The organism is Hyphomicrobium facile, from assembly GCF_900116175.1.
Classification (GTDB): Bacteria; Pseudomonadota; Alphaproteobacteria; order Rhizobiales; family Hyphomicrobiaceae; genus Hyphomicrobium_B; species Hyphomicrobium_B facile.
In genome coordinates this window covers 56903-114290 of record NZ_FPCH01000003.1, presented here as the reverse complement: position 1 = coordinate 114290, position 57388 = coordinate 56903, and the positions used below count along the sequence as shown (strand labels likewise).

Below are 57388 nucleotides of genomic sequence, written 5' to 3'. Positions count from 1 at the left end.
CTCCCGCTTTGAGAAGAAAGTAGATCGCAGTCGATGCCGCGCGCTCGCCCGGTTTCGCTGCATCCCGAAAGGTCTCGCGGAAATGACCGCCCTCAGGGTGTGGAGAAAGCCCAAGCATCTCGATCACGTCGTCGCCGGAGAGATCGCCTTTCATCGTGGACCCTCCGCCGGTGATCAGGCCTTGTTCTTCAATTGACGGAGGCGCGCGAACACTTCCCAGTCCGGTGCGCCAAGCATCCCGAGGCGCGCCTGGATCGCGCGGGACTGCGGCCGGAGAAACGGGTTCGTCGCGCGTTCGACGTCAAGCGTGGTCGGCAGCGTCGGCCGTCCTGCCGCGCGCAAGCCTTCGACCTCGGCCACCCGCTTCTTCAGGGCATCGTTCTCCGGCTCAACGGACACCGCAAAACGGGCGTTGTTCAGCGTGTACTCATGACCGCAATAAATTTTCGTATCGCCCGGCAAAGCCGCGATCTTCGAAACGGACTCCCACATCATCTGCGGGTCACCTTCGAAAACTTTTCCGCAACCGAGCGAAAACAGCGTGTCTCCCGTGAAGGCCACGCCATCGTCCGGGAAGTAATACGTGATGTGCCCGAGCGTATGCCCGGGCGTTTCGAGAACCTCGATCGGGTGGCCCGCAAATTCGAGCTGGCTCCCGGCCTTGACCACACGCGTCAATCCCGGAATGCGGTCGGCCTCCGCTTCCGGACCCGTCACGCTCGCGCCGTAGTGCGCCTTGAGCTCATTGATGCCGCCCGTGTGATCGGTGTGGTGATGCGTGATGAAGAGATGGTTCAACCGCCAGCCGCGTTCGGCCAGCGCCGCCTTGATCGCAGAAGCGGACGGCGCGTCGATGACTGCCGTTTCGCCGGTTTCCGGCTCGTGCAGAAGAACGCTGTAATTATCTGCCAGGCACGGCAGAAGAACGATATCGAGAGCTCCCATGGCCGGGACTTTGGTTGGCCGCGTCTGCCGTGTCAAACGCAACGAAACGACGCAGCGATAAGAGGGTTACCGCCAGCCGAGGCTGTCTCTGGCGGTCCGGATCGTTTAGAGACAATGCCGGTACCGATTTTATCACGACTGGTAAGCGCAAACGATGCCTCTCGACGCAAAGACATTGAGAGATTTCTACAGAACCCCGCTCGGCCGGGTCGTTCGGCGGCAGCTCACGACCGCCATCCGCGCGCGCTGGAGCCGGGTTAGCGGGCTGACGGTGGCAGGCGCCGGGTTCGCGACACCGTTCCTCGGCACGTTCCGCACCGAAGCTCAGCGCCTCGCGTGCCTGATGCCCGCACGCCAAGGCGCGATCGTATGGCCGCACTCAGGGCATTGCCACTCGGTCCTCGTCACGGAAAACCAGTGGCCCCTGCCTGACAACTCGGTTGATCGACTTCTGGTCGTCCACTGCCTCGAGCAGGCGGAGCGCCCGGGGCCATTGCTCCGGGAGGTATGGCGCGTCCTGAAACCTGAAGGCCGGGCGCTGTTCGTCGTGCCAAATCGCCGGGGACTCTGGTCGCGCATGGACCGGACGCCATTCGGTCACGGACTGCCCTTCAGCCGCGGGCAGCTCGAAACGCAGCTCATCGACGCGCTCTTCACGCCTGTCGACTGGGGTGAAGCGCTCTACTTTCCCCCGGTCAACCAGCGCCTGCTTCTGCGCATCGCGACGCCCATCGAACGTTTCGGATCGAGCATGTCGATCGGCGTCGCCGGCGTCATACTGGTCGAGGCAAAGAAAGAAGTGATGGCGCCGGTCGGCAGCGGCAAGCGCGTCGCTCAACCCGCAATCCTGAAGCCGGCCGATACACGAAGCACGTCCGGGGTCCGCCGCTTCTAGCGGCCGGCTGCGGGCCGCTTGGGGCCGCGGAGGAGAAACACGGCTTTTTCCCCGAACATGTTCTGCATCGATAACGACCATTTGATCGGCAGACGCGCGCCGTAGGCGTTGAACGCGACGGCTTGCTCGACGTCCGCATGAACGAGCTCGCACAAGTCGGCGAAATCCCGGATCGTGCACAAATGCGCGTTGGGCGTCAGATACCACTCATCCGGCAGATTATCGTTGATCGGCATCCGGCCTGAGAAAAGCAGCTTCGTGCGCACCTGCCAGTGGCCGAAGTTCGGGAACGAAACGATGGCGCGACGTCCGATCCTGAGCAAATTCTCGAGCACGGTTTTAGGCTGCCGCGTCGCCTGGATCGTCAGCGATAGAATGGCGTAGTCGAAAGCCTGGTCGGGGTAATTGTCGAGGTCGCGGTCGGCGTCGCCCTGGATGACGGAAAGGCCGCGCGCCACGCAAGCGTTGACCTTCTCACGCTGTAGTTCTACCCCGCGCCCGTCGACGCCCTTGCGCTCGGACAGAAGCTGCAAAAGCTCCCCGTCGCCACATCCAACGTCTAGAACCCGCGAGCCCGCTTCCACCATTTCGGCGATGAGCAAATGGTCGACACGCGGGGCTCTCGGTTGCCCGGCGATTTTTCCGATATCGGGAGCGTTCATTTTCGCGCCTCCGGTGAGCCGAGCCCGCGCTTCATCGCGGCGGCATTGAGAAAGCCCCGGACCGTCGCGAAAAACGTCGGTTCTTCAAGCAGAAACGCATCGTGGCCCTTGTCGCTCTCGATATCGACGAACGAAACGTTGGCGGCAACCGCGTTGAGCGCCTGGACGATTTCGCGGCTCTCGCGCGTCGGATAAAGCCAGTCGGAGGTAAACGACACCACGCAGAAGCGCGTCTTCGTGCCACGAAAGGCATTCGCGAGCACACCGCCGGCGCTTTCGCGCATGTCGAAATAATCGAGAGCACGCGTGATGTAGAGATAGCTGTTGGCATCGAAGCGATCGACGAACGTCGACCCCTGATGCCGCAGATAGCTCTCGACCTGGAATTCGGCGTTGAACGAGAACGACAGCGACGACCGGTCCTGCAAGTTGCGGCCGAATTTCCGGTGCAGGGCTTCTTCCGAAAGGTACGTGATGTGGGCCGCCATGCGCGCGACGGCGAGGCCGTTCTTCGGCACCGTTCCGGCAGCATAATAATTGCCGCCCGACCATTCGGGATCGGCCATGACGGCTTGCCGGCCGACCTCGTGAAACGCGATGTTCTGCGAAGAATGCCAGGCAGCCGTCGCGATCGGCACGGCCGCGAACACGCGATCCTTGTAGCGCGACGCCCACTCGAGAACCTGCATGCCGCCCATCGAGCCGCCGATCACTGCGAACAGTTGATCGATGCCGAGATAATCGATGAGGCGCGCCTGCGCTTCGACCATGTCGCCAACGGTGATGACCGGAAAGGTAAGGCCGTAGGGTGCGCCGGTCTTCGGATCGATCGAGGCCGGACCCGTCGATCCCATGCAGCCGCCGACGACGTTCGAGCAGATGACGAAGAAGCGGTTCGTGTCGATCGGTTTGCCCGGCCCGACCATGTTATCCCACCACCCCGGTTTGCCGGTGATGGGGTGACGGCTCGCGACGTACTGATCGGCGGTCAGCGCATGACAGATCAGGATGGCGTTGGACTTCGCCGCGTTGAGTTCGCCATAGGTCTCGTAAGCTATGGAAAAGGGAGCGAGATCCTGCTGGCAGGCAAGGTGCAGCGGCGCGCCGGTATCGAAATGCACGACCGGGCTCGACGGCGTATCCACCTCGGGGTGCCGCCGTGAAACCGAGGCAACAAGATTGGGCGATGCGCCAGTCATCGTATTTGTTCGATATCCCAAGGGCTAAGCGGTAGGGCGGGCTTGCTAGGCTTGCCGCAGACAAAGTCAACTTTAAACTTTGATTTCAAGTGATGTTGCCCCTATCAATGCGCGCGAAATCGTCAATACCGTTCAAGAATTCGAGACAATATATGGTGGTTACCGCACCAATTCCACGTCCTGGCATCCTGGACATTGCGGCCTATGTGCCCGGCGAAAGCAAGGCCGGCGGCGGCTTGCCCCCTGTTAAGCTATCGTCGAACGAGACCCCGCTCGGACCGAGCCCTGCGGCAATCGCGGCATTCAAGGCGGCAGCGGGCGAACTTGAGCGCTACCCCGACGGCCAGGCGACACAGCTTCGCGAAGCCATCGCGCGCCGTTACGGGCTCGATGCGCGCCGCATCGTCTGCGGATCGGGCTCCGACGAACTGCTGGGCCTCTTGGCCCGCGGCTACCTGGGCCCCGGAGACGAGGCGATCTACACCGCCCATGGTTTCCTCGTTTACCGCATCGCGATCCTGACGAATGGCGCGACGCCGGTCGTCGCGCCGGAGCGCGGCCTCAAAACCGATGTCGATGCGATCCTCGCAGCCGTGACGCCGCGAACCCGCGTGGTTTTTATCGCCAACCCGAATAACCCGACGGGCACATACATCTCGATCGAGGAAGTGCGCCGCCTGCGCGCCGGTCTGCGGGGCGATATCCTGCTCGTGCTCGATGCCGCGTATTCGGAATACGTAAGCAAGAACGATTACGAAGCCGGGCTCGAACTCGTCGCCACGACCTCGAACACGGTCATGACGCGAACGTTCTCGAAAATTTACGGACTTGCCGCTCTGCGCATCGGTTGGGCCTACTGCCCGCCGGAGATCGCCGACGTGCTCAATCGTATTCGCGGACCCTTCAATCTGTCGGCGCCCGCAATCGCCAGCGGTGCCGCTGCGATCGAGGATATCGCGCACCTGGAGCGCGCCAAGCTTCACAACGACAAATGGCTGCCGTGGGTCGAAAGCGAGCTGAAAAAGCTCGGTCTCGTAGTGACGCCGAGCGTTGCGAACTTCGTGCTCTTTCACTTCGACGGCGTCAAAGGCAAGACGGCGTCGGAAGCGGATGAGTTCTTGAAATCGCAGGGCATCATTCTGCGCAAGGTCGGCGCTTATGGATTTCCGAACGCGCTGCGCATGACGATCGGATCTGAAAGCGACAACAAGCGAGTCATCGATGCGCTCGCTCGCTACTTGAAGGGCGCGGCCTGATGGCCCAAACCGAAACCGCAACTGAAAGCGCACCCGAAAGCGCGACAAAACCGATGTTCAAGCGCCTGTCCCTCATCGGCATAGGCCTTATCGGCTCCTCCATCAGCCATGCCGTGAGACGGGCAGGGATCGCGGGTGACATCGTCGGTTGCGCGGTAGCGCCAGAGACGAGGCGTCGGGCCGAAGAACTCGGCCTCGTGAGAAAGGCCTACGCCGATCCGCCAGAAGCCGTGAAAGGCGCCGATCTCGTCATCCTCTGCACGCCCGTCGGTGCGTACAAAAAAATCGCCGAGGCCATCGGACCGCATCTTGAGCAGGGCGCCATCGTCTCGGACGTCGGCTCGGTAAAGGCTGCGCCCGTCCAAGACATCGCACCGCATATGCCCGAGGGCGTTCACTTCATTGCCGGGCATCCGATCGCGGGAACCGAGCAATCCGGCCCCGACGCAGGCTTCGCAGAACTCTTCGACGGACGCTGGTGCATCCTTACGCCGGGTGCAGATGCGGACCCTGCGGCCGTTGCGAAACTCGAAGACTTCTGGCGGAAGCTCGGCTCCAACGTCGAGATCATGTCGCCCGAGCATCACGACATGGTGCTCGCGATCACGAGCCACGTCCCGCACTTGATCGCCTACAACATCGTCAACACCGCAGAGCATCTCGAGCGCGTGACCGATAGCGAAGTCATCAAGTTTTCAGCTGGCGGCTTCCGCGATTTCACGCGCATCGCGGCATCCGATCCGGTGATGTGGCGCGACGTTTTTCTGAACAACAAGGACGCCGTTCTCGAGATGCTCGGCCGCTTCTCGGAAGACCTCATCACACTTCAACGCGCCATCCGCTTTGGTGACGGCGCGACGCTGGAGCGTCTCTTCACGGAAGCACGCGCGATCCGCCGCGGCATCATCCAGGCCGGCCAGGATACGGCGCAGCCCGATTTCGGCCGGAGCCCGGCACGCGCAAAAGACGGCTCGAAGTAACCTCGCGCCGTACGCGCGCCATTAAGCCGAGTGCGGTTCCATCAGAAACTGCGCGGTGATGAGATCCGCTTCGACGGCTTCCGCTTCCTGCGATGACGACGCGAGCAAATGCACGTGAACTTCATCGGCGCCGAGCACTGCCGAGTGCTGGCGGATCTCTGCAAGGTTCTGCGTCGGGCAGCGGTTGGAGAGCCGGCCGATGGCAAGCACCGTGCGCCGTGAACGGTCGGTGCGGCGAACCAGGATGTAATTGGCGTCTTCCAGTGTCGGGCAGTCGAAGAGGCTGTAGACCGTGTGCACGTAGCGCTTGCCCGAAGCTCCGGTCCAGAAATGAAATCTCGGCGGCGCTTCTGGAACCATCGTTCCGACGCTTGCCTGCGGCGCGGCTTCGACCGTCTGCTGGCGAGCCCGGAACGCGGAAAGCTGGATAATCTCGGCACTCATAACGCACACCCCTTATCGGCAAACACACACCGAATTTTTCTTTGAAACCGTGATACCCGCCGGACTGTGAGGAATGGTGAACTTTGGTTCGAAAATTTGACGCGATTGCCTCATCCGCGCCTCGATGGTCAACGAAGTGTTGAGAACGGCTTGGATTGAAAACACTCGGCGCGAGCCCACGGGCAAAATCGCCGCAAACGTCAACGCGCGTTAGTATTCGAGGCCCGGAAAGCCGCGGGTAACGCCGCGAGTCGCGATAACCGGCCCGATGGTAGTGTTAATCGCCGGGGCTTATCCGCAACGCGAATAATCGCAATTCGCGCAGGTCCAGCAACCTTCGATATGCCTCAGCGCCCGCTCTCCGCATTTCGGACAAATGCGCGCCGAGGCCATGGGAACGCCGTGGGCCTGGGCGTCGTTCTGCCGTGGCTCCGTATCGCCATCCGCACCAATTCGCTGAACGGCCGCGATCGGCTGGCGTTTCGGAGTGATCTCCGGGAGAGCGTCGTCACGCACGAGAAACCCGATGTGGATCATATGCTGCTCGATGACGTCCCCGATGGCAGCCAACAAGCTCGGAACATAACGCCCGCCCATCCACCGGCCGCCCTCGGGATCGAAGACGGCCTTTAACTCTTCGGCAACGAACGTGACGTCGCCGCCGCGGCGGAAAACGGCGCTGATCATCCGCGTCAGTGCGACCGTCCAGGCATAATGTTCGAGGTTCTTCGTGTTGATGAAGATCTCGAAGGGCCGCCGCCGGCCGTCGCGAACGATGTCGTTGATCGTCACGTAAAGCGCGTGCGCGCTCGCCGGCCATTTGATTTTGTACGTTACGCCTTCGAGCGCCGCATCGCGCTCGAGCGGCTTCGTCATGTAAACGACGTCGCCCGCCTTTGCCGGATCTTCGACGGCTCTCACCGCCGGCGTGCGCTGAGCGGAAACGGCGGGAGCCGAAATTTCATCGAGCGGCTCCTCGTCTGTGCGAAGAGGCGCGGCGCGCGAGAGAACTGCTCCCGTGATCGCGTTCGGCCGGTAGGTCGTGCACCCTTTGAGGCCGAGATCGAAAGCCTCGGCATAGATATGTTCGAACTGCTCGAAGGAAATATCCTCAGGGCAATTGATCGTTTTCGAAATGGCGCTGTCGACATAGGGCTGCAGCGCCGCTTGCATCGCGATGTGCTCGGCAGGCGATAGTGTATCGGCGGTGACGAATGCTTCGGGCAGCGTCGCATCGTCTCCCGATGCGGCGCGAAATGTCCGGTGAGCGTAATCCTCGACGGTTTCTTCGGTGGCCGTCTGTCCGTCGCCGAGCACGCGGCGCTGGTAGACGAAATCGAACACCGGTTCGATGCCGCTCGACACGTTGCCCGCGAGAAGGGAGATCGTGCCTGTCGGAGCGATCGACGTAATGCAGCCGTTGCGAATGCCGCTCGCCGCGATCGCCTCGCGCACATGCGTCTCGAGCCGCAACACGTTTGGACGTGATTGAAACTCTTTCGCGTCGTAAAGCGGAAACGCGCCTTTTTCGGCGGCAAGAGCCGCGCTCGCCCTATAGGCGGCGTTCTGGATTGCGGCCATCCATTCGGCCGCCTTTTCCCGCGCCGCCGCGCTGCCGTAAGGAAGCCCAAGAAAAATCAGCGCATCCGCAAGGCCCGTGATGCCAAGGCCGATGCGGCGCTTGGCGAGGGCTTCCGCAGCCTGCGCTTCGAGCGGATAGCGCGAGATATCTATGACATTGTCGAGGAAGCGAACAGCCGTCGCGACGCGAGTTTCGAGTTTCGCGCGGTCGATGTCTGCGTTGGGCGTGAACGGATGTTCGACAAGACGCGCGAGATTGATCGATCCCAAAAGGCAGGCGCCATAAGGAGGAAGCGGCTGCTCCCCGCACGGGTTCGTCGCCGAGATCGTTTCGCAATATTCGAGATTGTTCGCGGCATTCACCCGGTCGATGAAGATGACGCCGGGCTCCGCATAATCATACGTCGCGCGCATGATCTTGTCCCACAGTGCCCGTGCGGCGACCGTCTTGTAGACCTTGCCTTCGAAAACGAGGTCCCATGATGCGCCGCGCTTCACGGCGTTCATGAACGCGTCGGTCACGAGAACCGAGAGATTGAAATTCCGCAGCCGCTGCGCATCCGCCTTCGCCGCGATGAACGTTTCGATATCCGGATGGTCGCATCGAAGCGTCGCCATCATCGCCCCGCGGCGTTGACCGGCCGACATGATCGTCCGGCACATCGCGTCCCAGACATCCATGAAGCTCACAGGCCCCGATGCGTCGGCTCCGATGCTTTTGACCGGCGCGCCCTGCGGGCGAAGCGTCGAGAAATCATGGCCGATACCGCCGCCCGCCTGCATCGTCAGCGCTGCGTCTTTGACGTTGTCGAAAATGCTCGAAAGGTCGTCGCCGATCCGGCCCAGAACGAAGCAGTTGAAGAGCGTGACGTTCCGGTCGGTGCCGGCACCCGCAATGATGCGCCCGGCCGGCTGAAAGCCGAAGTCCGACATCGCATCGTAAAAGGCGCTGGCCCACTTCTCTTGGGCGGCCGGCTTCTCGACCGACGCCGCTGCTGCCGCGATCCGCTGGAACGTGTCTTCGATCGTTTCGTCTGCCGCGACGGTCGGCGAACCGGCAAAACGATATTTACGCCGCCAGATGGCGTCGGAAATGGCCGGAAGATCTGAAAAAATCGCGCTCATCGGGTGCCCTGAATATGGGTGTTGAAGGCCCATTTTCAATCCGCGTTCACTATATGTTCTCAAACCTCCTCTGTCAAACGGTTTGAGATAGCCGCGCTCCACCAACAAAAAGCCGCCAGCCCGGGTCAATGGGGGCCGACGGCTTCGTAGATCAGTCGGAAATCGTCGCTCTTAGAGCTTGCAGAGTGTCGCTTCGCCCTTGCACTGCCAGCCGATCGTTCCGGCGCTGCACTTATAGCGGCGCGGGCCGAACGAATAGCCGGGCGTGCCGTTGCCGGAGACCCAGGTGAAATAGATGCTCCAGTCGGTCGCCTGCAGCAGGGCCGCATCGACCTGGAAATGGGCGAGCTGCTCGGTGAGGGCGACGCCTTCGGCGGCTTTCTTGAAACAGTCTTTGGCTTCGGCCGGCGCAGCCGTCATGGCAGCGCCTGCGACGGCGATAACGGCCCACATCATTCGGGCGGCAGTGCGCATTGGAAGTCTCCATGAATGGAAAACGATGAGAGCTCGACCGTGCCATATCGAAGAGGCATCCGTGCATGACAAACGATGCGGAAACGACGATTTCCCCCACATTGCGGCATCCGCACATCATGCTATTTCGGCGGGCCGTGCTTGCGTCGCGGGGCTGTGGATAACGTCAGCCGGCGTGTGCGCGCCTGTAGGCCAGTGCGAGCGGCGGCGGCGATGGGCTTCTCGCAGCTTCCTCGATCAGCCGCGTGCTCGCCGCTTCGATCGCGGATTCGATGCGCGAGCGAAATTCGGCGCGCGGCAGTCCGGGGGGCAGCGCCGGAAGAAACTCGACGACGATCGTCCCTGGATAGCGCCAGAGGCTGCGGCGGGGCCAGAACAGTCCGGAGTTGAGCGCCAGCGGCACAGTGACGACCCCGAGCGCTTCGTAGAGGGCGACGTAGCCGGGTTTATAATCGGGCGGCGCACCCGGTATTGTTCGGGTGCCTTCCGGAAAAATGACGACCTCGCGGTTGATGCTGATGCGTTGCTTGGCATCGCGGATCATTGATTTGAGTGCTGCCGAAGCCTTCTCGCGCTTGACGAGAATGTGCTCGAACTTGACGCAGAACCAACCGTAGAAGGGGATCCATTTCAACTCGTCCTTGAGGACGATCGCCGGATCGCGGAACAGCGAAATGAGGCCGAAGGTGTCCCATGCCGACTGATGCTTGGAGATGACCAGACATCCCGTCTTCGGCAAATTTTCGCGACCGCGAACCTCGAGCTTGGTCCCGCAGATCAGTCTGAGCAGCCAGACGCACGTCCGCCCGTGAACCTCGAGCCCCTTCATCGCCCACGACCGCGGCCCGATGAGCAGCCATGAGCCGAGCACGAGATAAAGCGCCGTGACGACGTAAAAGACGACGAAATAAATGAGCGAACGCACGACGACCAATGCGCCGGGTCCAGGCAGTGATTGCTCAGCCATCGGCGCGCTTCTGTGGCATGATGGCGACCGATTGCCCGTCGCGCCAATCGATGACGCGCTGCGCCGTGAGGCGAGCAACGGCCGGGAGAAATTTCAGATATTCGGAAAGCAGCACCTTCGTCGTTGCGACGTGCAGCCACCAGGCTGTCTCAGGGAAGCGTTTCGGAGTGACCGCGTATGGCAGCAGCGTGACACCCGGCATGACGAGAGCCAGCTCCGCAAGGCTGCGCGGCATGTGATAGCGCGAGGTCACGACGATCAGCTTCGTGTAGCCGTTCGTATTGGCCCAGGTTCTCGTCTCGTCGGCATTACCGACCGTGTCGAGCGCTTCGTATCCGAGGTCGACGCAGCAATTGAAAACCTTGTTGTCGATGCGGACGATCCGCTGCATCTCTTCGCGGCTGACCTTGCGATTGACGCCAGAAATGAGCATGCGCTTGGCGCGCCCTTCGCTCATAAGCTTGGCACCCGCCTCGATCCGGTTGTCGCCGCCCGTCAGCACGACGATGCCATCGGCCTTGTCCAAATCCGCGGCATCATCCCGGGTGACGGAAACCGCAAACAGCACGAATCCAAATGCCAGCGCGGCCGCGCCGAGCGCCAGCAGGACGATGATTGCGTGTGAGAACATTTTCATTTTCGGGATGTACTTGTTCGTGTCGCCTGTTCGGATCGCCTGTCTATCTGCCGTCGCCTCACCGTCGAAGTGTAACCGATTTGGACGGCCCACGCAGCCACCTCCGGGCTCCGGTCGGGCTTTGCCCTACACGAAATTGCGCGGCTTAGCACGCGGTCGAGATCTACGTTTTGCAGTACTCGCCGTTAGTGCTGTCCATTCAGGATGCGATAAACGCCAACGCGGGATGTCACCATGCAAAGGCCGGCTATGGTTACGACGACAAGTCCCAGAATGATGTAACCGAGCGAATCGAGCGCCCCGGTACCGATCAGGCGTTGCATTTCCACGGCACTGACGGCGCCGCCCCCCAGCATCTCGGTTATCGCCGGCATGCAGATGAAAACGAGCATCGCGCAACTTGCGCCGACGATCCCTGCCTTTATCCCGACTCTCAAGAAATGCTTCTCGAATTCGCGGGCAATGAATTTGTCCGTGGCGCCGACGAAATGGAGCACCTCGACGATTTCTCGATTCGAGGCCATCGCGCTACGCGTCGCCGATACGATGATTGCCGTGGTTGCCGCCCCGACGAGCACAAGGATCGCGATACCACCCAGTGCCAAAGATCGTGTGACGGCTCGGATCTGCTGCTGCCACCGGCGGTGATCGTCGAGCGAAGCGCCTTTGAAATCACGGCCGAGAGTAGTGCCGATCTCGGCGAGATCCGGCGGGTCGGTCCGGTTGACCTCGACGGCGATCAAGCGGGGAACGGGAAGTGACTTCAACGCGTCCGTCGAGCCGAGCCACGGCTGCAGAAGCTCCGCCGATTGATCGAGGCTCAACGCCTTGACGTTGACGATGCCGCGCTGCTTTTGCAGATAGCCGACGACGTCGCCAACGGCTTTGTCGATATTGCCGTTCTCTTGCGGAACGACCTGCACGGTGACCTCGCTGGCGATGTCGTTCAGCCAGGCATCGGACGATTCCTTGATCATCCAAACGGCGCCCGACGTCAGGCAGGCGAGAAAGCACATGATCCCGATGACGAGCGTCAGCGATCGGCCGGTGACCGAGCCCGGCGGAACGACCGGAGCCGTCACCTTCATTTTGCGCGCGCTGTCGCGGTCACGTGCGGGAGGCTTGAGGCTGCGTTGCGGATCTTCCGCTGTCACCGTCGGTTCGGTGTCCCCATATTGCGGAGGATAGCCTGCGGTGCGCGCGGTCACGCCCGTGGTCGGGTCGTCGTAAGGTTCGTATCCCGGCAGCGGCATCGCTGGCTCGACGCGTCCGGGAAAGCGGCTAGATGATCCGGACATGGCCCTTGTGCACCTCAATGCGCGGCGCCTTGAACTGCCGCATCAGCTGATGATCGTGCGTCGCGATCACGACGGAGGTACCGAGTCTGTTCAACTCGACGAAAAGCCGGAGCAGGCGTCGCGCCATTTGCGGATCGACGTTACCCGTTGGCTCGTCGGCGAGCAGCACTTCCGGTTTGCCGATGACCGCCCGCGCGATGGCCGCCCGTTGCTTCTCGCCGCCCGAAAGAACGGACGGATTAACATACATCCGGTCACCGAGACCAACCCATTGCAACAGGTCCGTCACATCCTCCCGGTAGTCGGAAGGCTTCTTGCCGACGACCTGCAGCGGAAGTGCGACGTTTTCCCAAACGGTCAAATGGTCCAGCAGTCTGAAATCTTGGAACACGATGCCGATGCGCCGCCGCATCTGGGCGCGCTTTTGCGGCCTGACCTTCGTGACGTCCTCGCCGAACATGCGGATTTCGCCGCGGTTGGGATGGAGCGACATGAACATCAGCCGGAGCAGCGATGATTTTCCAGCTCCGGATTCGCCATGCAAAAAGTGAAAGGAACCCGGCCGCAGATGGAATGTCACATCCTGCAGCACCTCGGGCCCTCTGTCGTATTTCAGTCCGACATTCGTCAAGCGAATCAAGAGGAATTTGCCTTGGCAGTGGATATTCGGAGCAGTTTGCAATGCCCGACGCGTATAGACACGTGGCGGACACAATGATCAATCGATTACGATTGTGGCGCAGTCGTGTACACAAGATGCTTCAGGGTTCCGGACCCCCGGTCGCCCTGAATGCTAGGAATAAATAAATGCCCGATTCAAACGCGAAGCAAACCATCGAAACGATCTTTTCCGCTGAGGATATTCAGGCCCGGCTCCGGGTGCTTGCCGCCGAAATCACCGCCAAGTCGCCTGAAAACCTTCTGGTTGTACCCGTTCTGAAGGGCAGCTTCGTCTTTGCGGCCGATTTGCTGAGGGCACTCCATGCTGCGGGCCTCGCCCCCGAAGTCGATTTCCTGACCCTGTCGAGCTATCGGAAAAGCCGGGAATCGTTGGGCCAGGTGTCGATCCTGCGCGACTTGGATCTCGACGTTCAGAACCGCCACGTCATCCTGATCGACGATGTCCTTGATTCGGGCCGCACACTGGCTTTCGCCAAGGATTTGATTTCGGCCCGCGGCGCAAACCGCATCGAAACGTGCGTATTGCTCGACAAGAAGGCCCCGCGCGCCGTATCGATTGAACCGGACTATTGTGCATTCGAATGCCCGAACGTGTTCGTCGTCGGCTACGGCATGGACGTCGCGCACCGCTACAGGGAGCTGCCTTTCGTGGGCCGCCTCGTCGATTAGTTAGTGCTGGAATGAGGGGTTCTTCTGCGTGTGACGGCCGGCTCGCGGAACGCGGGTCGTCATGCGCAAACTAGAAAGAGGGGGGCGGTAGATGGCGACGATCCTGCTCGCAGATGACGATGCCGCGATCCGCGACCTCGTGAGACGGGCATTGAGTTCCGATGGCCACACGGTTCATGTCACACAAGACGGCGTCGAGGCGCTTGAGTCTCTCGGCGCCAACGGTGCCGTCTACGACATCCTGATCACCGACGTGGATATGCCCCAGCTCGACGGCATATCGTTGGCCGAGAAGGCGCTCGCCATGAAGCCCGCGCTCGCGGTCGTATTGATGTCGGGCTTTACGGACCAGCTCGAGCGCGCGGCGCGCCTCCGGGTCCGCCGGCTGCTCTCGATTTCGAAGCCCTTCACGCTGGATCAGATCAAGCAGGTCGTGAAAAGCGTTCTCGCCTGACGAGGCACGCGCGGTATCAGCCGCCTGTCACGCTCATATGGCGGCGGACCGAAGGCTTCTTGGTGCGCCGGTCGATGATGAAGTCGTGGCCCTTGGGCTTGCGCGAGATGGCTTCGACAATAGCGGCGTCGAGAGCCGCATCGTCGGGAGAAGCCCTGAGCGGCGCGCGCAAGTCGGCGTCGTCTTCCTGGCCGAGGCACATATAGAGCTGACCCGTGCACGTCACGCGCACGCGGTTGCAGCTTTCGCAGAAATTATGCGTAAGCGGCGTAATGAAGCCGAGGCGGCCGCCCGTCTCCTTAACCGTGACGTAGCGCGCAGGGCCGCCCGTCCGATACGGATTGTCTTCGAGCGTCAACCGATCCATGAGGCGCGCGCGCACGATCGACAGCGGCAGGTATTGGTCCGTCCGGTCTTCGCCGATATCGCCGAGCGGCATCGTCTCGATGAGGGTCAAATCGGCGCCGCGGCCATGCGCGAACCGGACGAGGCTCTCGATCTCGTCTTCGTTGATCCCCTTGAGCGCCACGGCATTGAATTTGACGTGTATGCCGGCAGCTTCCGCAGCGTCGACGCCGCGAAGCACGGTCCCGAGATCGCCCCAGCGAGTCACTGCCTTGAACTTCACCGGATCGAGCGTGTCGAGGGAGACGTTGATCCGCCGGACGCCTGCGGAATAAAGCTCGCCCGCATATTTTTCGAGCTGGCTCGCGTTCGTCGTGAGCGTCAGCTCTTCGAGCGCACCCGTTTCGAGATGGCGGCCGAGAGCCCGGAACAACCAAAGTATGTTGCGGCGCACAAGCGGCTCGCCGCCTGTGATACGCAACTTTTTGACGCCGCGCCGGATGAATGCTGCGCACAGCCGGTCCAGTTCCTCGAGCGACAGGAGATCCCGCTTCGGCAGGAACGTCATGTGCTCCGTCATGCAGTAGACGCAGCGGAAATCGCACCGGTCCGTCACGGACACGCGCAAATACTCGATGCTCCTGCCATAGGGATCGATCAGAGGCGTATCGGCGGTTTGGGCAACGTCGCCCAGCATCAGAGCATCTCCGGAAGAGGCCATGTGACTTCCATATCGTACCTTAGAGCGCCAAGGGCAAGCTCGGCACTCGCGTCAGGTTGTCTTAAACCGTATTAAGGTACCTGCGGGAGGAAAAAATATGAAAAGTCCGGCGGCTTACTTCGTGCTCGGTTTCATCACGGCATCCGTGATCTGGCTGCTCGTTTTCGCCTACCTGAATGGCGAGCTGCTCCGGACCTTTTCAAGCTTCAGCGGCCATTCCTGAGCCCGCGCACTTAGGCCCGTTGCTGGACGCGATTGAACGGGCCGAGCGTTCTGACGATCAGCGCCGCGATGCCATCGATGTCGTTGAGATCGAACACTGGCTTGCCGTGCGCATCGACCTCGTAATCCGCCGCAATGGCGAGAACGAGCGGATCCGTCGGTGCCAACAGTTTTTCAGATGCGACGGCCGCGCGCCGTACCTCGATCTTCGGAATGTTGGCCGACTTGTAACCCTCGACGAGAATGATGTCCGAAGGATTGAGCCGCGCCGCCACCGCTTCGAGTGCGGGCTCGCCGGCGGACTCGATTTCCTCGATCACCGCAACGCGCGACCCCGAGACGATCGCCGTCTCCGCGGCCCCTGCCGCGCGATGCCGGGCCGTATCGCTTCCCGGCGCGTCGATGTCGAACTTGTGATGCGTATGCTTGATCGTCGCGACGCGAAGTCCTTGGCCCGCAAAGTGCCTCGTCAGCTTTTCGATCAACGTCGTCTTGCCCGAATTCGACCAGCCCGCAATGCCGAACAGCGGCAATGAATGAGAAAATCGAAATTCTTTGCCCAAGGCTTTTTATCCTTCTGTGGATCCGGCCACGAGGGCGCGGGCTGTTGAAAGATCGTCAGGCGTATTGATGTTGAAAAAAGGGTCGACGTTCGCACGCCGAATGTTGCGCATCGGAAAGGCGACCGCAACAGCATTGAGATCGGCCGCGAGCCTATCGACGCTCAAAGCACGCTTATCGAGGGCTTCCGCAATTGTTCGCCTGAGACTCGTCGGCCAAACGGCGATCGTCGGATGGCGGCGGTCCCCGGACGTCGCAATCGCGACGCCGTCGCCCCGGCTTGCATCGAGCCGCGCCACGAGGTCATCCGGCAGAAACGGAACGTCGGCGGAAACGGTAGCGATCGCAACGTATTCGGGCGCATCCCGCGCCGCCCAATCCATAGCCGCCAGAAGTCCGCTGAGGGGACCAAGCTCCGGATTTTCATCATCCGAGATCGTCTCGAGCCCATAAGCGGCGAACCGCTTCGGGTCGCCGTTGACATTGAGGATAAGCCGGCCAACCTGGGGGCGAAACCGCGCGATGACGTGCGCAAGGATCGGCTGCCCCCCGAGATCGGCAAGCCCCTTATCGCCGCCGCCGAAACGCCGGGAGCGGCCTCCCGCAAGAATGACGCCGAGGATCTGATCGGAATTAGGCATGTGCAACGATTAGGGTTCTGGCTGGTAGCGTGCAAGTCGCGGGAATATTTGGGCTCCGGCGGTTTAGCCGCCACATTGCACCTTTCCACCGTTGCCGCCCGGACTTATATCGCGCGAATAGAAATTAGCGCCGCTTCGGCGCACCCGGGAGACGCTCATGCCAGTCGATAAGACACAGGTGCTTGCCGCCCTGCGTCGGGTCAAAGGTCCAGACCTCGAAAGCAACATCGTTGATCTTGGTCTCGTGTCCGAGATCTTCATCAAGGACGACCACCCCTATTTCTCGATCACGATCCCGGCGAGCCGCGCTGAAGAGCTTGAACAGCTCCGCCTCGCCGCCGAGAAAGTCGTGGCCGATATCGCAGGCGTCACCGGCGTGACGGCAGTGCTGACCGCCGAGGCTCAGGGCGGACAATCCCGACCAACTCCGCCGCCACCGCGGGCGCCGGCTGGTGGGATCAAAGCAATGTCGGGCCCTCGTCCCGAGCATCCGCGCGTGCAAGAGGCGCGCGCCAGAGGCGCGACCGGCGATGCGGCTGGTCCACGCCAAGCCGCTGCTGGTGCGAACCCCGCCGCGAAAACCCAAGCCATTCCTGGCGTCAAGCACGTCATCGCGGTCGCCTCCGGCAAGGGCGGCGTCGGCAAATCGACGGTCGCCGTCAATCTGGCACTCGGCTTCCAGGCGATCGGATTGAAAGTCGGCATTGTCGACGCCGACATTTATGGGCCATCGCAGCCGCGTTTGCTCGGCATCACCGGCAAACCGACGGTCAGCAACGGCAAAGTCATCAAGCCGCTCGAAGGCTGGGGACTGAAAGTCATGTCGATGGGATTTCTCGTCGACGAAGGAACGCCCGTCGTCTGGCGCGGGCCGATGGTCGTGTCGGCGCTGGGACAAATGCTGCGCGATACCGATTGGGCGGGCACGACCGGCGATCTCGACGTCCTGGTCATCGACATGCCGCCCGGAACCGGCGACGTGCAGTTGACGATCTCGCAGAGCGTTCCGCTATCCGGCGCCGTGATCGTCTCGACGCCGCAAGACCTCGCACTGATCGATGCCCGCAAAGGCATCGCGATGTTCAAGCGCGTCGAGGTTCCGATCCTCGGTATCATCGAGAACATGAGCTATTTCCTTTGCCCGAAATGCGGCGAGCGCTCGGACGTGTTCGGCCACGGCGGCGCACGCGACGAAGCGGCGAAGTTCGGCGTGCCGTTCCTCGGCGAGGTGCCGCTGCACATGGATATCCGCGAGACGTCGGATAGCGGCAAGCCCGTGACGGTCGCAGCGCCAGATAGCGTACACGCCGGAATTTTCCGCGACTTGGCGGCACGCACGTGGACGGAAGTCGAGCGCGCCAAGGGCACGCTGACGCCGCCGCCGCTGCTCGAGGTTATCGACGGCGGAAAGACGCTGAAGGCGGCATTTCCGGACGGCCGCACGTTCGAGCTGCCGGCCGAATTCCTGCGCGTCGTCAGTCCTTCCGCCGAAGTCCAGGGACACTCGCCGTCGCAGCGCATCACTGTGCCGAGGAAGAAGAACGTCAAGATCACGGGGCTCAGTCCCGTCGGCAATTACGCAACGCGCATCGCCTTCGACGACGGTCACAACACCGGGCTCTTTACCTGGGGTTATCTCCACCTCATCGGCCGCGAGAAGGATCAGCGCTGGGGCGACTATCTCGAAGAGCTCGCCGCCAAGGGCCTGACGCGGGAATAGTCTTACGCGCACGGCGGCCGGCTCCGTGGAGCGGAGTCGCCGTGCGCAAACGAAAGCTAGCCCCGTTCTTCCGGAACGATCGGGAACTCGAGCTTTTCTCCAGCACGCAGGACCGTGACGATCGCCTTCTGACCGATGCGGCCCGCATCGAGAAGGCGCGCAACGTCGTCGACACCGGCAATGGCGACGCCGTCGACCGCGATCAGAATATCGCCTGCCATCAGCCCAGCTGCCTCCGCCGGGCCATTGTTCTGCACGCTGCGAATGCCGATGGCGCCCGCTTGGGTGAGGCCAAGCGCGTGCCGGATGCGCTGCGGTAGCACAACGTGTTCAGCGACGATGCCCATCACGCCACGGCGGACGCGGCCATGGCTCAAGATCTGCGTCAGCACATATTCAGCCGTGTTCGATGCGACAGCGAAGCAGAGCCCTTGCGCACCCATGATCGTCGCGGTGTTGATGCCGATGACGTGACCGGACGAATTGACGAGCGGACCACCGGAGTTTCCGGGGTTGAGCGCGGCGTCCGTCTGGATGACGTCGTCGATGAGGCGACCGTTCTCGGCGCGCAACGACCGTCCGACCGCGCTGATGATGCCGGCCGTCACCGTCGACTGGAAGCCGAGCGGATTGCCGATCGCAATGGCGATCTGCCCGGGGCGGAGCTTCTTGGAATCGGCCAACCGCGCGAACTTCAGCCGCTCCGTCGTCTCCGCGCGCAACACGGCGATATCGGTATCGGGATCGCGCCCGACGAGGCGCGCGCCGAAGCGCTGGCCGTCGCCTTGCGCAAGCGTGATCGATTGTGCGCCGTCGATGACGTGATTGTTGGTCAGTACGAGACCGTCCGGCGAAACGACGACGCCGCTGCCCGAGCCTTGCCCCGTACGTCCGCCGCGCGAGCTGCGAACCTGGACATGCACGACGGCCGGAGACACCGTGTCGACGACATCGACGACGGCGTTGCTGTAGGCATCCATCAGCGCGACGTCATCGCGCTGAACGCCGTTGTGGCGAGCGCCGCCGCGTTCGATGCCAGTCTCGATTTCGGTATCGTCGAGAACCCGGAAAAAGCTGTGTTCCATGATGCACCCGAGGAAATGAAGTCGCGAACAAATGGCGACGAGCCTCACGTCCATCAAGTCCCGCACAGCACTGCGGCGCATTCCAGGCATGCATCATCGTTCGGCCAAACTCGCCGAACAATGACGATTCGCGGGCTGACGGCTATTCCGCCGCTTGGCGCTGAAGGAAGCCGTACGCCTCGGCCGCGTTTGCGAAGACGTGCGTATCGAGCCCGCGCCGTCTCAGCGCTTCCAGCAGTTTCTGCCGGGTAAGCGCACTCGTCGCATAGCGGGCGGAGCGGCCATAGTGGTGCTTCGTAACGTACGCGACCATATCGGCGTATTCGTCGTAGAGATCTTCGGCGATCCGGCAGCTGGCCTGATTGATGACGACGTTGACGCGGCCACCGATTGCCTCGCAGGCATCGACGATCACCTTTTTCAAGTCGGCGATGTCGGCCTTCTTGCGGACGCTCCAGCCTTCGAGATCGAGGTTGAGGATCTTCTGCTCGGAGTCGAAGCTGACGCGGTCCTTGAGGTTCTTGTTCAGGAGATCGGCCAGCAGATCCATCGGCTGGTTCACGAAGATCCGCGGGTTCATCGTCACCGGCGAATGGATGTGCGGCTTGAACGCCATGTGCGCAAGGATATCGCGATCGATATCGATGCCGGGCGCCACTTCGATCAGCTCGAGGCCATGATCGGTCAGCTGGAAAACGCAACGCTCGGTGACGTAGATAACGGGCTGCGCCTTCTGTGCCGCATACTGGCCCGAGAACGTCACCTGCTCGACCTGCTTTACGAACTTGCGAGCACGTCCTTCCTTGACGATGCGCAGCTTGCCGTCCTCGATCGCAACTTGAAGGCCACCGGCGGTGAACGTCCCGGCAAAAACGACCGCGCGCGCATTCTGCGAGATGTCGATGAAGCCGCCGCAACCGTTGAGCTTGCCGCCGAACTTGCTCGTGTTGACGTTGCCGAGGCTGTCGCATTCCGCCATGCCGAGGCACGTGAGATCGAGACCGCCGCCGTGATAGAAATCGAACATCTGGTTCTGATCGAGGATCGAATGCGCGTTGGCCGATGAGCCGAAGCTCGAGCCGCCCGCGAGCACACCACCGACCGCACCCGCTTCCGTCGTCATGACGAGGTAGGGCGTAACCTTCTCTTCGTTTGCAACGTTCGCAACGCCGTCCGGCGCGCCGACGCCGAGATTGATGACGCCATTCGGCGGCAGCTCGAACGAAGCGCGGCGCGCGATGATCTTGCGTTCGTCGAATTCCATCGTCGGCAGGCTGTCGACCGTCACGCGCACTTCGCCTGCGAGGCCCGGGTCATACATGACGCCGTAGTTCATGCGATGCATCTCAGGCGGATCGGCAACGACGACGCAATCGACCAGAATGCCCGGAACCTTCACGTCCTTCGGCTTGATCGAACCCTCGGCGACGATGCGCTCGACCTGAGCAATGACGATGCCGCCGTTGTTGTGCGCAGCCATGGCCTGCGCCAGCACGTCGAGCGTCAGTGCTTCCCTTTCCATGCTGAGATTGCCGAGCGGATCGGCGCTCGTCGCGCGGATGAGAGCGACGTTGATCGGGGTCGCCTTATAGAACAGCCACTCCTTGCCATCGACCTCGACGAGCTTGACGAGATCCTCTTTGGTCTTCGTGTTGACTTTGCCGCCGCCGAGGCGCGGATCGACATAGGTATGGAGGCCGACGCGAGTGAAGAGACCTGGGCTGCCGGATGCGCAGCTGCGATAGAGTTTGGAGATGACGCCCTGGGGAAGGTTGTAACCCTGGATTTTGTCCTCCTGGGCAGCCTGGGCAACCTTAGGCATGCGCCCGAAGTTCGCGGCGATGACACGCTTCAACAGGCCTTCGTGATGGAGCCGGCCGGTGCCGAGCCCTTTGCTGTCGCCGGCGCCAGCGCACATGATCAACGTGAGATCGCGCGGCGCTCCTGTCTCGACGAAGCGTTTCTCAAGTGCGGCGTGCAGCGCTTCCGGAATGCAGCTCTGGACAAAACCCGTTGTCGTGACCACAGCGCCTTCGCCGATGCGGGCGATAGCTTCGTCAGCCGAAATGACCTTGCTGGTAGACATGCGATGCGTTTCCCCGAGTCACAGTCCAGGCTTCGATGAGACTTCGAGCGGTCTCTATAGAGGCCGTGCTGTTGTTTTGTTTTATGTCGGACACCGGATTTGTCGGCCGGACCGCCATTCGCGCATAGCTTAGCTCGAATGGGCATGCACCACTCAAGGGGGTAATAGGTCCCTATCCGAGGGGTGGCGAGGGGCTTATGCCGCACCTTTCCGCAATAGAGACCTGCGTAAGCCGCACGCCGGACAGGCTGGCCGGGGAGCGTTAGGATGCTAGACACCCGCGATGACTGAACAGATCCGACGTAACTTCATCCCCCTGATCGTTGCCACGGCTCTCTTCATGGAGAACCTGGACGCGACGGTGCTTGCGACCTCGCTCCCGGCGATCGCTAAGGATCTGAATGCCAATCCGATTCACCTTAAGCTCGCCCTGACGACTTATCTTCTGGCGCTCGCCGTTTTCATCCCCGCGTCAGGCTGGATGGCGGATCGCTTCGGCGCCAAGAACATATTTCGCGCTGCGATGGTTGTGTTCGCGGCGGGCTCCATCGCGTGCGGACTTTCGACGGATCTCGGCACGCTCGTGGCGGCCCGCATCCTCCAGGGTATCGGCGGAGCGATGATGACGCCGGTCGGCCGCTTGATCGTACTGCGTACGATCCCGAGGTCGGACATGATTAACGCCATCGCTTGGTTGACCGTTCCGGCTCTTGTCGGACCCGTCCTGGGGCCACCGCTCGGCGGCTTCATCACCACGTATTTCAATTGGCGCTGGATTTTCTGGATCAATATTCCGGTCGCGCTTCTCGGGCTCGTGCTGATCACCCGTTTCATTCCGGACGTGCGCGAGAAAACGTCGGCCACCTTCGACTTGCGAGGCTTCCTGTTGATCGGCCCCGGCCTGTCGCTGTTCTTGACCGGCGTCACGCTGATGGGTCTCGGCATTGTCGGGCCCGAGACGGTGTTTCTGATCACGGCCGCCGGCGCGGTGCTGCTTGGTGGTTACGCTTGGCACGCCCTCCGAGTAACGGCGCCCATAATCGATTTCCGGTTGCTCGCGATCCCCACCTTCCGCGCGGGCGTTGCCGGCGGCTTCCTGTTCCGTACGGGTCTTGGAGCCGGTCCCTTCCTGCTGCCGCTGCTGTTCCAATCGGGATTCGGCATGACGGCGTTCCAGTCGGGGCTGATGACGTTCGCGACCGGCGTCGGCGCCATCTTCATGAAGACGCAGGCCGCCACGATCATCAAGCGTTATGGCTTCCGGCGCGTGCTGATGGTGAATGCCATCGTCGCGAGCTTGTTTACCGCTTTCCCGGCGCTGTTTTCGGTCACGACGTCGCCGGTGCTGATCGTCGCCCTCTTTCTGATGGGAGGCCTGTCGCGCTCGCTTCAGTTCACGAGCGTCAACACGCTCGCTTACGCGGACGTGCCGCCCGAGAGATTGAGCAACGCGACGAGCTTCGCCGTTGTCTGTCAGGAGCTGTCGGGCTCGGTCGGCGTCACGATCGCCGCGATGGGACTAGAAGGCATGCAGCATGTGGCCGGAGGCAGTGCCATCGCCGTCGGGCATTTTCCGCCGGTCTTTATCTTGATCGCACTCGTCTCCGCGTCCTCGATCCTGTTCTTCAGACAGCTGTCGCCGTCGGCGGGCGCTTCGCTATTGCCGACGGATGCGATGAAGGCAGCCGAGCCGCCGAAGGAAGTGGCCCGCCTCAGCGAAGGCCACGTCGGATAAATTCGTTGAGTTCAAAGCCGGAACTGGCCCACGCCTGAAAGCGCGAACGGCCAAAAACCGCGATCGGAGAGTTCCGATCGCGGCCACTATCGCTGGTCTTGAAGAGAGCGAAGCGGTTTAAGCCGCTTTCTTCGCTTGGGCCTTCTGGCGCTGAACCTTGCGTGGCGCTCTTGGCACGACGCGAAGGGCAGGCACGTTCAGGGTGGACAGCGTCCGCTCCCGCTGGATGACAGCCTCGCGCGCGCCGAACGCTTCAGCGAGGGCGAGCAAAGCCGATGACGGCTTCAATCCCGCACAACCGCGCGCGTCGACGGCGGCAAAGCCGGTCCGCGAGCAAGCCTGCAAAGACAGGTGCCCGGAGCCCAAGACCGCGACACCCGACACGCCGCCGCCGGCGACGCGATCGAGGTGGAGGCTCTTGAGCTTGAGGCCCAAGCTCTCGACGGCACGCTTTGTCGCACGCTCGGCCGACTTGACGTCGTCGAGGCGCTGGGCGCCGTGGAGATCGATAAAGATCGTAGTCCCTGCACTATTTACGCTTTGTTCAGTAGACGGACTCGTCGAGTCTTCTACTTCCGTGTTGAACGCAGCGCGCGAAAAATCTTCCTCTTGGGCGGTGCTTGAACGAGTCAAGTCCATCCCCAATTGGAAGAGGGTGTCATTAAAGGCCATGTGACCCTCCCCAACCAGCAGATAGGTTTGACTCGCCCGCTCCTTACCTCATTGGTTCTGGAAAACCTCGACCATGTTGGCAGGTGGACAGACGAGAGAGGGTGCATATGAGGCCAACGCCCCCCCTACGCAAGATCTTTTTGCCCCCTATGCGGATTTTTTTTCGCGCTCGTGTTCCATCAACTTAACCGAAGATAAAACAACACGCCGATCGAGCGATCGAATCGCGACAATCGCGCAATTCACTCGTCCTGTTTGCCGAGGAACTTATTCAGCAGATCTTTGGCTTTCTTCTTGTTGGTAGCAGCTGCGCTCGTCGGATCCTCGTCGGCCTTTTTGCCGAAGAGCTGATCGACGATCTCGTTCGGGTTCTTGCCTTTGAACTTTTTGCCGATCTGCTTGATCGTCTCGACGGTCTTGTCCTGATCCGACAGCACGGCTTTGAAATCGGGCCGGTAGGAAGGCTGGTCCCAGGAGCCAGTGATGTGGACCGGAACTTCGATCCCTGATGCCTCTGAGTTCCCCTTCTGGACCTCCGCCGATGCGACGAGTTTCGGCCTGACGGTATAATCGACCGTCCGCTCCGGCATGCGAACGGTGCCCGCGCCCGTAACCTTCAGCATCGGGCTGATCAGCTGCAGATCCTGGTTCTGCGCAACGCCGTTGGTAATCGTGAACGAGGCGCCGAGCGCGGTGAAGTCGGTCTTTTCCGACGGCGACGTTCTGAGCGCACCGAGGTTGCCTTGCGTGAGCCCGTGTATAGCGCCGGGCAGATTGAAGCCAACGATGGCGCCGTCCGCGAATTGGAAGCCGGCTGTTCCGTTGAGGCTTTCGATCAGCTGCAGTTGGTTCGCGCCGTTTGCCGAGAGCTGCAGGGCGACATTGGCGTTGCCCGAAACCCAGCCGAAATTTGCAGCATCTTTGAGGAACGGAAACGCCGAAACGTTGTCGAGTTTGAAGTTGGCTGTAACGTCCGCGCTTCCGCCCGATCCGTTGACGGCGAGGACGCCGCTGCCATGCCCCTTGTAAAGCGCGACATCGTTGAATTTCGCCTGCATGGCGAGGTTTTTGACAGCAACATCGACGGATGACTTGCCGATCGACATGTTCTTGAAATGAAGCTTCTCGACGCTCACGCGGGCATTGCCGTCGGCAACGCCGAGAAGGGTCAAGTTCAGCGGCTCGCTCGACCACCCCTCGCGCTGCGCGAAGCCATAGACTTTCGAGCCTTCCAACAATTTCTGGATTTGATCCGGTGTCGCCGGTGTCGGCTGCTTCGGAGCAACCGGCGGCTCTTCCGCTGGCGGTGGTGGCGTTGCCGCGCTTTTGGCTTTCCCCTCGGCCGCGACCGGGCCAGTCTCCTGGCCGGTGACCGCGCCTGTCAGATACTTGTTGAGATCCAGTTCCGAGACGGCGAGATCGGCCTCTACCCACGGCCGGACGCCGCCGGTCGTCACCTTGATCTGTCCGCTGGCAGCCGCGCCGTCCAAACTGAATGCGGCATCCGAAAACACCGTCACGTTGAGGGCTGTCTTCAGCGCTCCCTTGATCGACATGGGTCCGAAGCCGCTGACGGGCGGTAGCTGAGTGCCGAACCACGTGGCAAGCCCGCGCGCCGAATTCGATTGCGCGGAAACCTTGCCGTCGAGGATGGCCCCTTCCTTGATGAGGAAGCCGCCGTCATAGGTCGCGGTGATCAACGAATTCCGGGCGTTGAAGGAGAGTCGCGTCGGCTTCTCGGCGGCGATCGCGCGGACGTCGGCGACTTTGCCGTCGAAGTCGAGACGCTGGTTGTGCCAGACGAGATTGCCGTTCGCGACAAGCGGGCTTTGGAGAGAGGGAAGCCCGAGCGTGACGTTGACTTGCGAGACTTCCGAAATTTTCCCAGTTCGGTCGTCGGTAAAGCGGAACCTCCCATTCTCCACCCTGACGTTTTCGATTTTCAAATCGGCCGCATCGGGTCCGGAGCCGCCGGCTTCCGCCATCGCGATCTCTATCGGAGCAGTGTCGCGCTGCGTTCCGGGCATCTGCAACTCAGCGAGCCGCGTTGGAGCGGAGCGGGCCGCGAACTTCCAATTTCGGCGACCCTCCTTATCGATGCGGAGGTCCAGAACAGGATTCTTGAGCGTCACCGCGGTGATCTTCGGCTGCCGCTCCAAAAGCGTCATCGGATCGAGGCTGGCTTCAAGCGCTTGAGCATTCAGGAACGCGCCGTCCATCCCGGGGGGGCCCGAGAGCGACACGTCTTTCAATGAGAGACCCAATACCGGGAAAAATGTGAAAGACGCCCGTCCCGCAATGATGAGATCGCGGCCGGTCCGCGCCTTCACCTCTTCGGCGATCTTCTGCCGGATCAGGTCGCTGGGCGGATTGAGAACAAGGTAGCCGATACCCGCACCACCCACCGCCACGATGAAAAGCAGCACATAGATGATGCCCGTCCAGAGGCCGCCCCGTCGTGCCGGCGGCACCCGACGCCCACCCCCGCCGCCCGGCGGTGGTGGCGTGCGGCGTGGACCCGAACCGAGGGGTGCGCGCTCGAAGCTCGGCCGTATCGTCGGCAGCGGAGGCGGCGCGGGAGTGTAGGGCATGCAGTCCTCTTAAGGGCGGCGACCGGGCCGCGTAATGCAGGCGAAAATATCGCTGCGAATTATGTCACTTACGGGCCGCTTACCCCTGCGGCGCAAGGTCTAAGCAAGCCGGGCGTCCCTTGTTCTGTGGGTGAGCCAGTCCGTCGGTGAGTCGGCGCCTCACTCACACTTTTAAATCGCCTCCTGACGTCTTCGTCTGGTCCACGTCCGGGCCTATAGCGCGGTTTGGCTCGAATCACTCATTGGTTGCGTAATTAGAACACCGCACCGCCCAGGTTGCGCCACATCCTTCAGTGAGGATCGACCAATGCCAGAATTGTCTTTCTCGTTTCGACTATCGCGCACTTGCCTTCGGGCAGGTGCGCTTTTTCTCCTGGCATTTCCGCCAATTGCAGCCTTCGCTGTAACGGCCCCGGAGAATGGCCAACCCGCGATTATCTCAGGAATAGGCCGAGTCGTTGACGGCGACACGCTCGACGTCGGGCAGACGCGCGTTCGTCTTGAAGGCATCGACGCGCCGGAGTTGACGCAGACATGTCAAACGGCGACCGGAGAAACGTGGGAATGCGGCAAGGCTGCCGGTGCGATGCTGCGGAAGTTGGTCGAACATAAAGAGATTGCCTGCGACCGCACCGGCAACGATCGCTATCACCGGACACTCGCAACGTGCTTCGTGGATGGCATCGACATCGAAGAGGCGATGGTGCGCGCCGGGCTCGCCTGGGCCTTCGTCAAATATTCGACCACCTACGTCGACATCGAAGCTGAAGCGCGCCAGGAAAAGATCGGCGTTTGGCAAGGACAGGCACAAGCGCCTTGGGATTACCGCCGCAACGAATGGCAAGTTGCCGAAGTCGCCGCTCCGAAAGGTTGCGCGATCAAAGGCAACGTTTCGTCCCGCGGCCGCATCTATCACATGCCGTGGGGCACTTGGTACGACAAGGTCCGGATGGACGGAGGACACGGCAAGCGCTGGTTCTGCTCTGAGGAAGAAGCAACCGCAGCCGGCTGGCGGCCCGCATCCGCCAACTAGTCGGCGCATGACGATGCGACCGAACTCCGCTTGAGAGCGTGACTGGTCTTCGGCTCGAGCCAGCCGCGATAATGCGCCAAAAGCCCGACGCCCGGCAGTCCGATCGAAACATCGAAATGAAAGCGGCCATCGTCGCCCACGAATTCGCGTGTCTTGGATGTCGGCGCAAGCATGAGCGGAAGTCTGATCCGGCCAATGCGCCAACCGGCAACGGGCATCCGAACCTCAATGCTGTCGACGTCAATCGCCATCAGGATCTCGATCGACCCAAAACGTTCCGAAACGACGTTCTTACCCTTGTACGCAAGCCGAGAAGCAAAGCGCTGGCCACCGAAATTCCGTTGCCAGATTTCTTCGCCGCCGGCGCGATCCACTGTAACCGTTACGTCGACGCCGCGAGCCGGTGATGGCAGGCCGACGATTGCCCTCACGAAACGCCCGATGATCGAGTTCGAAGCGTCGATGTCGGCTTTGCCGGCCCAGACAGGCGGCGCAGTCTGATCGTGAAAAGCTCTCAGTGCGCTGGGCAATCGCCGGTAGGCGTCTACCCCGCATGCCAGCGCGAGAAGGCTGGTGTCGCCTCCGCTTTGTGTGGTGCGCGTCGTCGTGAGTGATGGCCGCGACATCTCGGCTTCGATTGCCGCGAGCGGCAAGGCCGCAATCCCCGCACCGGCTTCGCCCTCGCCGCGAAGAAGCGATCGCGTCAAAGCAACAGCCGGAAGAACCGGAACGTCGGGACCTGACCCTTTCTCGGCATGAAGAAACCAGCGAGCGCAAATCTGCCGGCCGTTCGCGTCGAGACCGGCGCACGTGATTGTCATGCCGCCGCGATCGGTCGCAAAGACGCGCGTTACCCGCCGCGCCTTCCCAAGAAGAGGCGCCAAGGCTTCCGGCCTTGAAATCATCCGGCGCCATCGCAGCTGTGCGAGAGCGACAAGCCCGAAATGTTCGATGCGGGATTGAAGGCCCGCGCTGAACGATACGCGCGACGCGACGTCGAAGCGGTGCTGCATCAGGGATGCGTCCGCTGTCTCGACCGGCGACAGGTAACGAGTTCCGAGCCCAGCGATCTTTGCGCGGGTGACGCTGCCCCATCCGGATATCTCGCGTTCCGAACCCTCTTCGTAGACCGTGATCTTCGCGCCGGCGTACGAGAGAATTGCGCGAATGACGGCATCGCCTACGTCACCGGCGCCGCCAGGCAAAATCGCGATGTCGACGCCGTCGACGCGCTGCCAGCCATCGGTCACCTCCGTGACGACAGCCATCGACAAGGCGGGTGTCGAACTTGCGCCCGCACGCGCGACGACGCCCATCTTCCGGGCCTCCGCGTCGAGCGCAGCGCTGAAACCGAGAAGGTAGTCGCGGGCGTCGGCGAGATCGATCCAATGCGCACCGAACCCAATCGCTGCGCGTGCGAGATCATAGCCGGCGGACTGGAAGGGGCCCGAAGCGTCGATGACGAGCCACGGAGATAGCGACCCGAGCCGCGTGACACTCGACGCGTCGTCCCGGTCAAAAGAAAAGGGGGTGATGTGCTCACCCCCTTCTAGTGTTTTTGCAAAGTCTCGAGCTCGCTCCTCACTGCGCGATGTCAGCGTCAGCGCGACATCCGGAATGGTGGCAAGGCGCCGTGCAAGCCGCCGTCCGAAGAAGCCAGTCGCTCCTATCAGCACGATCCGGCGAAGCACGGCTCACCCCGAGTTAGTCCGGATACCGGCCTGGCGGCGGGGGCGGTCCACCATCACGCGCCAGAAGTGGCGTGATGCGCCGGACTGCAACGCGACGGTTGAGTAGTTCGGGAGCCTGGGTCGGCACCTTCAGGTATTGCTCGCCGTAGCCCTGCGTTACCAGGTTTTCGAACGGCACTTGGAACTGCTCGGTCAACACCTCCGCAACGGACTCGGCGCGCCGGTCAGACAGCGAGAGATTGTCTTCCTCCGATCCGACGGCATCGGTGTAGCCTTCGATCATGAAGACCTCGTTCGGATTGCGGTCGATGATGCGGTTCATCCCGCGCGCGATGCGTTCGAGCTTGCGGTATTGGCTCGGATCGACGTCCCACGAGCCGAACTCGAAGGTGATGTCGTCGAGATCGATACGGCGCATGCGGTCGCGAAGGTAGGATGTCGCCCGAATTTCATCGAGCGTATAGCGGTCGTCGTAGTCGTCGACCGGCGGCGCGCTGAGCGCTTCGTACACGTCGTCATCGCTCGCACGACCGTAGTCGACGATGTACTTATCGCGCGGAATTCTGACGCGCGGCGGCGGCACATCGAGGATGGAGTTCAGGATTGCGGCTCCGGCCACGACGCCGATGCCGATGCCGACGCCGGTCGCGACGCCTTTGCCGAAACCATTTCCGTGGCGGCGGCGGTTGTCGATGATGATGACATCGCGTCCATCCGGCCCACGACGATACCGCCGGAGCAACTGACCATTCGAGTCGGTCTCCGAATAGACCCGGTAACCGCCGGGCCGGTCGATGATCGAGACGTTCGAGCCGCCTTGCCCCTTCTCGAAGCGGGCGTTCGGTGCCACGCGCCGCAAACGCTCGGTCTCATCGTGCTGGATGACCATGCGGTTGTTCTCTTTGATGATCCGGCGTTTGCCCGGCTCTTCGATGACAACGCCTTTGCCGCCGTCGATTTTGACCTCTTTGCGCGAACCGCGCATCGTCTCGAACCGGCGCCTTGCGTCAGCTGCAGAAAGCGGCTGGCGCGGCTGGCCGAAGTCGGCCGCCTGCGGAGGCTTCTGCGGGCCGTTCGGATTGTCGAAAGGCCGATTGTCGCGGTCGCGGCCCGGATCCCGTCCGCCGAACTGCTTCTGCGGGCCATTCGGATTGTCGACGACAGGCCGATTGCCGGGGCTGTTGCCTCCCGGATTTTGTCCCTGGTTCGGTACCTGATCCCGTCCGCCGAACTGCTTCTGCTGTTCGCGCTTGCGCCTCTCTATGTCTCGACCGGGGTTGCCGAACTGGTTGTCGAAGTTTTGTGGCTTGGCGTTGGGCAACTGCTGCTGTGGCTGCTGCGGCGCGTTGTTCACGACAGGGGGCTTCTGCGGGTTCATCTGTTGCGGTTTGATGAATGCATTGGGATTGCCGTTAGGCTGGTCGCCGCCAAACTGCTTGCCTGGCCCGTTCGAGCCCGGTTCTCTTCTTTCGAACGCCCGGTCCTGCTTCTGCTGCCTCTGCTGGCCGCGATCCTGCTGGCCCTGCTGCTGCATGCGATCCTGCTGGCCTCGCTGGCCGCGGTCCTGCTGATCCCGTTGGCCGCGATCCTGACCGCCGCGATCTTCTTGACCACGGCGCTTTGAATTGTCGTCCTTGCCGCGGTTGTCGCCGTTGTTGCCCGGCCATTTCTGTTGATCGTCGGCTCGAACGAGCGTCGGCGTTGCGGCCACTGCTGCCAAAAGCGACGCTCCAGCCAAGATCGCTTGTCGGGTAGATTTCATGCTGTTTCCTCGGATTATTGCTGCGTCCCCGTATGACGCCGCGAATCGTTTTAGCCTCGACGTTCTCTTTAGTTGGAAATTCGGCGAATGCCTCAATTCGACGAAGCCGAAGCTATCCCTTCGACGATGAGGGATAAAGGCAGCCATATGAAGCCCGCGTGAATAGGTTGCGGCGAAATCGTGGCGTCGGGCGCATGTTCACGCTTCGAGCTGCCTGATCAGCTCGCCAGAAAATCGCCTCTCCGCGCGCGAAGCAATGACGTATCGAGCCGCGCGCTGGCCCTCTGGATTTCCGCAACGGTGTCGAACACGAAGCCGATATGATCGCCGGCCGCCCTCTCCGCGCGCTCGGGATCACCCGATATCACGGCCTCGCCAATAGCGAGGTGCTGCATCAGAAGTTTGTCGCGGACGCCTGCCTTCAGATACAGGTTCTTCCGGTTGAAGAAGATATTGTTCCGAAGAAGTTCGCTGAGCGCACGCATCACGTGCAGCACGACGAAGTTGTGCCCCGCTTCGTAGACGAGCATGTGCAACGTCACGTCGGCTTCCGCTTCCTGCGCGGGATCCTCGAGCTTATGAGCTTTGCGCATGTCGTCCAGGCAGGCCCGAATGGCCGCCCTTTCGACATCCGTCGCCCGAAGCGCCGCATCTCGCGCGGCCCGCGCCTCCACACATTTGCGAAACTCGAAATAATCGGCGAACGCCTGTTGATTGCCGCGATAGAGGTTCGCCAGCGGCGCCATGATCGGCGAGAGGAACTGCGCGACGAACGTTCCGTTCTTCGATGACTTCAGCAGTCCGCGCCGCACGAGCTTGTCGATGCCTTCTCTGAGCGACGGCCGCGACACGTCGAGCGTTTGCGCAAGCTCGCGTTCCGGCGCGAGTTTCTCACCCGGACGAAGCGCGCCCTCGAGAATGAGCTTCTCGATTTTCGATGCGATTGCATCCGCGATTTTCGGCGTACGTACGGCAAGCATTTTGCCTAATCCCTGTGATATTGTGCGTAATTCTAGACCGGCGTGCCCGCGGAGGCCATTGTCTATTTCCGTCCGGCTATATGGCTCGCTGATTTGACCATTCGCCATCACTGGTATAAAAAATTTACCAGAAACACCGCTGCAGTCTAGCACCGCGATGTTGAGGGGCACGGGTCGTATGTGGTCGCAAATATATGACCCTTTTGCCAATATGCCGTTGTCCGCAGTCGTGGCGATCATTCCAGTGGTCGTCCTGCTCGGAGGTATCGGGCTTTTCGAATTGCGAGCCCACATGGCCGCTCTCCTTGGCCTCGGCGCGGCCCTGCTGGTCGCTATCGTCGCCTATGGAATGCCGGCAAAAATGGCTGGCATGGCCGCTGTCTATGGCGCGGCTTTCGGCCTTCTGCCGATCGGCTGGATTATCCTGAATGTCATTTTTCTTTATCGCCTCGCGAGCGAAAAAGGCGAGTTCGACGTCCTGCAAAAATCTATCGGCGCAATAAGCGACGATCGCAGGCTGCAACTTCTGTTCGTCGCGTTTTCATTCGGCGCGTTCTTCGAAGGCGCCGCCGGCTTTGGAACGCCCGTTGCGGTGACTGCTGCAATGTTGATCGGCTTGGGCTTTCCGCCGCTCGCGGCATCGGGCCTGTCGCTGATCGCCAATACCGCACCTGTTGCGTTCGGCGCGCTCGGAACACCGCTCGTGGCGCTGGCTGCCGTCACAGGGCTCGATCTCTACGAGTTGAGCGCCACCGTCGGCCGTCAGCTCGCGCCCTTTGCGGTCATCGTTCCGTTCTGGTTGATCTGGGCCTTCGTCGGTTTTCGCAAAATGATCGAAGTCTGGCCGCCGATCCTCGTCGCCGGACTTTCCTTCGCGATACCGCAGTATCTCGTCTCGAATTTTCACGGACCATGGCTGGTCAATGTCGTAGCCTCGCTCGTTTCGATGGCGGCCCTCGCGCTCTTTCTAAGGGTCTGGAGCCCGGCCGTTCCGATGACCAAGCTTCCGAATGCGCCCGTTTCGGAAAAGCCCCTCGCGCCGGTTGCCGTCTCTCATTCGCTCGCCGTTATCCGGCGCGCATGGACGCCGTGGATCATTCTCGCGGTCTTCGTCTTTCTCTGGGGAACGCCGCAAGTCCGCGCCGCGCTCGATGGACTTTGGGTACAGAAGATTCCGGTCATGGGTCTGCATGAACTCGTGCAGAAAATGCCGCCCGTCGTTCAATCGCCGCACGCCGAAGCCGCAATTTTCAACGTCAACATCTTGTCCGCTACGGGAACAGGTATCCTGATTTCGGCGATCATCTCCGGCGTCTTTCTGGGATACAGCCTCGGCCAACTCGCGCGCATGTACGCAAAGACCATCTACGTGGTCCGCTACTCGCTTCTGACCATCTCGTGCATGATGGCGATCGGCTTCATCACGCGTTACTCCGGCAGCGACGCAACGCTCGGGCTGATGCTTGCCCACACAGGATGGGCATATCCGTTCTTCGGCACGCTCATCGGCTGGCTCGGTGTGGCGCTGACAGGGTCGGACACATCGTCGAACGTATTGTTCGGCGGCTTGCAGCGGATCACGGCTGAACAGCTCGGCATTAATCCGGTCCTCATGGCAGCGGCAAATAGCGCGGGCGGCGTAATGGGCAAGATGATTGATGCGCAATCTATTGTAGTCGCTTCGACAGCGACCAAATGGTACGGGCACGAGGGGTCGATACTTCGTTTTGTGTTTTTCCATTCACTTGCGCTTGCGACGCTCGTCGGACTGCTCGTCATGGCGCAGGTCTACCTTTGGCCCTTCACGCTTCTCGCACCGTGAAGAAAAATTGAATGCAAGTCACGCTCGCGTTCGCCGCGAGCAGGAATCCATTGAAGTCTGAAATTCGAACACTCGATCTAGAAGGAGAGCATGGACATGTCATCCATCACCATAAACGGCGAAGCTCACGAGTTTAGCGGCGATCCCAATATGCCGCTGCTCTGGTATGTTCGCGACATGCTCAATCTGACGGGCACGAAATTCGGATGCGGCGCGGGCGTCTGCGGTGCATGCACGGTTCATCTCGATGGCGTTGCTGTCCGCTCGTGCCAGACGACGCTCGGCGAAGCGGCGGGCAAAACTGTAACGACCATCGAGGGTTTGAGCCCGGATGGGGAGCACGCCGTCCAGCAGGCTTGGCGCAAGATCAGCGTCCCGCAGTGCGGCTTCTGTCAGTCTGGCCAGATCATGCAGGCAGCATCGTTGCTCGCCAAGAATCGCGCGCCCTCCGACGCTGAAATCGTCGAGGCCATGTCGGGGAACATCTGCCGGTGCGGATGCTATCAGCGCATTCACGAAGCCGTTCGTCTTGCAGCGGGAGGGGTCTGATCATGCTGCATTACCTTAAAACCGAAGCAGATACGGAAAACGGCCGGAACTTCGACGCCGAGATCTCGAACGTCAGCCGCCGCGGCGTGCTCGGCGGGTTGTTGACGGCGACGGGGCTGGTGCTTGCGGTTCGCATTACGCCCGCGAGCGCGAGAGAAGCCTTGAAACCCTATCCCACCGGTGGTCTCACGATGCCGGACGGCGTCGTCGCCGATCCGCATGTATTCATCGCAATTGCTCCCGATGGCGCCCTGACGATCGTCACGCATAGAAGCGAGATGGGCACCGGCATTAGAACGAGCCTTCCTATGGTCGTTGCCGACGAGATGGGCGCCGACTGGTCGCGCGTGACGCTCGTGCAGGCGCCGGGCGATGAGAAGAAATACGGCAACCAGGACACCGACGGTTCCCGAAGCATGCGCCATTTCATCCAGCCCATGCGTCAATGCGGGGCCGCGATGCGCCAAATGCTGGAGACCGCGGCCGCAGCCAAGTGGAACGTCGCCCCCGCGCTCTGCAGCGCGCGCAATCATCAGGTGGCGCTGCTCGACAAGGACGGAAAAGAAACAGGCAAGGTCCTGTCCTTTGGCGAGCTCGCCGTGGCCGCGATGGCGCTCCCGGTGCCGGCTCCCGAAACGATCCTCTACAAGTCGCCGAACGAATTCACGTTGATGGGGAAGGGCGAAGTCCAGATCGCGGATCTGCACGACATCACCACCGGTAAGGCGGGCTACGGAGCCGACACGCGTTTGCCCGGTATGAAGTTCGCGGTCATCGCACGTCCCGCTGTTCTCGGCAGCAAGGTGAAGTCATACGACGCCTCGGCAACGCTCAAGGTACCGGGCGTTGAGGCCGTGCACGAAATTGAGGGCGTGTTCGCTGTCCCGCGGAAGTTCGGCCAGCTGGGCGGCATCGCCGTCGTCGCCAACACCACGTATGCCGCGATGCAAGGCCGCGACGCGTTGACGATCGAATGGGAAGACGGCCCTAACACCAGTTACGATAGCGATGCTTACGCGGCGGAAATGTCGGCGACGGCAGCGAAGCCCGGCAAGGTTCTGCGCAACCAAGGCGACCCCGACGCGGCGTTCGCGAACGCAAAGGACGTCGTTACGGCCGAATATCACGGCCGCCATCTCGTCCAGGCGCCGATGGAGCCGCTCGTCGCCATCGCTCGCATCGTCGGCGGCAAAGCTGAGATCTGGGCGCCGGTACAGAGCCCGTACGGCGCGCGGAAGGAAATCGCCGAAGCCCTGAAAATGCCGATTGAGAATGTGACGGTGCACGTCTCGCTCCTTGGCGGCGGCTTCGGACGGAAATCGAAGTGGGACTTCATGCTCGAGGCCGCGCTTCTTTCGCAGAAAATGGGCGGCCAGCCTGTGCTCCTGCAGTGGACGCGCGAGGACGACATTCAGCACGCGTTCTATCACACGGCATCCGTCGAACGCATTGAAGTCGCGCTGGATGATGCCGGCAAGGTCTCGGGCTGGCGTCACCGCACCGTCGCGCCGTCCATCGTCTCGACGTTCAAGCAGGATGACGGCTACCAGTTCCCGATCGAATACGGCATGGGCTTTATCGATATGCCGTTCGACATTCCGAACATCCGCTGCGAGAACGGCCAGGCGATGGCGCATACGCGCATTGGCTGGTTCCGCTCGGTCTCGAACATTCAGCGGGCGTTTGCCGCGCAGTCGGTTGTCTGCGAAGTCGCCCACAAGCTCGGCCGCGATCCGAAGGATTTCCTTCTCGAGCTGCTTGGCCCGGACCGCGAAATTGATCCGAAGACGGCGGGCTTCCCCGAAGACTTCTGGAACTACGGCGAGCCCTACAAGGAATTTCCGATCAACACGGCGCGCTTGAAAAACGTCGTCCGTGTCGCGGCGGAGAATGCCGGCTGGGGCAAGACGTTGCCTCCCCGTCAGGGTCTCGGCATCGCAGTCCATCGCGCGTTCGCGAGCTACGTCGCGAGCGTCGTCCATGTCGCGATCGATGATGACGGAACGATCCGTGTGCCGGAGGTGACATCGGCGATCGATTGCGGCTTCCACGTCAATCCCGAGCGCATCCGTTCACAGATGGAAGGCGCCGCTGTTATGGGCATGTCCAACGCGCTCTACAGCGGCATCACGTTCAAGAACGGCGCCGTCGAGCAGTCGAATTTCACCGACTACGACGTGACGCGGATGAGCAATTATCCGCAGAAGGTCTCGGTGCACATCATCGATGCTCCGTGGGGCGTCCACGCCGGTGGCGTCGGTGAACCGGGCGTCCCGCCATTTGCGCCGGCGCTTGCCAATGCCATCTTCGCGGCAACCGGCAAGCGGCTCAGAAATCTGCCGATGGGCGACAAGGTCGCCTGATAGAAAAGCAGATCAAAAAACCGAGGCCCGGCGGCGAGGAGCTGCCGGGTCTCTGCAATTCAGACGCACACGGCAAATGCGGCGAATCCCTCCGCGAGCGTTCAAAGGCGTCACGCCAAGCTCCGTTGAAGGGGGGATGCCGCGGATTGCAACGGCAACTCATTTAATCTCACGACCAACGATTACGTCCGCGCTTTGCCAGCCAGCGGACCATCGGCGAAATTTCCCTCTGCCAGTCATAAGAAATTCACGACGTGTCGGCTCTTCAAGCACGACAACGGATTTTGTCGTATTGTCTGCATTGATTTCTTCACTCCAACGATGGGGAGTTTGACACATGACATTCAACCAATCCGACATTCGCAACTTCAGAATGGCATTTGCGTCGGCGCTGCACGCAAACTGGAAGCTCTATCTGTTCGAAGGCATCGTACTGATCATCCTCGGCGCGGCCGCGATCATCATTCCGCAAGTGGCGACCTTGACCGTCGAGCTTTTTATTGGCTGGCTTTTGCTGTTCAGCGGCATTGCCGGTTTATTCACGACCTTTTCCGTCCGTCCGATGCCGGGCTTTTGGTGGTCGCTTATTTCGGCGCTGATCGCCATTGCAGCGGGCCTGGTCCTGCTCTTCTGGCCAATATCGGGAATGGTATCTCTCACACTCGTCCTGATCGCCTTCTTCATTATTGAAGGCATTTCCTCGATCATGTTCGCTGCCGAACATCGCAATGAATTGCCGGGAAGCTGGTGGGTGATGCTCTTGAGCGGTATCGTCGATTTGATACTGGCTGGCTTGATCTTCTTTGCCCTGCCGTCGTCTGCGGCTTGGGCGATCGGCCTCTTGGTCGGCATCAATCTCGTATTCGGCGGATGCGCGTTGTGCGCGATGGCGCTACAGGCTCGTAACATCACGCCGACGTCCGCATAGAAGGGAAGTTGACGTCGATGTTCCGGATACTTTCTTAAAGGCGACTTCGGGGGCGGCACGGCCAATCCGGCTCTAAGGAACGAGCACGGCCGCCCCGGAAAAGCGTCCCGCCTTGAGATCCGCCAACGCTTCGTTCGCGCGCTCCAAGGGATAGACTGTCGTCGTGGTGCGGACCGCGGCTTTCGGAGCGATCGCGAGAAACTCTTTGCCGTCCTGGCGAGTCAAGTTGGCGACTGATCGAATGTCCCGCTCTTCCCAGAGCAAATAGTAAGGGAACGTCGGGATGTCGCTCATGTGTATGCCCCCGCATACGACGCGGCCGCCTTTGCGAACGGTTTTGAGTGCCGTCGGCACGAGTGCCCCTTCGGGCGCGAAGATGATCGCGGCATCAAGTGGGTCCGGCGGCGTCACGTCCGAGCCGCCGCTCCAGCGCGCACCAACCGAGAGAGCAAACTTTTGCGCCGCTTCGTCGCCGGGCCGGGTGAACGCGTATACTTCGCGGCCCTGCCAGTTGCACACCTGTGTGATGATGTGCGCCGCCGCTCCGAATCCGAATAGGCCGATCCGCGCTCCCTCGCCAGCCAGACGCAGCGAGCGCCAGCCGATGAGCCCCGCGCACAGCAAGGGCGCAGCCGCGACGGGATCATCGAAATTCGGCATTGGAAATGCGAAATCGGCATCCGCGATCGTATGCGTTGCGAAACCCCCGTCGCGCGTGTAGCCCGTGAAGAGCGGGAAATCGCAGAGGTTCTCCTGACCGCTCGCACAATAGTGGCAGTGTCCGCAGACGTGGCCAAGCCAAGGCACCCCGACCCGATCGCCGACTCGATGATCCGTCGCATCCGGCGCCACGGCGTCGACGATGCCGACGATCTGATGTCCAGGAATGATGGGCAGCTTCGGAAACGGCAGATCGCCGTCGACAACGTGAAGGTCTGTACGGCAGACCGCGCATGCTTCGATACGAATACGAATTTGGCCGCTTTGCGGAACCGGATCAGGCCGCTCTTCGAGATCCAGTGGCTGACCGACGGCGCGGAAGACCATGGCTTTCATCGGTCAAATCTTTCGAAGCAGAATTTGGCGGATGTTCGCCTACTTACGATGATTCCCAATTGACGCCACAAAACGCCCCCGCGCTATGGGCTTTTCAGACAACTCCCCCTGACGGTTTCGACAGTTGATTAGCTCGGCCGATGTGAGACCCTGATCGGGCCAGCGACGCTCCGTCCGCGCGTTGGCGCCAGATAGCGGGCGCCTCGATGGTCTCCCAAACCGAGGCGCCCGCACGTGCGTCTTGGCCTGACGCCAAACCATCGCTTGACGGAATATTGGGCCTAAGCCCCCGAAAATTTTTCCCGGCAAAACGTATGCCCCGCGCCTGTCCTTCGGGCCGGCTTCCAATACTTGCCGGTTTATTTCCAAATTGAGCAGTATTTTCGCGTCGCCACTGTCGTTCCGATCAGGTTCTTAATCGATCCTTCTTCGTCATTGTCCCTGAGCAGCAAAAACAAGCCGAGCAAATTGCCTTGCTTTTGATCGGAGAGGCGAAATGAGAGACCTGACTGCGTGGAGACCAAGGAATGCAGCCCACCGCCTACATCGCCATCTCGTCCATCGTCTCCGCCGGAACATAATCAGTCAGAGGATGAGGAGGAGTCCCAGTCGCGCCCGCTTGATCCATTTGGAAGGCGTAAGCGCAGCGCCGCATTCCCTGCCTGCCCACCATCTGGCGGCATCGAACCTCGATCTCGATGACCTGACCAGTACGCTCAACCTATTCGATGCCGGTCATGTCAACGGTTGAGAGACGCCGTCTACGCTTAGTCGCGGAGAGTACGCCGGCGGTGCTTGCAGACCGCGGCAAATCCATCCGCCCGCATCCGGCTCTCGTCAGACTCGCGAACATTCACCGCGATGTCGAGCGGTCCTTCAAGAGCATTGCAACGAGGGACTCCCGATCCGAGCGGCAGGATCGCGCGGTCCATGCGCTGACGCTGTGGAGATTGGCGGCAAAAAGAACGCTTGCCGGAGTTGCGGCATTCTCGATTTTTGCCAACCTGCTGATGCTCGCGATACCGATCTATTCCTTCCGAATGGCCGACCGTGCCCTATCCGGCGGCGGCATCGATCCTCTGGTTATGCTGCCCGGCCTCACGCTGGGTATGCTCGCCATGATGTCAATGCTGGACATCCTTCGAAGGCGACCTCTCAGCAGGCTCGGGACTGCGATGGAGACGGTCCTCGGCAGCGCTATACTGTCCGCCCTGCTCATGTCCGCGTCGGAACGCGACGGTGGCCAGATGCTGGGGCTGCGTTCTTTGCATAAGCTGCGCGCCTTCTTGTCGAGCCCAACGATGCTCCTTCTGTTTGATGTGCCGCTGACGCCACTCTTCTTCACCGTCATCTACCTGATAGATCCCGGTCTCGGCTCAATCGCGTTGATCGCCGGTCTCGCTGTCTTGAGCGCCGCGCTTTTCAAAAACACGCTCGCCTTATGGATCGTTCGCATTGCTGCGCCAGCCGCCATCGTCGGCTGGGGCGTGCATCTCATGCTCGCAGGTTCTCTGACCGCCGGAATGATGATCGCAGCATCCATCATCGCGGGCCGTGCGCTTCGGACACTCGCAGACGCAATCGAAGGCCGGGAATATGTCGTTCAAGCATGGGCTGAATACGTACGCGTTTGCATGGCTCTCGAAAGCGGTCGACTGTCGAATACGGAAGAATTCTTGCTTCCGGTGCCAGTCGCCAAGCCGCACGCCGCGAACGTGCTTGCGTTTCGAAAATCAGCGGCGAAACGGCGTCATATCGCGATCAGTTGTTGAGCGACAACCTTCGCGACCGCTTGCGTCGTTGTCGTGCAGTTCAGCTTTTCCCGCGCGGAATTGAGATGAAAGCGAACTGTGCGCTCGCTGATTCCGAGGATCACGCTCGCTTCCCACGCCGACTTTCCAGCCGCGACCCATCTCAGGCAATCGAGTTCTCTTGCAGATATCACGAGCGCATCGGACGTATCGATACCGTTCCGTCTGAGCATATGACTGTGGAAATAATCGCCGAGCGCTTTCAATTCGGCGGAGGAGGGAGGGCCTTCGGCATCCGCGTCGGCGGCAGGCGTCGGGCTGCAAGAGAAGCCCAAGATCGCAAGCTCACGTCCTCGCGTCGTCAGCGCGATGGCGGATTCTGAAGCGTCGCCGCTATCGCACTCCTTCCACCGTTTCGCGAGCTTGATGATTTCGAGACCCGCCAATTGCTCGGCAGAAATCGGATGAGACGTAATCGCTTGGGCGGCAAAATCACTGCTGAAAGCACAATGCACGAAGGCGCGGCTCGAATGCCGTGGGATGTTCGCACAGAAATAGAATAGCTCATTAAGCTGATAAATGGACCGCGTGGCAGATAGAAACGCGATGCCCTTGTCCCGCTCAACGATCGCCGCCCGATCAGGCACGATCTGCGCTAATACGCCCTTCAGCACGGTAAAAAAAATCCAGAGTATAAAAATATGCCTCGAAATATATCTGAACGTACCGCCGTCATGTGGAGTTTGCGTAAAGTCGCGCCGTATCTTTTTAAATGAAATCACGAAATGACAGTTGAAAGCCGCCGGCGCGAGCCGGCTGAAACGCCGCGTGCGTGTAAGTTGAGCAACGCCTCTCTGCAATGAGAGGCAAACCGCAGCTCGCCGCTCGACGTCAATCCACGAATCACATCCCCTGCCTGTGAAGCTCAAGCGCTCATCGCGGTTCGGATTTTCGGGCCGCCGTCTTCCGCTTTCAAAATTCCGATTTCAGATTTTTCAGACTTCAGAATTTTTCGACTTCGAACGCCAGATTTTTCAAATCAGATTTTGGACGGGTATCCATATTATGAAGATCATCCAGATAGTTGTGGCGCTGCTATTCTGCCTCGCCGGAGCTTCCGCAGCCCGCGCTGATGGCCCGGATATCCTTTGGGGCGGCCCACCAGGAACGCCCTGTGGCGGCATATACTCAGGCCTTTATACAGGCGGTGAGCTCGGCGGCGGCAGCATGCGATCGAAGGTGTCCGGCGATTTAGGCACGATCAGCGGCAACGATAAGGGTTTCACCCTCGGTTCGTACACCGGTTACAATATCCAATGCGGAAATGCGCTGATCGGCATTGAATCGGCGTTCAACTATTTCGGCGCCGACAACCGCTTAGGATGCGAGCGGTGCGGTCCGTCCTTCAGCTCGTCGATGAATTGGTTCGGCTCACTGAATGGCCGGGTAGGCGTCATAGCCGATGACAACATACTGTTGTTCGCGACCGGCGGGTTCGCCTACTCGACCGTCGACCACAAATTCTCCGATCCATTTGCGCTTGAGGGGCCCTTCACGCGGCACGACGACGAAACAAAGGTGGGCTGGACGGTCGGCGGCGGCTTCGAAATTTTTCTCAGGGACCATTGGACCTTTCGCGCCGACGCGGCCTACGTCGATCTAGGAACCGACCACGAATCGTTCGACTTCGATTCCTGCGGTGGTCCTGGCAGTCCGTGTCATGTGCAAGTGAAATTTGAGGACAGCTTCTGGGTAACCCGCATTGGCCTGACCTACCTTTTCAGCGCCGTAGCGGAACCGTTGGCACCGGAATATGGGCCGGAATATGCGCCAGAATATGGCCCCGTGAAATGAGGTCGCCCGGCGAGGGCCTGCGCGGACTCAGACCGCGCATTCAGACACGGACGAGCTGAGCAAAAAAAAATGAGCGGGCGAAATCGCGTCCGCTCATTCGTAGACCCTAGGGCCGCGGGCCGAAGTGCGAGTTAGGCCGCCGAGGCTGCGGGCTCCGGCTGCCATTCGGACGACGCATCAGCAGCTGCCGCCAGGCCGGTAAGGTACAGCGTCGAAATTCGCCCGGACTGGAAAAGAAGGTCGACCATGGCAGCCTCTGCCATCATCTCCGCGATCTCGTCGTCGGAAAGCCTCTCCGAATAGGCCTCAGAAAGCACGATCTTTGAATTGCATTCATCCATGACGCCACTCAATCCCGTTGGAATTTTTTCGCGCTTGTCCGGCCATCCCAATCTTCTCAAGCTGATCGGCGCGCATGCAATCGATATCCACGATATTCCCTAAGACTTTCAGAGCTTTCGCCCTTCGGCTGTCGGATTGCTTAAAATCCGGTTAGCGCAGTTTTCGTATTGGATCGTATGGCGCGGTCGCTTCCATGAGATGAGGGTGCCAATTCTGAAACAGCGCCCTCACTCGGCTTGCCGCAAAAGCTCAAGCCGGTTGAGCAATTCGGCTTGGCCTTTCAGTATTTTGCGATGCGCCGTCGCGATATCGAACCATTCGGCGCGATCGATCTCGGGAAACGCCTGTATCCGGCCGGACCGCGGTGGCCATTCCATGCTGAACGTATTGCTAACGAGCGTCTCAGGATTCCAATCGTCCTCTACCGCCCACACATGAACGCGCTTGCCGCCGGCCTGCCGGACGGACCCTAGTGGAGTGACAGCGCCTCGAGGATGAAACCCGGTCTCTTCAACAAATTCGCGAAACGCTGCTTTATATAAGTCTTCTCCGGCTAGAACTTCACCCTTCGGTACTGTCCACGAACCTTCATCCTTCTTGCGCCAGTATGGGCCACCAGGGTGAGCGAGCAAGACTTCGAGCCCGTTTCTATCGCGATACAACAGCAATCCGGCGCTCGTCGCAGTTTTCACGTTGTCGCTTTCGCCGTAAATAGGATCGCCATGCCGCTTCCTCGAACGCCTGCTCTGACCGCGGACTGTGTTGTTGTCGATCAGGACCGCGGAGTGCTTATGGTCCGGCGGAAAAATCCGCCCTTCAAGGATTATCTGGCGCTTCCCGGGGGATTTGTCGAAATTGGTGAGGCGGTCGAAGATGCGGCGCGACGCGAACTGGCGGAGGAAACGGGGCTTGACGCGATGAATCTCGCGCTCGTCGGCGTTTATTCACGGCCCGATCGAGATCCTCGCGGTCACGTCTGCTCGGTAGCCTTCCTGACGAATGACGCGCGTGGCGAAGCGAGGGCTGCCGACGACGCAGCAGCCGTGGTCTGGATAAAAGACTTCGATGGTGTTGAAATCGCCTTCGACCACCGGGAAATTATCACTGATGCGCTGAACCTCATCCGATGATGTGAGCCCACATGGAATTCAAGGACTATTACAAAATCCTCGGCGTGGAACGCAATGCAACCGAGGACGACATCAAGCGCGCATACCGCAAGCTCGCGCGAAAATTCCATCCCGACGTCAACAAGGAGGATGGTGCCGAAGCAAAGTTCAAAGAGATCGGCGAAGCCAATGATGTCTTGAGCGATCCCGAGAAACGCGCGGCCTATGATCAGCTCGGCAAAGATTATAAATCCGGGCAGGAGTTCAGGCCGCCTCCGGACTGGGATGCCGGATTCGAATTTTCAGGCAGACCCGGCGCAGGTGACTTCAGCGACTTTTTTGAATCGATTTTCGGCGGAGCGCGCGCCGAGCGACATCACGGCCGGACGCACACGACGTTCCGCACCCGGGGCGAGGATCATCACGCGAAAATCCTCATCGATCTCCAGGACGCGCTGGAAGGCGCCACGCGCACCATCACGCTTCGCGTGCCGGAACTCGATGAAGGCGGCCACGTTCTTGTGCGCGATAAAAATTTGACCGTGCAGATCCCGAAAGGCGTCACCGAAGGACAGAGCATCCGCTTGAAAGGCCAAGGCTCCCCCGGAATGGGAGGCGGCCCTGCGGGCGATCTCTATCTCGAAATCCGCTTCAAGCCGGATCAGCGTTATCGCGTTGTCGGCAAGGACCTTTACCTCGATCTTCCGGTTGCCCCCTGGGAAGCCGCATTGGGCGCGAGCGTGAAGATGCCGACACCCGGAGGCGCGATCATGCTGAAGGTCCCGCCCGGCTCCGCGCATGGACGCGAACTGAGGGTCAGAGGCCGCGGAATTCCGGCAACGCCGCCCGGCGATCTCTATGCGGTTCTGAAGATCGTGTGGCCGCCGGCAACCAACGAAAAGGCGCGTCAGATTTACGAGGAAATGGCGAAGGAGTTGGCGTTCGATCCGCGCGCCAGCCTGGGAGTTTGAGACATGGCAAATGGAGAGCGCGAGCCCATGCCCGCTGAAATGATTGGTTCGGCATCGGTCTATTCACTCGAAGAACTCTGCCAAACTTGCCATGTTGAGGTGGCGTGGATTTCGGAACTCGTCGAGCAGGGGATCATCGAGCCGGAGGGACGTAGCCCGTCGGAATGGAGATTTTCGAGCCTGAGCGTCGTCCTTGCCGCGAAGGCGAAACGCTTCGACCGGGACCTGGGACTAAATCCCGCCGGCATTGCGCTCGTCTTCGATCTCCTGAACGAGATCGAGCGGCTGCATGCTCGTCTGAACGTTCTCGCGAGCGCGCGAAGCTCTCTTGCCGAACAGCCGGACGAGCGTCCTCCGCTGCCCTGAAGTCGTCCACACGCGCGAAAGCTTCATGCCCGGAAAGCACATCATCGCGGTCGGCCACGCCGCACTCGATTACGTTTATCGGATAGAGGCGTTTCCATCATCGCCTACGAAAATCCGCGCCCTCGCTCACGTCGCGAGCGGAGGCGGCATGGCGGCGAACGCCGCAGCCGCAATCGCGCGTCTCGGTGCCAGCGTCTCACTCTGGGCGCGCATCGGCGACGATCCTTCCGGCGAGATAATTCGCCAGCAGCTCGATGCCGTGGGTGTCGACACGGCACACGTCCGCACGTGCGCCGGCGTTTCATCGGCGACTGCTGCGGTCATCGTTGATCGTAACGGAGAGCGCCTCGTCATCAGCGAGGACGATCATGATTTCCCTCTCGCCGCCGATTGGCTTCCAATTGCCGATATTGCGAATGCGGGTGCCGTCTCGAGCGACTTGACCTGGCTTGAAGGAACCGTTGCCGCCTTCGGAGCCGCCCGCGCTCACAACGTGCCAACCGTCCTCGATATTGATTTGAACAGCGGGCAACTGCTTTCGAACGTCCTTGGGCTCGCCGACTACGCGATCTTCTCCGCGCCGGCCTTCAGGCAATTCGTGAAGGGCGCCAGCGACGAGGAGCGCCTGGCAACGCTGGTTCAATCCGGCATTCGCCATGCCGGCGTAACGTTGGGCGTAAACGGCTATCTTTGGATGACCGGCAGCGGAGAGATCTGCCGCCAAGCCGCGTTCCCGGTCGAAGTGGTCGACACGACAGGCGCTGGCGACGCGTTTCACGGCGCGTTTGCATGGGCGATCTCAGAAGGCGTGAAGGATGCGGAGTGCGCACGCATCGCATCCGCCGTCGCTGCGATCAGTTGCAAGGGGCTTGGCGCTCGGGCTGCTCTCCCCACTCGAACCGAACTCGAGCAGTTCCTCGAAACTCATTAGTGCAATCGGGATATTTGCCTAAAACGGGTTAGACGGCCGGTTGCGCCGCGGGAGGATCGCTTCTGAGCGACCCGTAGTTTGCGTGCGTAAGGACGATCACAAGCTCATGCGATCGTTCGACAAAATACCATCTCAGCCGGAGTCTATCGCTTGGGGATGGCTTTGTGCAGTGCAGCGCGCATTCGAAAAAGAAATGCCAATTTGCGTAGACTTGAGTGGATTTTTCCGAGGGAACAGCGTTTCATGAGCAGATAAAAATTAAGAGGAAGCACAATGCCCGATTCAGCCTACACGATGATTTTCGCAGTTGAGGCCCTTCTTGTGTTGGGCGCTCTCGGTACCGGTTTGGTGGTCTTCGTCACGAACCGCAATCATCGCGCTGATCGGAAAGTTCTGAGCAGCTCCGAATAAGCGTCACCACAATCAGCGACACTATTTGCGGTGAGACGCGAGCGCTCCAAGCGCGGTTTCGTGCCTCGCGATCCTTGTCATCGGGTCGTTGACTGTGACACGGGAAGTTGGTGGGTTGGGGCTCGTCAGGTGATCGCCTCACCACGCGCAATCGTCTCTCTAATCTTCGCGAAGATGAGCGAAGCTCTGCACGAGCCGGCGCGCCAGAGTGAAGCTTTGATTTCTGTCGAGCAATAGTGCGCTCCGGTTATCGCCAATGTTGTCCTAATGCATATTTCTGCGGACTGATCAATTCGGTTGAAAACCTTCGCCCAATCAGCCTAAGTCACAAATTTTTTTTCGGGCTTTTTCCGCTTTTTGGGATATCGCGAAAGCCGATATAGCGGCCGAGTTATTGTGCTGCATTTCCCAAGACATCATTCCGGATCTTCGCAAAGATGTGCAGCAACTGCGCGGGTATTCATGACGCAAAGCCTCAGCATCCACGGCTCATTTGAGAGTTCTGCGCCCTAGCAAGAGGGGCGATTATTCAGTACACTGCGCAGCATGTTGCAGAAATCATTTTTTCTTACCTATTAATTTTATCAATCTTCAACTGACCCCGTCGACCCGGCAATATTGCCGTTAAATCGTCGGGGTCTTTTCATGTATACGAGACGTAATATCCGCAGATGATTTCGTCTCTTCTGCCCTTATGAATCGCCGAGAAAGTACAGCTATTCGCGCGCGGGGCGGCGCCGGTCGTGAAACCACGCGCGATACTCCGCCATCTTGGCCCGCTGTGCCGAGGACGCGCGACGCTTGCAAGTAGAAGCCTCGTCGCTCTGCTGCGGCGCGCCCCATCTAAGCTCGACGCAATCGTTGACGTTGTAGGCCATCTCCAGATCGGCGGCGCGGTCGATGACGTCCTTCATGGCAAGCGTCCAAGTCGAGCCGTCACTGCGCGGATAGGAGAACTTCCGTGCCGCCAGTTCAGCTGCGAGCACGCTCTCCAGTTCGCCCTTAACCTCTGAGGGGCTCTTATCCTTGGGCATTGCATAACGGTCCGCCCGCCGCGCGACGCGGTCAGGAAAACCGCGCACGACGTCGATTGCGATAAGCAACCTGAGATCCCGGGAAGGGGTCGAGTAATCCTCCCATGCTCCGGTCGTCTCAAAGATCGATGCGCCGGCCGGAATAGCGACCTCCGCGCCCCCGCCGTTCTGATACTTGCGGCCGTTCTCGACGGAGGTGACGCGGGTCTTGATCTGCTCTTCGAGAGCCGTGATCGTCTCCTTCATCGCGCGCAAAGGATCGAGCGGTTCCGGCGACATCACATCGTCCATCCGATCGTAAAAGTCTTCGACGCCGAGCTTCGATTGTTCGAGGGAGAAGTCGCCGTACTGGGGATCCTTCGAAATTTCGGCGTTGGCCAGACGCCGGAGGCCGCCGTTTGCATCCGCCACGACAGGCCGGAAGCGCTTGAAGCCGGGGCTTCCGAGAGAAGGGTTCTGTGCAAAGAGGAAATTTCCGCGCCAGAATCGCTTGCGGGCGACAGTCCCGTCGGGCTGGCCATCGACGGCCAGGAAAACCCCAGCGGAATCATTCGTCTGCGCGATCCGCTTCACGAGTACCAATACGTGCCCGTAGGGATCGGCGTAGATCGTACCCGGACGAAGCGTCTCCGCCGTGAGCGGGACGGGATAATAATCGGTGTTGTCGTCGTCCGCAGCCGTGCGGCCGGAACCCGAATGAACCCCATTAGCGACCGTTGTTCGCAAATAATAGCCAAACCCCGGCACAAGGCCTGGGGGCCGCGACGAAGCCCGGGAAGGTGCCGTTTGCGCGGCCGCATTACCGAACACTCCGAAGAGCGAACCTGGGCCGGCCTGCGCATCATTTTGATCGGAGGCCGGGGCGGATTCTTCCCGCTGAATGTTGAACCACTGCGGACACCGGGGCGCCTTACCGCCGCCGCCGCGAGTGCACTTCGAGTATCCGAACGGCAATCCGGTCTTGAATGCAAAATAGGCGCGCAGGAAGTACGGAAGGTCGGCGCAGTCCGGCTTCAAGACGAGCTTTTTAGAGTCCTCATCGAGACCCAGATGGTTGAATAGGAAGTTGCGCGATTTATCGCGCAGCACTTCGTGCAAAGCCGGCCATGACAGTTCCTGCTCGACCGGCGCATCGAACAGCTTCTCGATCCACGCCGAATAGAGGTCTTCCGTCGACCGGTTCCAGGCACCCCTGACGGGCCAAACGCCTTTGTTCGTAGCCTTGATGGGTGCCGAAGCGGTTTTGCCGACGGTAATCTCGCGGGTGATCGTCGCGCAGTTCGCGTCGCCGCCATCGCGCGTGAGCTTGGCGTGCCAAGTTCCGGCAGCGGGCGACGCCACTTCGGCGAACCAGAAATACGGCGGCCCGCCATGACGCTCGCCGGACTTGACCGCGACCGCGCCATCGGGACCGGCGAGCGAGAACTCCGCCGTGATCGGTTTTTCCGACGTGAAGATGACCCGCAAGGGCGCGCCTTTCCACGGCGTGACGGGCGAAGCGAGCACCGACAGGCCGATGGCGCTTTCACAATCGTCCTGAGCGTCCTTTGCCTGCGCATCGGCTGCCGGCACGACCAAGGAGAGAAACGCAATCGCTATCGGCAAAATTGCCGGCGCGATGCCGAAAAAACGTCGATGGGGAAACAATCGACCCCCTTTTTAATTGCCCCGCGATAAGATTCGACCTTAGCGTGAACGCTCCGCCGAAACGATGGCAGAAGTTATGCCCTCATTCTGCGCCGCGAGCCAAACGCATTCGCGCTCGCTCATCCCGCCATGAGTGGCAATTCATCCCCCGGATGTTAACCAATTGAGCAGCACTTGAAGCCGCTGCTTCAATCGCCCGGAATAGCTCAATCGTCGGAATAGCGCTGTTCCAGCCAAGGGTCCGCGCGGTTGTGATAGCCGTTGACTTCCCAGAACCCCTGCGCGTCCTCAGCCGTGAACTCGATCCGCTTCAGCCACTTCGCGCTTTTCCAGAAATAAAGGTGTGGCACTACCAGGCGGACGGGCCCGCCATGTTCTCGGGTCAGCGGCTTTCCTTCCCAGGTGTGCGCCACGACCGCGTCGTCGGACGCGAAGTCTTCGAGCGTTATATTGGTCGTATAGCGATCATAACTGTGCAGAACGACGAAGCGGGCGGCGGCGTTCGGCAGGACGAGGTCGAGCAGATCTCGTGTCGCGACGCCGGTCCAGCGGTTGTCGTATCGCGACCAAGTCGTCACGCAATGAATATCCGAGGTCTTATCCGTTTGAGGCTCGCTCTGAAATGCAGCCCAATCGAGCGTCACAGGATGATCGACCGCGCCGTCGATCACGAGGTTCCAGGCGTCGAGAGCAATCGCGGGTTGCTCGCCGAGATCGAGCACGGGCCAATCGCAAACCAGATGCTGGCCCGGAGGCAGCCGCTCCGATTCTGCACGCGCCGTCCTTCCCGTAAGGAAGCGTCCTTCCCGTGCCCAGCGTTGCTTGGTCCGCGTAAGCTTGCTGGCGCTCGGAGGCGGCTCGCTTTGGTCGTTGCTCAAGGACAGGTCTCCGTCGACATGCGTTCTTTGCCGCTGGTTTCGTGTACGGCCGCGATAAGCTCGAACGAGCGCAACCGCGCGTTATGATCATAAACATCGGATACGATCATAATCTCGTCGGCAGCGGTTTCGTCAATGAGCGCATTGATCCCGGTGCGGACTGTTTCCGGCGAACCGACGATGGAACGCTGAAGCATCTGCAGAACTTGCGTCTTTTCGCGCGGCGTCCAATAGGCTTCGATGTCGTCGATCGGCGGTTGGCTCAGCCCCCGCGCCCCGCGAAAGATGTTTGCGAACGACATCTGCTGCGTCGTCGCCAGTCGCCGCGCTTCCCCGTCGGTTTCAGCGGCGATGATGTTGACGCCGACCATCGCGTGCGGCGTCGCGAGCTGCTCCGACGACTTGAAGCGGCTACGGTAAACGTCGAGCGCGGCCAGCAGTTGGTCGGGCGCGAAGTGAGAGGCGAACGCGTAGGGAAGTCCAAGCTCCGCCGCGAGATGCGCTCCGTACGTACTCGATCCGAGGATCCAGATCGGCACCTTCGTTCCGGCCGCCGGCACAGCCTGCACACGCTGGTGAGGCGCCGCTGGTTCGAAGTAGGCCTGCAACTCGAGCACGTCGCGCGGGAACGTATCGGCGGCCGTCGGTTGCCGCCTCAACGCCTGCACCGTCAGCTGGTCGGTGCCGGGCGCGCGGCCGACGCCGAGATCGATGCGGCCGGGAAAAAGCCGCGCGAGGGTGCCGAACTGCTCGGCGATGATGAGCGGCGCGTGATTGGGCAGCATGATGCCGCCCGCGCCGACGCGAATGGACTTCGATCCGGCGGCAATGTGCGCGATGGCGATCGAAGTCGCGGCGCTGGCGATCCCCGGCATGTTGTGATGCTCGGCGACCCAGAAGCGGCGATAGCCCCAGATTTCGGCATGCGCGGCGAGGTCGCGCGCGTTATCGAGAGCGCCGCGCGCATCGGTGTCTTCGGTGACGCGAACGAGATCGAGTATGGAAAGTGGAACCATTGGAACCTCCGGCCTCCCGCATCATGTAGGTGCGGAGGGTCCCAATGTCAGCTCGCCCACGGGCGACCTTTTAGTCGGCTTGCTGTCCGCCGTGATCCCGCCAGCCCTTGGCCCGTGATACGGCCTCGCTGAAGCGTGCGCGTATCTTGCCATTATCCCCGCCGCGCGGCGAAAACGTCCGCGAGACGGTTTCGGGCTCAGGCAATGCAAAGCCGGCGCCGAGCGCGGCAAGCGACGCCGTGCCGAATGCCGTTCTCTCATCGAAGCTCGTCGCGAGAACGTCGCGGCCGATCATGTCTGCAAGGAACTGCGCGAAATACCGGCTACGGGCGAGGCCGCCGTCGATGGCAATCGAACGGCCAATCGCAACATGCGCGTCCATGGCCCCGACGACATCGGCGGCGCTGAGCGCAATCCCTTCGAGCAATGCCTGACAGAGATCGGCCCGCGTCGTCGCAGCCGACATCCCGAGGAAAAGCGACGCGGCCGTCCGATCCCAATGCGGACAGGCAAGCCCCGAAAGCGCCGGCACGAAGACGACGCCGCGCTCGATAGCGGGCGCACCGTCGAACCAATCGAGATCCGCGGTTAGATCCGACACGAGACCGATGCGGCGCGCCCATTCGATTGCCGAACCGGCGTCATAGACCCCGCCGTCGACCGCGTAGGTCATTTGGCCATCGATCGACCAGGCGACCGTCGGCAGCAAACCTTTATTCGGCGCGCGTGCGATCTTGTCGCCCGTGACCGTCAGCGCGAATGCGCCGGTGCCGAAGGTGATCTTGGCATCGCCGGGTTTGCGGCATCCATGACCGAAGAGGGCCGCCTGCTGATCGACGACGGCCGCGGTAATCGGCACGCCGTCAACGCGCCCGTAATCCGCAACGGTTGGCAGGATTTTCGGCAGGCACGACATCGGAACGCCGAAGAGCTGGCAAAGCTCTTCGTCCCACTGTCCCGTCTCGAGATCCATCAAGGACGTGCGTGAGGCTGTCGTGACGTCGGTCGCGAAGGTACCGGTCAGGCGGTCGAGAAAGAATGCATCCGTCGTACCGAGCCGCAGATGTCCGGCGTCGAGTGCGGCCTTCGCCGCCGGAAGCGTGTTGATGATCCAAGCGAGCTTCGACGCTGAGAAATACGCATCTAATGGCAGCCCGGCCCGTGCCAGCGTCAATGCTTCGGCGCCGGACGCCTTCAGGCGCTCGATGACGTCGGCGGTACGATTGTCCTGCCACACGATGACGGGAGATAAGGCTTCGCCGGTTCGCGCATCCCACGCGAGGCAGCTCTCGCCCTGATTGTCGATGCCGATCGCATCGACGACGCCCGCAGCCTGGAGACAAGCGCGAATGTTCGACAGCAGCTCTTCAGGATCGTGCTCCACCCAGCCGGGATGCGGATGGATTTGTTGATGTGTGATGGCGCACGCGATCTCTATCGCGCCGTCCGTGTCGGCGACGAGAACGCGCGTCGAAGTCGTGCCTTGATCGATCGCCGCTACACGCATGTCGCATCGCTCCGGGATGCCGTTGAACGGCGGTTGTCGAAACTGAAGGTGATATCGCTATCGGCCTGACGGAACGCGGCGAGCGGCGCCAAAATCCGGCGCTCGGGTCCTGACGTCATCGGTTGTGTTCTCAATCGCTGGCCTTTGCTGCATGCAACCAATGCGCCGGAAACGTCGCCGGTCGCACGTAATTGGATATGAGGCAATCCCCCAGGTCCCCGCACGATGCGTTGCGGCACGACATAGCGGACGCCGTCCCCGGGTGTAAGCGTGATTGCGTTTTCCGGTGACGGCAGCCACCCGCCGAGATCGGCAGCAACGAAGTCCGCGACGCGCACAGCCTCTCGCCACGACCAACCTGCTGTCTCGACCGGATGCAGCACATTGCCCGCAGCGAAAATCCGCGGCTCGCTCGTTCGCGCGAATTGATCGATCGTCGGGCCGCCGGTGCGGCTATCGATGTCGAGCCCCGCTGCCCGGGCGAGCGGTGCGTCGGGCGTAAAGCGGCCCGTGAAAAGCACGCCGTCGCATTCGATATCTTGTCGCTTTCCGTCCGCTCCCGAGAGCGTCACGGCCTCGACGCGGTGCATCCCACGGATGTCGGTGATGCGGGTTCCGTAAAGCACCGGCACGCCGAGCAGGCGTGGCAAGCCCATGAAAAGCCGCCGCGTAGTCGGTCCGCTACGCTCCTCGATCATCGCGACCGGACGAGCACCGATCTTGCGGCACGTCAGCAGGCTCGAAAGCGAAACGAGTTCCGTTCCGACGATCACTGGCCTGCGAAAGGGCGCAAGATGTTGAAGATATGCGTAGGCCTGCAGAGCGCCCGTATTCAGAACGCCGATGGGCCGGTCGCCCGAAACGAGGCGCGCCGCCCGCGGCATCTCGCGCACGCCGGTCGCCAGAATAATGCGTTTGGCCGCGATGCGGACGATGCCTTCGCTGCTCGTGCAAGTCGCGACCAAAGGTTTGCCGGTGTCGATCGCGACGACGGTATTGCCAAGCATCAGTTCGACACCCGCGCGTCTTGCGGCATCGGTCAGTCGCCGCGCGTACGCGGGTCCGGTCAACACGCGTCCGAATTCGCGCATGCCGAACGGCGAATGCCCGCAGTGGCGCGGAATGCCGCCGGCTTCCAGCTCGCGATCGATGACGACGACGCGCGCAAGACCGAGACGCTTCAGCCGCGTCGCCGACGCAAGGCCCGCAGGCCCGGCGCCGATTACGAGCGCGTCAACGCTCGCGGATCTCTCGGACGGCAGGGCCATCACGCAGCATCTCCGACCGCCAAAGGCGATGCAAAATGTCCGGCCGTGAGCTGCGCCAGCCGGGCGTTGCAATAGAAGCCCTGGCATCGACCCATGCCGCACCGTGTGCGACGCCTGAGGCCACCGAAATTTCCGGGCGCCAACGGCCCCGAAAGAGCCTGCTCAATCTCTCGCAACGTCACCATCTCGCAGTGACACACGATCTCTCCGTAACCCGCCGATTGCCAGTCCCGCGGTTCGTGCTCCGCGAGATTTGGAACGCGGGGCGTTGCCGGCGCCGCGACGGGCACGTGGCGATGGCCCATCTCCTCGTAGAGTTTGTAGATGTGCTGGGCGATGCCGAGCGATGCTGTCATGCCCGTCGATCGGATCCCGCCGACCGTGATCCAATTACGGTCTGGATGCGCGGAGATACGATAATGTTTCTCTTCGGTCGCGGGGCGAAGCCCTGCGTAAACGGCCGTCACGCCGGCATCCGCCAATGCAGGTATCATTTCCACGGCGCGCGCGATCAAACCGCGAAGCGTGTCATCCACGACGGTCGCGCGTTCGCGATCCTGCTGCTCTTCGGCGGTGGGCCCGACGAGCAAGTTCCCGAAAGCGGTGCGCGTGAGAACGACGCCTTTGGTGCGTTCCGACGGAACAGGCAGGACGATGGTTCGGAGAAGCGCTGCCGCCGCCTTGTCGAAGACGACGAACTGACCTTTGCGCGGGCGAATTTGAAATGAGGCCGTACCCAGGAGACGCGCGTCGAGCCGGTCGCCAAAAAGTCCGGCACAGTTGATGACGGTCCGCGCCCTCTGCTCGCCGGTGCTCGTCTGTAGCGTCCAGATATCGCCGTCAAAGCCTCCGGAAATCACCTCAGTAGCAAATCGGATCTCGGCGCCGTGGGATTTGGCTTGCAGCAGATAGGCCAGAAACGGCGACCACGGATCGATCACATGCTCGCCTGGCACCAGCAGAGCTTCGAGCGCGCGATGCGAAAGCTGCGGTTCGCGCGCGCGTATTTCGGAAGCCGTCAGCCGCCGCACATCGTGGATGCCGTTTGCGCGCGCCTGCGCCTCGATCCCGTCGAGTGCCGCTTTCTCCGCGTCCGACCAGGCAACGACCATGGCTCCGGTTTCGAGCAACGGAAGATTGAAGCTTTCGCGTATCGCTTGGTATTCGGCGTATCCGGCTTGCATACAGCTGAGTTCGACGCTGCCGGGCGGCGCATCGAAGCCCGTGTGCAAGATGGCGCTGTTGGCTTTGCTGGCGCCCGAGAGCAGGTCCGCGCCGCGTTCCAGAAGAACGACTTTTGCCCCTTCGAGAGCGAAGCGTCGCGCCATCGCGCAGCCGACGACACCCGCGCCTACGATCGCGACATCTGCGATCGACATATTGCTTTGGTCCTTTGCCATTCGGCGTTTTTTGATTGTGAGCATCGTAACGGAAACAAAAAGGCCGCGAGCGGTGAACTCGCGGCCTTCGTTATATGAGTCTTAAACAGCTTCGCCGACGGCGCGCTCGGCCGCAGCGATCTCAGCCTGCCGCTTCGCAATCTCGGCTCCGATCGGAGGACCCTTGAAGCGGCGCGATTCGATTCCGAACCACAGCACCACGAGGAGGACGAGCAGACCGATCGCATAGTTGATGAGAATGTCGAACGGAGGCTGGATGCCCGCATACATGAGCACGAAGACGCCAAGTATGGTCAGCAGTGCCAACGGCTTCGACCAGATGCCGAGGCGGAACGGCCCGAACTCGGTCCAGGTTTTTCCTTCAGCGAGGAGGCCAGCCGCGATCGGCATCGCGTACGATACGTAGAGGAACAACGCGCAGCCGGCAGCAAGGGCGGCAAAGGCCGGCGAGTAGAGCGTTGCGGCAACCGAAAGCACCGCTCCGAGCCAGATGGCCGGAACCGGCGTTCTCCACGTCGGGCTGACCCTCTTCCACACGCTCGATCCCGGCAGGCCGCCATCACGGGCGAATGCGAAGATCATGCGCGAGGTCGAAGTGAGGCCGGCGAGGGCGCAGATGAAGTTCGCGACCACGATCGAGATCGCGATCACATCTTTCAGCAGCTGCGGCGCAGGCAGGTTGTTGAAGAGGTTGAACCACGCGTTTGCGCCGTCTTTCGCAGTCGCCGCCATATCGGGGCTGGCGAGCACGAACGACAACGCCATCACGAAGCCGAACACGAGCGACCAGAACACCGAGTGGATCATGCCGCGCGGCACCGCATTGCGGGCATCGCGGGTTTCTTCAGACGTATGCGCCGACGCGTCGAAGCCCGTGATCGTATAGAGCGGATAGAGCAGGCCGATGAGGAAGGCGATGAGAGCCGTGCGTGGCTCCGGCACATAGCCGCCGCCAGCCTCACCCGTGTTGTTGACGAACGTCGTGACCCGCGAGAAATCCCAGCTGGCTCCCCAGATCAGGAACATCGCAGTCAACACGACCGCAACGACGAGGATCAGGTAGCCGGAAAAATCCGTGAGTGCAGTGGTGAGCTTGATGCCGAAGTGGTTGCAAACCGCCTGACAAAACGTAATGAGACTGACTGCAATGACCTGAACCAGATAGGCGTGGTTATTGTTGGCCGCTACTTGATCGGCCGTCATGCCGGCAGGCAGCGGATCGGTCGACAGCGTGGTCCACGCCGTGACGTCCATGTGGAAAACGCCGGCGAGAACGAGGTCGCGAAACAGAAGCCACACGCCGACGTTGACCGACGCGACGACGAAGATCAGGCCGAGGAGATTGATCCAAGCCGTTGCCCAACCCCAACCACGTCCGCCAAGGATGGATGACCAATGATAGAGACCGCCGGCCGTCGGGTAGGCTGATGCGATCTGCCCGAGCGACGTGGCAACGACGAGGGCGAAGACGCCGCCCACGATCCAGCCCACGGTTGCTTGGAAACCGCCGCCCGTTCCCATTGCGAGCGGATATGAAGTGATGCCGCCCGCAAGGATGCAGATGATGGAAAACGAAATTGCGAAGTTCGAGAATGCACCCATGCGCCGCGACAATTCCTGCGCGTAGCCCATCGAATGCAATACTTTGGTATCTTCGTCCTGACCCATTCCCAACCCCCAGTTGTTAACTCGGATCGACAGCGTCTACATTTTGCCCGTATGGGCGAAATATCTGTGGCATGCTCCAATAGAATGGCTGAACAGTCAAATAAAATGACCGAACGGGCAGAAAACAATGCGGCCTAACATAAGGCGTGAACGGATCGAGCAAATGGTTCGCGAGCGCGAGCGGGTAACCGTCGATGCGCTGGCGGAACTCCTTGGAACTTCAAGGGAAACGATCCGCCGGGATCTGACGGATTTGGCGGAGCGCGGCCGCGTCCGCAAAATTCATGGGGGAGCGACCCTCGCCGAGCCTAGGGGAGCGACTCCTGAGGCGGACATCGAGGGATCGTTTCAAGGGCGCCTCCTGGAGCATGCCGAGGCCAAGCGCGCCATCGCCCGGCGCGCCAT

Annotated in this window: 53 protein-coding genes and 1 pseudogene (2 of these 54 cut by a window edge); 22 read left to right on the top strand and 32 right to left on the bottom strand. The window is 61.1% G+C overall.

The annotated features are described in order from the left end of the window. On the bottom strand, positions 1–154 hold the 5' end (the start) of the coding sequence (locus BM399_RS13590; protein ID WP_092868328.1) for a cupin domain-containing protein. 296 nt of this gene lie to the left of the window's left edge; 154 of the gene's 450 nt are visible here — the first part of the coding sequence; it begins with the start codon at positions 152–154; the stop codon falls past the left edge of the window. Positions 155–174: 20 nt separating this feature from the next. Beyond that, positions 175–945 (bottom strand): hydroxyacylglutathione hydrolase, encoded by a 771-nt coding sequence (gloB, locus tag BM399_RS13585; RefSeq protein WP_092868327.1) that lies wholly within the window; start codon positions 943–945, stop codon positions 175–177. 154 nt (positions 946–1099) lie between these two features. On the opposite strand from gloB, the gene BM399_RS13580 reads away from it, so the two are divergent. Then, on the top strand, positions 1100–1840 hold the full coding sequence (locus tag BM399_RS13580) for a class I SAM-dependent methyltransferase (protein WP_092868326.1): 741 nt from the start codon (positions 1100–1102) through the stop codon (positions 1838–1840). On the opposite strand, the gene metW is transcribed toward BM399_RS13580, so the two are convergent. Together metW and metX are read right to left on the bottom strand one after the other, a co-directional pair. Further along, on the bottom strand, positions 1837–2502 hold the full coding sequence (gene metW, locus BM399_RS13575; RefSeq protein ID WP_092868325.1) for a methionine biosynthesis protein MetW: 666 nt from the start codon (positions 2500–2502) through the stop codon (positions 1837–1839). The two genes, BM399_RS13580 and metW, sit on opposite strands and share 4 nt — an antisense overlap. Further along, on the bottom strand, positions 2499–3701 hold the full coding sequence (gene metX, locus BM399_RS13570) for a homoserine O-acetyltransferase MetX (RefSeq protein ID WP_092868324.1): 1203 nt from the start codon (positions 3699–3701) through the stop codon (positions 2499–2501). The genes metW and metX overlap by 4 nt, the downstream gene beginning before the upstream one ends. A gap of 152 nt (positions 3702–3853) precedes the next feature. Here metX and hisC point away from each other — a divergent pair, with 152 nt between their 5' ends. Together hisC and BM399_RS13560 are read left to right on the top strand one after the other, a co-directional pair. Continuing rightward, positions 3854–4957 (top strand): histidinol-phosphate transaminase, encoded by a 1104-nt coding sequence (gene hisC / locus BM399_RS13565; RefSeq protein WP_092869093.1) that lies wholly within the window; start codon positions 3854–3856, stop codon positions 4955–4957. A gap of 53 nt (positions 4958–5010) precedes the next feature. Further along, positions 5011–5937 (top strand): prephenate/arogenate dehydrogenase family protein, encoded by a 927-nt coding sequence (locus BM399_RS13560; RefSeq protein WP_092869092.1) that lies wholly within the window; start codon positions 5011–5013, stop codon positions 5935–5937. 21 nt (positions 5938–5958) lie between these two features. On the opposite strand, the gene BM399_RS13555 is transcribed toward BM399_RS13560, so the two are convergent. The 7 genes from BM399_RS13555 to ftsE all read right to left on the bottom strand — a co-directional run bounded on the left by BM399_RS13555 (position 5959) and on the right by ftsE (position 13103). Then, positions 5959–6381 carry a hypothetical protein gene (locus tag BM399_RS13555; RefSeq protein ID WP_092868323.1) on the bottom strand — a complete coding sequence of 141 codons (423 nt, stop codon included), beginning with the start codon at positions 6379–6381 and terminating at the stop codon, positions 5959–5961. A 291-nt stretch (positions 6382–6672) separates the two neighbouring features. Further along, the gene (locus tag BM399_RS13550; protein WP_092868322.1) at positions 6673–9087 is read right to left on the bottom strand and encodes an adenosylcobalamin-dependent ribonucleoside-diphosphate reductase; all 2415 of its coding nucleotides are present in this window, start codon (positions 9085–9087) and stop codon (positions 6673–6675) included. A gap of 171 nt (positions 9088–9258) precedes the next feature. After that, positions 9259–9561: a hypothetical protein gene (locus BM399_RS13545; RefSeq protein ID WP_092868321.1), complete on the bottom strand. Its 303-nt coding sequence runs from the start codon at positions 9559–9561 to the stop codon at positions 9259–9261. A 166-nt stretch (positions 9562–9727) separates the two neighbouring features. After that, a complete protein-coding gene (locus BM399_RS13540) occupies positions 9728–10528 on the bottom strand; it encodes a lysophospholipid acyltransferase family protein (RefSeq protein WP_092868320.1) in 801 nt (266 codons plus the stop codon). Next, entirely contained in the window at positions 10521–11159 is a 639-nt protein-coding gene (locus BM399_RS13535; protein ID WP_244531256.1) for a YdcF family protein, read from the bottom strand. Before BM399_RS13535 ends, BM399_RS13540 begins: the two co-directional genes overlap by 8 nt. A 191-nt stretch (positions 11160–11350) precedes the next feature. Beyond that, on the bottom strand, positions 11351–12463 hold the full coding sequence (locus tag BM399_RS13530) for a cell division protein FtsX (RefSeq protein WP_092868318.1): 1113 nt from the start codon (positions 12461–12463) through the stop codon (positions 11351–11353). Then, the gene (ftsE, locus tag BM399_RS13525) at positions 12447–13103 is read right to left on the bottom strand and encodes a cell division ATP-binding protein FtsE (protein ID WP_045835142.1); all 657 of its coding nucleotides are present in this window, start codon (positions 13101–13103) and stop codon (positions 12447–12449) included. The genes BM399_RS13530 and ftsE overlap by 17 nt, the downstream gene beginning before the upstream one ends. 167 nt (positions 13104–13270) lie before the next feature. On the opposite strand from ftsE, the gene hpt reads away from it, so the two are divergent. Together hpt and BM399_RS13515 are read left to right on the top strand one after the other, a co-directional pair. Further along, a complete protein-coding gene (hpt, locus tag BM399_RS13520) occupies positions 13271–13813 on the top strand; it encodes a hypoxanthine phosphoribosyltransferase (RefSeq protein ID WP_092868317.1) in 543 nt (180 codons plus the stop codon). A 91-nt stretch (positions 13814–13904) separates the two neighbouring features. After that, entirely contained in the window at positions 13905–14267 is a 363-nt protein-coding gene (locus tag BM399_RS13515; RefSeq protein WP_092868316.1) for a response regulator, read from the top strand. 16 nt (positions 14268–14283) lie between these two features. Here BM399_RS13515 and moaA read toward each other — a convergent pair whose 3' ends face one another. Next, positions 14284–15333 carry a GTP 3',8-cyclase MoaA gene (moaA, locus tag BM399_RS13510; RefSeq protein ID WP_244531255.1) on the bottom strand — a complete coding sequence of 350 codons (1050 nt, stop codon included), beginning with the start codon at positions 15331–15333 and terminating at the stop codon, positions 14284–14286. A 97-nt stretch (positions 15334–15430) separates the two neighbouring features. Between moaA and BM399_RS21505 the strand changes: the two genes are divergently transcribed. After that, positions 15431–15556, top strand: a complete 126-nt coding sequence (locus BM399_RS21505; protein WP_280140562.1) for a hypothetical protein — start codon at positions 15431–15433, stop codon at positions 15554–15556. Between the two features lie 10 nt (positions 15557–15566). Here the strand turns inward: BM399_RS21505 and mobB are convergent, their stop codons facing one another. Continuing rightward, positions 15567–16118 carry a molybdopterin-guanine dinucleotide biosynthesis protein B gene (gene mobB, locus BM399_RS13505; RefSeq protein ID WP_092868315.1) on the bottom strand — a complete coding sequence of 184 codons (552 nt, stop codon included), beginning with the start codon at positions 16116–16118 and terminating at the stop codon, positions 15567–15569. A 6-nt stretch (positions 16119–16124) separates the two neighbouring features. Continuing rightward, positions 16125–16757, bottom strand: coding sequence for a molybdenum cofactor guanylyltransferase MobA (gene mobA / locus BM399_RS13500; RefSeq protein ID WP_092868314.1), 633 nt, complete (start codon positions 16755–16757; stop codon positions 16125–16127). A 157-nt stretch (positions 16758–16914) separates the two neighbouring features. Here mobA and BM399_RS13495 point away from each other — a divergent pair. After that, a pseudogene (locus BM399_RS13495) lies at positions 16915–18141 on the top strand (Mrp/NBP35 family ATP-binding protein); the annotation flags it as partial. Further along, entirely contained in the window at positions 18127–18477 is a 351-nt protein-coding gene (locus BM399_RS21550; RefSeq protein WP_342028758.1) for a gamma-butyrobetaine hydroxylase family protein, read from the top strand. The pseudogene BM399_RS13495 and the gene BM399_RS21550, both read left to right, overlap by 15 nt. A 56-nt stretch (positions 18478–18533) precedes the next feature. Here the strand turns inward: BM399_RS21550 and BM399_RS13490 are convergent, their stop codons facing one another. After that, positions 18534–19562, bottom strand: coding sequence for a S1C family serine protease (locus BM399_RS13490; RefSeq protein WP_092868312.1), 1029 nt, complete (start codon positions 19560–19562; stop codon positions 18534–18536). A 142-nt stretch (positions 19563–19704) separates the two neighbouring features. Further along, positions 19705–21648, bottom strand: coding sequence for an acyl CoA:acetate/3-ketoacid CoA transferase (locus tag BM399_RS13485; RefSeq protein ID WP_092868311.1), 1944 nt, complete (start codon positions 21646–21648; stop codon positions 19705–19707). Positions 21649–21931: 283 nt separating this feature from the next. Between BM399_RS13485 and BM399_RS13480 the strand changes: the two genes are divergently transcribed. Continuing rightward, the gene (locus tag BM399_RS13480) at positions 21932–23383 is read left to right on the top strand and encodes an MFS transporter (protein WP_092868310.1); all 1452 of its coding nucleotides are present in this window, start codon (positions 21932–21934) and stop codon (positions 23381–23383) included. A gap of 117 nt (positions 23384–23500) precedes the next feature. Here the strand turns inward: BM399_RS13480 and BM399_RS13475 are convergent, their stop codons facing one another. After that, the gene (locus BM399_RS13475; protein ID WP_244531341.1) at positions 23501–24022 is read right to left on the bottom strand and encodes an S-adenosylmethionine decarboxylase family protein; all 522 of its coding nucleotides are present in this window, start codon (positions 24020–24022) and stop codon (positions 23501–23503) included. Positions 24023–24297: 275 nt separating this feature from the next. Next, positions 24298–26646 carry an AsmA family protein gene (locus BM399_RS13470; protein ID WP_092868308.1) on the bottom strand — a complete coding sequence of 783 codons (2349 nt, stop codon included), beginning with the start codon at positions 26644–26646 and terminating at the stop codon, positions 24298–24300. 307 nt (positions 26647–26953) lie between these two features. On the opposite strand from BM399_RS13470, the gene BM399_RS13465 reads away from it, so the two are divergent. Continuing rightward, a complete protein-coding gene (locus BM399_RS13465; protein ID WP_092868307.1) occupies positions 26954–27679 on the top strand; it encodes a thermonuclease family protein in 726 nt (241 codons plus the stop codon). On the opposite strand, the gene BM399_RS13460 is transcribed toward BM399_RS13465, so the two are convergent. From BM399_RS13460 to BM399_RS13450, 3 genes are all read right to left on the bottom strand, one after another. Next, positions 27676–29370 (bottom strand): saccharopine dehydrogenase family protein, encoded by a 1695-nt coding sequence (locus tag BM399_RS13460; RefSeq protein WP_092868306.1) that lies wholly within the window; start codon positions 29368–29370, stop codon positions 27676–27678. The genes BM399_RS13465 and BM399_RS13460 overlap by 4 nt on opposite strands. Positions 29371–29383: 13 nt before the next feature. Beyond that, a complete protein-coding gene (locus BM399_RS13455; RefSeq protein WP_092868305.1) occupies positions 29384–31132 on the bottom strand; it encodes an OmpA family protein in 1749 nt (582 codons plus the stop codon). 218 nt (positions 31133–31350) lie between these two features. Further along, a complete protein-coding gene (locus BM399_RS13450; protein ID WP_092868304.1) occupies positions 31351–32112 on the bottom strand; it encodes an FCD domain-containing protein in 762 nt (253 codons plus the stop codon). A 178-nt stretch (positions 32113–32290) separates the two neighbouring features. On the opposite strand from BM399_RS13450, the gene BM399_RS13445 reads away from it, so the two are divergent. The 4 genes from BM399_RS13445 to BM399_RS13430 all read left to right on the top strand — a co-directional run bounded on the left by BM399_RS13445 (position 32291) and on the right by BM399_RS13430 (position 37774). Continuing rightward, entirely contained in the window at positions 32291–33934 is a 1644-nt protein-coding gene (locus BM399_RS13445; RefSeq protein ID WP_092868303.1) for an L-lactate permease, read from the top strand. 96 nt (positions 33935–34030) lie between these two features. Continuing rightward, positions 34031–34483 (top strand): (2Fe-2S)-binding protein, encoded by a 453-nt coding sequence (locus BM399_RS13440; protein ID WP_092869090.1) that lies wholly within the window; start codon positions 34031–34033, stop codon positions 34481–34483. Between the two features lie 2 nt (positions 34484–34485). After that, positions 34486–36846 carry a xanthine dehydrogenase family protein molybdopterin-binding subunit gene (locus BM399_RS13435; RefSeq protein WP_092868302.1) on the top strand — a complete coding sequence of 787 codons (2361 nt, stop codon included), beginning with the start codon at positions 34486–34488 and terminating at the stop codon, positions 36844–36846. Positions 36847–37183: 337 nt separating this feature from the next. After that, positions 37184–37774, top strand: a complete 591-nt coding sequence (locus tag BM399_RS13430; RefSeq protein WP_092868301.1) for an HdeD family acid-resistance protein — start codon at positions 37184–37186, stop codon at positions 37772–37774. Positions 37775–37846: 72 nt separating this feature from the next. On the opposite strand, the gene BM399_RS13425 is transcribed toward BM399_RS13430, so the two are convergent. Next, positions 37847–38830 (bottom strand): zinc-dependent alcohol dehydrogenase family protein, encoded by a 984-nt coding sequence (locus BM399_RS13425; RefSeq protein ID WP_092868300.1) that lies wholly within the window; start codon positions 38828–38830, stop codon positions 37847–37849. A 791-nt stretch (positions 38831–39621) separates the two neighbouring features. Between BM399_RS13425 and BM399_RS13420 the strand changes: the two genes are divergently transcribed. Then, entirely contained in the window at positions 39622–40602 is a 981-nt protein-coding gene (locus BM399_RS13420) for a type I secretion system permease/ATPase (RefSeq protein WP_143117825.1), read from the top strand. On the opposite strand, the gene BM399_RS20960 is transcribed toward BM399_RS13420, so the two are convergent. After that, positions 40581–41255, bottom strand: a complete 675-nt coding sequence (locus BM399_RS20960) for a helix-turn-helix transcriptional regulator (RefSeq protein WP_143117824.1) — start codon at positions 41253–41255, stop codon at positions 40581–40583. The genes BM399_RS13420 and BM399_RS20960 overlap by 22 nt on opposite strands. 391 nt (positions 41256–41646) lie before the next feature. On the opposite strand from BM399_RS20960, the gene BM399_RS13410 reads away from it, so the two are divergent. Continuing rightward, a complete protein-coding gene (locus BM399_RS13410; protein ID WP_143117823.1) occupies positions 41647–42435 on the top strand; it encodes an outer membrane protein in 789 nt (262 codons plus the stop codon). Positions 42436–42566: 131 nt separating this feature from the next. Here the strand turns inward: BM399_RS13410 and BM399_RS13405 are convergent, their stop codons facing one another. Next, the gene (locus BM399_RS13405; protein ID WP_244531254.1) at positions 42567–42836 is read right to left on the bottom strand and encodes a hypothetical protein; all 270 of its coding nucleotides are present in this window, start codon (positions 42834–42836) and stop codon (positions 42567–42569) included. A gap of 168 nt (positions 42837–43004) precedes the next feature. Continuing rightward, positions 43005–43469, bottom strand: coding sequence for an NUDIX hydrolase (locus BM399_RS13400; protein WP_092868296.1), 465 nt, complete (start codon positions 43467–43469; stop codon positions 43005–43007). Positions 43470–43499: 30 nt separating this feature from the next. Here BM399_RS13400 and BM399_RS13395 point away from each other — a divergent pair, with 30 nt between their 5' ends. The 5 genes from BM399_RS13395 (at position 43500) to BM399_RS21205 (ending at position 46565) form a co-directional block, all read left to right on the top strand. Beyond that, complete coding sequence (locus BM399_RS13395) at positions 43500–43907, top strand: NUDIX domain-containing protein (RefSeq protein WP_092868295.1); 408 nt, start codon at positions 43500–43502, stop codon at positions 43905–43907. Positions 43908–43918: 11 nt separating this feature from the next. Beyond that, on the top strand, positions 43919–44857 hold the full coding sequence (locus tag BM399_RS13390) for a DnaJ C-terminal domain-containing protein (protein WP_092868294.1): 939 nt from the start codon (positions 43919–43921) through the stop codon (positions 44855–44857). A gap of 27 nt (positions 44858–44884) precedes the next feature. Further along, the gene (locus tag BM399_RS13385; RefSeq protein ID WP_092869088.1) at positions 44885–45223 is read left to right on the top strand and encodes a chaperone modulator CbpM; all 339 of its coding nucleotides are present in this window, start codon (positions 44885–44887) and stop codon (positions 45221–45223) included. Between the two features lie 25 nt (positions 45224–45248). Continuing rightward, positions 45249–46154, top strand: a complete 906-nt coding sequence (locus BM399_RS13380) for a PfkB family carbohydrate kinase (protein ID WP_092869087.1) — start codon at positions 45249–45251, stop codon at positions 46152–46154. 273 nt (positions 46155–46427) lie between these two features. Further along, positions 46428–46565 carry a hypothetical protein gene (locus BM399_RS21205; protein ID WP_177228162.1) on the top strand — a complete coding sequence of 46 codons (138 nt, stop codon included), beginning with the start codon at positions 46428–46430 and terminating at the stop codon, positions 46563–46565. 716 nt (positions 46566–47281) lie between these two features. Here BM399_RS21205 and BM399_RS13375 read toward each other — a convergent pair. The 7 genes from BM399_RS13375 to BM399_RS13345 form a co-directional block, all read right to left on the bottom strand. Next, complete coding sequence (locus BM399_RS13375) at positions 47282–49246, bottom strand: hypothetical protein (RefSeq protein WP_092868293.1); 1965 nt, start codon at positions 49244–49246, stop codon at positions 47282–47284. 206 nt (positions 49247–49452) lie between these two features. After that, entirely contained in the window at positions 49453–50124 is a 672-nt protein-coding gene (locus BM399_RS13370; RefSeq protein WP_092868292.1) for a sulfite oxidase-like oxidoreductase, read from the bottom strand. Continuing rightward, positions 50121–51140 carry an LLM class flavin-dependent oxidoreductase gene (locus tag BM399_RS13365; protein ID WP_092868291.1) on the bottom strand — a complete coding sequence of 340 codons (1020 nt, stop codon included), beginning with the start codon at positions 51138–51140 and terminating at the stop codon, positions 50121–50123. The genes BM399_RS13370 and BM399_RS13365 overlap by 4 nt, the downstream gene beginning before the upstream one ends. 70 nt (positions 51141–51210) lie before the next feature. Beyond that, positions 51211–52647 (bottom strand): FGGY-family carbohydrate kinase, encoded by a 1437-nt coding sequence (locus BM399_RS13360; protein WP_092868290.1) that lies wholly within the window; start codon positions 52645–52647, stop codon positions 51211–51213. Next, positions 52638–53915: an NAD(P)/FAD-dependent oxidoreductase gene (locus BM399_RS13355; protein ID WP_092868289.1), complete on the bottom strand. Its 1278-nt coding sequence runs from the start codon at positions 53913–53915 to the stop codon at positions 52638–52640. The genes BM399_RS13360 and BM399_RS13355 overlap by 10 nt, the downstream gene beginning before the upstream one ends. Continuing rightward, entirely contained in the window at positions 53915–55315 is a 1401-nt protein-coding gene (locus BM399_RS13350; RefSeq protein WP_244531252.1) for an NAD(P)/FAD-dependent oxidoreductase, read from the bottom strand. The genes BM399_RS13355 and BM399_RS13350 overlap by 1 nt, the downstream gene beginning before the upstream one ends. 81 nt (positions 55316–55396) lie before the next feature. After that, complete coding sequence (locus BM399_RS13345; RefSeq protein WP_092868288.1) at positions 55397–56983, bottom strand: amino acid permease; 1587 nt, start codon at positions 56981–56983, stop codon at positions 55397–55399. Between the two features lie 127 nt (positions 56984–57110). Between BM399_RS13345 and BM399_RS13340 the strand changes: the two genes are divergently transcribed. Then, on the top strand, positions 57111–57388 hold the 5' end (the start) of the coding sequence (locus BM399_RS13340; RefSeq protein ID WP_092868287.1) for a DeoR/GlpR family DNA-binding transcription regulator. Its footprint extends 502 nt past the window's final position; only the first 278 of its 780 coding nucleotides appear in the window; its start codon is at positions 57111–57113; its stop codon lies beyond the right edge, outside the window.

Coding starts and splice junctions, on each gene's coding strand:
- BM399_RS13455 (WP_092868305.1), bottom strand. CDS start 31,132: ATGAAATCTACCCGACAAGCGATCTTGGCTGGAGCGTCGCTTTTGGCA.
- mobA (WP_092868314.1), bottom strand. CDS start 16,757: ATGCCTAATTCCGATCAGATCCTCGGCGTCATTCTTGCGGGAGGCCGC.
- BM399_RS13435 (WP_092868302.1), top strand. CDS start 34,486: ATGCTGCATTACCTTAAAACCGAAGCAGATACGGAAAACGGCCGGAAC.
- hisC (WP_092869093.1), top strand. CDS start 3,854: ATGGTGGTTACCGCACCAATTCCACGTCCTGGCATCCTGGACATTGCG.
- BM399_RS13445 (WP_092868303.1), top strand. CDS start 32,291: ATGTGGTCGCAAATATATGACCCTTTTGCCAATATGCCGTTGTCCGCA.
- BM399_RS13550 (WP_092868322.1), bottom strand. CDS start 9,087: ATGAGCGCGATTTTTTCAGATCTTCCGGCCATTTCCGACGCCATCTGG.
- BM399_RS13410 (WP_143117823.1), top strand. CDS start 41,647: ATGAAGATCATCCAGATAGTTGTGGCGCTGCTATTCTGCCTCGCCGGA.
- BM399_RS13450 (WP_092868304.1), bottom strand. CDS start 32,112: ATGCTTGCCGTACGTACGCCGAAAATCGCGGATGCAATCGCATCGAAA.
- BM399_RS13350 (WP_244531252.1), bottom strand. CDS start 55,315: ATGGCAAAGGACCAAAGCAATATGTCGATCGCAGATGTCGCGATCGTA.
- BM399_RS13545 (WP_092868321.1), bottom strand. CDS start 9,561: ATGCGCACTGCCGCCCGAATGATGTGGGCCGTTATCGCCGTCGCAGGC.
- BM399_RS13355 (WP_092868289.1), bottom strand. CDS start 53,915: ATGGCCCTGCCGTCCGAGAGATCCGCGAGCGTTGACGCGCTCGTAATC.
- BM399_RS13530 (WP_092868318.1), bottom strand. CDS start 12,463: ATGTCCGGATCATCTAGCCGCTTTCCCGGACGCGTCGAGCCAGCGATG.
- gloB (WP_092868327.1), bottom strand. CDS start 945: ATGGGAGCTCTCGATATCGTTCTTCTGCCGTGCCTGGCAGATAATTAC.
- BM399_RS13560 (WP_092869092.1), top strand. CDS start 5,011: ATGTTCAAGCGCCTGTCCCTCATCGGCATAGGCCTTATCGGCTCCTCC.
- BM399_RS21505 (WP_280140562.1), top strand. CDS start 15,431: ATGAAAAGTCCGGCGGCTTACTTCGTGCTCGGTTTCATCACGGCATCC.
- BM399_RS13360 (WP_092868290.1), bottom strand. CDS start 52,647: ATGCGTGTAGCGGCGATCGATCAAGGCACGACTTCGACGCGCGTTCTC.
- BM399_RS13515 (WP_092868316.1), top strand. CDS start 13,905: ATGGCGACGATCCTGCTCGCAGATGACGATGCCGCGATCCGCGACCTC.
- BM399_RS13430 (WP_092868301.1), top strand. CDS start 37,184: ATGACATTCAACCAATCCGACATTCGCAACTTCAGAATGGCATTTGCG.
- BM399_RS13580 (WP_092868326.1), top strand. CDS start 1,100: ATGCCTCTCGACGCAAAGACATTGAGAGATTTCTACAGAACCCCGCTC.
- BM399_RS13465 (WP_092868307.1), top strand. CDS start 26,954: ATGCCAGAATTGTCTTTCTCGTTTCGACTATCGCGCACTTGCCTTCGG.
- BM399_RS13380 (WP_092869087.1), top strand. CDS start 45,249: ATGCCCGGAAAGCACATCATCGCGGTCGGCCACGCCGCACTCGATTAC.
- BM399_RS13490 (WP_092868312.1), bottom strand. CDS start 19,562: ATGGAACACAGCTTTTTCCGGGTTCTCGACGATACCGAAATCGAGACT.
- BM399_RS13540 (WP_092868320.1), bottom strand. CDS start 10,528: ATGGCTGAGCAATCACTGCCTGGACCCGGCGCATTGGTCGTCGTGCGT.
- BM399_RS13555 (WP_092868323.1), bottom strand. CDS start 6,381: ATGAGTGCCGAGATTATCCAGCTTTCCGCGTTCCGGGCTCGCCAGCAG.
- moaA (WP_244531255.1), bottom strand. CDS start 15,333: ATGGCCTCTTCCGGAGATGCTCTGATGCTGGGCGACGTTGCCCAAACC.
- BM399_RS13485 (WP_092868311.1), bottom strand. CDS start 21,648: ATGTCTACCAGCAAGGTCATTTCGGCTGACGAAGCTATCGCCCGCATC.
- BM399_RS13535 (WP_244531256.1), bottom strand. CDS start 11,159: ATGTTCTCACACGCAATCATCGTCCTGCTGGCGCTCGGCGCGGCCGCG.
- BM399_RS13475 (WP_244531341.1), bottom strand. CDS start 24,022: ATGGACTTGACTCGTTCAAGCACCGCCCAAGAGGAAGATTTTTCGCGC.
- BM399_RS13395 (WP_092868295.1), top strand. CDS start 43,500: ATGCCGCTTCCTCGAACGCCTGCTCTGACCGCGGACTGTGTTGTTGTC.
- BM399_RS13365 (WP_092868291.1), bottom strand. CDS start 51,140: ATGGTTCCACTTTCCATACTCGATCTCGTTCGCGTCACCGAAGACACC.
- BM399_RS13480 (WP_092868310.1), top strand. CDS start 21,932: ATGACTGAACAGATCCGACGTAACTTCATCCCCCTGATCGTTGCCACG.
- hpt (WP_092868317.1), top strand. CDS start 13,271: ATGCCCGATTCAAACGCGAAGCAAACCATCGAAACGATCTTTTCCGCT.
- BM399_RS13390 (WP_092868294.1), top strand. CDS start 43,919: ATGGAATTCAAGGACTATTACAAAATCCTCGGCGTGGAACGCAATGCA.
- BM399_RS21205 (WP_177228162.1), top strand. CDS start 46,428: ATGCCCGATTCAGCCTACACGATGATTTTCGCAGTTGAGGCCCTTCTT.
- metX (WP_092868324.1), bottom strand. CDS start 3,701: ATGACTGGCGCATCGCCCAATCTTGTTGCCTCGGTTTCACGGCGGCAC.
- BM399_RS13440 (WP_092869090.1), top strand. CDS start 34,031: ATGTCATCCATCACCATAAACGGCGAAGCTCACGAGTTTAGCGGCGAT.
- BM399_RS13470 (WP_092868308.1), bottom strand. CDS start 26,646: ATGCCCTACACTCCCGCGCCGCCTCCGCTGCCGACGATACGGCCGAGC.
- BM399_RS13345 (WP_092868288.1), bottom strand. CDS start 56,983: ATGGGTCAGGACGAAGATACCAAAGTATTGCATTCGATGGGCTACGCG.
- BM399_RS13425 (WP_092868300.1), bottom strand. CDS start 38,830: ATGAAAGCCATGGTCTTCCGCGCCGTCGGTCAGCCACTGGATCTCGAA.
- BM399_RS13385 (WP_092869088.1), top strand. CDS start 44,885: ATGCCCGCTGAAATGATTGGTTCGGCATCGGTCTATTCACTCGAAGAA.
- metW (WP_092868325.1), bottom strand. CDS start 2,502: ATGAACGCTCCCGATATCGGAAAAATCGCCGGGCAACCGAGAGCCCCG.